Annotated in this window: 57 protein-coding genes and 1 tRNA gene (1 of these 58 only partly in view); 32 read left to right on the top strand and 26 right to left on the bottom strand. The window is 65.5% G+C overall.

Going from position 1 to position 51,884, the window contains the following annotated elements:
* From ACXIQ9_RS06245 to ACXIQ9_RS06225, 5 genes are all read left to right on the top strand, one after another.
* Nucleotides 1-185, top strand: a 185-nt coding sequence (locus ACXIQ9_RS06245) for a hypothetical protein (protein ID WP_459016098.1), incomplete at its 5' end; no start/stop codon positions are given.
* Between the two features lie 109 nt (nt 186-294).
* On the top strand, nt 295-522 hold the full coding sequence (locus ACXIQ9_RS06240; protein WP_247476922.1) for a hypothetical protein: 228 nt from the start codon (nt 295-297) through the stop codon (nt 520-522).
* Nucleotides 515-1,210, top strand: a complete 696-nt coding sequence (locus ACXIQ9_RS06235) for an ABC transporter ATP-binding protein (protein WP_459016084.1) — start codon at nt 515-517, stop codon at nt 1,208-1,210. The genes ACXIQ9_RS06240 and ACXIQ9_RS06235 overlap by 8 nt, the downstream gene beginning before the upstream one ends.
* A gap of 33 nt (nt 1,211-1,243) precedes the next feature.
* Nucleotides 1,244-1,315: transfer RNA gene (locus tag ACXIQ9_RS06230), tRNA-Asn, on the top strand.
* 303 nt (nt 1,316-1,618) lie between these two features.
* Nucleotides 1,619-2,389, top strand: a complete 771-nt coding sequence (locus ACXIQ9_RS06225) for a response regulator transcription factor (protein ID WP_010313292.1) — start codon at nt 1,619-1,621, stop codon at nt 2,387-2,389.
* On the opposite strand, the gene ACXIQ9_RS06220 is transcribed toward ACXIQ9_RS06225, so the two are convergent.
* Genes ACXIQ9_RS06220 through ACXIQ9_RS06210 form a run of 3 tightly spaced genes read right to left on the bottom strand, consistent with a single transcriptional unit; the run spans nt 2,386 to nt 6,323 of the window.
* Entirely contained in the window at nt 2,386-3,342 is a 957-nt protein-coding gene (locus ACXIQ9_RS06220) for a DNA polymerase III subunit delta' (RefSeq protein ID WP_459016083.1), read from the bottom strand. The two genes, ACXIQ9_RS06225 and ACXIQ9_RS06220, sit on opposite strands and share 4 nt — an antisense overlap.
* Nucleotides 3,335-3,979, bottom strand: coding sequence for a dTMP kinase (gene tmk, locus ACXIQ9_RS06215; RefSeq protein WP_459016082.1), 645 nt, complete (start codon nt 3,977-3,979; stop codon nt 3,335-3,337). The genes ACXIQ9_RS06220 and tmk overlap by 8 nt, the downstream gene beginning before the upstream one ends.
* A complete protein-coding gene (locus ACXIQ9_RS06210; protein ID WP_459016081.1) occupies nt 3,972-6,323 on the bottom strand; it encodes a heavy metal translocating P-type ATPase in 2,352 nt (783 codons plus the stop codon). Before ACXIQ9_RS06210 ends, tmk begins: the two co-directional genes overlap by 8 nt.
* 100 nt (nt 6,324-6,423) lie before the next feature.
* Between ACXIQ9_RS06210 and ACXIQ9_RS06205 the strand changes: the two genes are divergently transcribed.
* Nucleotides 6,424-6,945, top strand: a complete 522-nt coding sequence (locus ACXIQ9_RS06205; protein WP_010313302.1) for a photosystem I assembly protein Ycf3 — start codon at nt 6,424-6,426, stop codon at nt 6,943-6,945.
* 15 nt (nt 6,946-6,960) lie between these two features.
* Here ACXIQ9_RS06205 and radA read toward each other — a convergent pair whose 3' ends face one another.
* The gene (radA, locus tag ACXIQ9_RS06200) at nt 6,961-8,403 is read right to left on the bottom strand and encodes a DNA repair protein RadA (protein ID WP_459016080.1); all 1,443 of its coding nucleotides are present in this window, start codon (nt 8,401-8,403) and stop codon (nt 6,961-6,963) included.
* Between the two features lie 124 nt (nt 8,404-8,527).
* Between radA and rpaB the strand changes: the two genes are divergently transcribed.
* From rpaB to ACXIQ9_RS06175, 5 genes are read left to right on the top strand one after another with little or no spacing between them, the layout of a single operon-like run.
* Entirely contained in the window at nt 8,528-9,277 is a 750-nt protein-coding gene (gene rpaB / locus ACXIQ9_RS06195) for a response regulator transcription factor RpaB (protein ID WP_247476915.1), read from the top strand.
* Nucleotides 9,258-10,610 (top strand): phosphate acyltransferase PlsX, encoded by a 1,353-nt coding sequence (gene plsX / locus ACXIQ9_RS06190; protein WP_296416213.1) that lies wholly within the window; start codon nt 9,258-9,260, stop codon nt 10,608-10,610. The genes rpaB and plsX overlap by 20 nt, the downstream gene beginning before the upstream one ends.
* A 29-nt stretch (nt 10,611-10,639) precedes the next feature.
* On the top strand, nt 10,640-11,665 hold the full coding sequence (locus ACXIQ9_RS06185) for a beta-ketoacyl-ACP synthase III (protein WP_247476912.1): 1,026 nt from the start codon (nt 10,640-10,642) through the stop codon (nt 11,663-11,665).
* 28 nt (nt 11,666-11,693) lie between these two features.
* Nucleotides 11,694-12,584 (top strand): ACP S-malonyltransferase, encoded by an 891-nt coding sequence (fabD, locus tag ACXIQ9_RS06180; RefSeq protein ID WP_459016079.1) that lies wholly within the window; start codon nt 11,694-11,696, stop codon nt 12,582-12,584.
* The gene (locus ACXIQ9_RS06175; RefSeq protein WP_010313314.1) at nt 12,581-13,333 is read left to right on the top strand and encodes a lysophospholipid acyltransferase family protein; all 753 of its coding nucleotides are present in this window, start codon (nt 12,581-12,583) and stop codon (nt 13,331-13,333) included. The genes fabD and ACXIQ9_RS06175 overlap by 4 nt, the downstream gene beginning before the upstream one ends.
* Here ACXIQ9_RS06175 and ACXIQ9_RS06170 read toward each other — a convergent pair.
* Genes ACXIQ9_RS06170 through ACXIQ9_RS06160 form a run of 3 tightly spaced genes read right to left on the bottom strand, consistent with a single transcriptional unit; the run spans nt 13,275 to nt 14,793 of the window.
* The gene (locus tag ACXIQ9_RS06170) at nt 13,275-13,916 is read right to left on the bottom strand and encodes a YdcF family protein (RefSeq protein WP_459016078.1); all 642 of its coding nucleotides are present in this window, start codon (nt 13,914-13,916) and stop codon (nt 13,275-13,277) included. The genes ACXIQ9_RS06175 and ACXIQ9_RS06170 overlap by 59 nt on opposite strands.
* A complete protein-coding gene (gene tsaB / locus ACXIQ9_RS06165) occupies nt 13,913-14,545 on the bottom strand; it encodes a tRNA (adenosine(37)-N6)-threonylcarbamoyltransferase complex dimerization subunit type 1 TsaB (protein WP_459016077.1) in 633 nt (210 codons plus the stop codon). The genes ACXIQ9_RS06170 and tsaB overlap by 4 nt, the downstream gene beginning before the upstream one ends.
* Nucleotides 14,542-14,793, bottom strand: coding sequence for a Ycf34 family protein (locus ACXIQ9_RS06160; protein ID WP_296416209.1), 252 nt, complete (start codon nt 14,791-14,793; stop codon nt 14,542-14,544). The genes tsaB and ACXIQ9_RS06160 overlap by 4 nt, the downstream gene beginning before the upstream one ends.
* 28 nt (nt 14,794-14,821) lie before the next feature.
* Here ACXIQ9_RS06160 and ACXIQ9_RS06155 point away from each other — a divergent pair, with 28 nt between their 5' ends.
* From ACXIQ9_RS06155 to ACXIQ9_RS06145, 3 genes are all read left to right on the top strand, one after another.
* Nucleotides 14,822-16,039, top strand: a complete 1,218-nt coding sequence (locus ACXIQ9_RS06155) for a tRNA nucleotidyltransferase/poly(A) polymerase family protein (RefSeq protein ID WP_459016076.1) — start codon at nt 14,822-14,824, stop codon at nt 16,037-16,039.
* Between the two features lie 164 nt (nt 16,040-16,203).
* A complete protein-coding gene (locus ACXIQ9_RS06150; RefSeq protein ID WP_459016075.1) occupies nt 16,204-16,632 on the top strand; it encodes an RNA recognition motif domain-containing protein in 429 nt (142 codons plus the stop codon).
* A 5-nt stretch (nt 16,633-16,637) separates the two neighbouring features.
* Nucleotides 16,638-17,588 carry an alpha/beta fold hydrolase gene (locus ACXIQ9_RS06145; RefSeq protein WP_424163701.1) on the top strand — a complete coding sequence of 317 codons (951 nt, stop codon included), beginning with the start codon at nt 16,638-16,640 and terminating at the stop codon, nt 17,586-17,588.
* Here ACXIQ9_RS06145 and ACXIQ9_RS06140 read toward each other — a convergent pair.
* On the bottom strand, nt 17,576-18,508 hold the full coding sequence (locus ACXIQ9_RS06140) for a phytoene synthase (protein ID WP_459016074.1): 933 nt from the start codon (nt 18,506-18,508) through the stop codon (nt 17,576-17,578). The two genes, ACXIQ9_RS06145 and ACXIQ9_RS06140, sit on opposite strands and share 13 nt — an antisense overlap.
* Complete coding sequence (gene pds / locus ACXIQ9_RS06135) at nt 18,508-19,896, bottom strand: 15-cis-phytoene desaturase (RefSeq protein WP_459016073.1); 1,389 nt, start codon at nt 19,894-19,896, stop codon at nt 18,508-18,510. The genes ACXIQ9_RS06140 and pds overlap by 1 nt, the downstream gene beginning before the upstream one ends.
* Nucleotides 19,897-20,045: 149 nt before the next feature.
* On the opposite strand from pds, the gene ndhM reads away from it, so the two are divergent.
* Both ndhM and ACXIQ9_RS06125 read left to right on the top strand, forming a co-directional pair.
* A complete protein-coding gene (gene ndhM, locus ACXIQ9_RS06130) occupies nt 20,046-20,393 on the top strand; it encodes an NAD(P)H-quinone oxidoreductase subunit M (RefSeq protein ID WP_010313331.1) in 348 nt (115 codons plus the stop codon).
* Complete coding sequence (locus ACXIQ9_RS06125; protein WP_459016072.1) at nt 20,390-21,013, top strand: DUF3172 domain-containing protein; 624 nt, start codon at nt 20,390-20,392, stop codon at nt 21,011-21,013. Before ndhM ends, ACXIQ9_RS06125 begins: the two co-directional genes overlap by 4 nt.
* 6 nt (nt 21,014-21,019) lie before the next feature.
* Here ACXIQ9_RS06125 and ACXIQ9_RS06120 read toward each other — a convergent pair whose 3' ends face one another.
* Nucleotides 21,020-21,985, bottom strand: a complete 966-nt coding sequence (locus ACXIQ9_RS06120; protein ID WP_010313335.1) for a LysR family transcriptional regulator — start codon at nt 21,983-21,985, stop codon at nt 21,020-21,022.
* 141 nt (nt 21,986-22,126) lie between these two features.
* Here ACXIQ9_RS06120 and ACXIQ9_RS06115 point away from each other — a divergent pair, with 141 nt between their 5' ends.
* From ACXIQ9_RS06115 to ACXIQ9_RS06090, 6 genes are all read left to right on the top strand, one after another.
* The gene (locus tag ACXIQ9_RS06115; RefSeq protein WP_459016097.1) at nt 22,127-22,828 is read left to right on the top strand and encodes an NnrU family protein; all 702 of its coding nucleotides are present in this window, start codon (nt 22,127-22,129) and stop codon (nt 22,826-22,828) included.
* Nucleotides 22,829-22,874: 46 nt separating this feature from the next.
* Nucleotides 22,875-24,893: an NAD(P)H-quinone oxidoreductase subunit 5 gene (locus ACXIQ9_RS06110; RefSeq protein WP_459016071.1), complete on the top strand. Its 2,019-nt coding sequence runs from the start codon at nt 22,875-22,877 to the stop codon at nt 24,891-24,893.
* Between the two features lie 117 nt (nt 24,894-25,010).
* Nucleotides 25,011-26,615, top strand: coding sequence for an NAD(P)H-quinone oxidoreductase subunit 4 (locus tag ACXIQ9_RS06105; RefSeq protein WP_296416216.1), 1,605 nt, complete (start codon nt 25,011-25,013; stop codon nt 26,613-26,615).
* Nucleotides 26,616-26,702: 87 nt separating this feature from the next.
* Complete coding sequence (locus ACXIQ9_RS06100; RefSeq protein WP_010313342.1) at nt 26,703-27,062, top strand: LapA family protein; 360 nt, start codon at nt 26,703-26,705, stop codon at nt 27,060-27,062.
* A 121-nt stretch (nt 27,063-27,183) separates the two neighbouring features.
* Nucleotides 27,184-28,071 carry a segregation/condensation protein A gene (locus ACXIQ9_RS06095; protein WP_010313344.1) on the top strand — a complete coding sequence of 296 codons (888 nt, stop codon included), beginning with the start codon at nt 27,184-27,186 and terminating at the stop codon, nt 28,069-28,071.
* Between the two features lie 22 nt (nt 28,072-28,093).
* Entirely contained in the window at nt 28,094-29,275 is a 1,182-nt protein-coding gene (locus ACXIQ9_RS06090; RefSeq protein WP_247476879.1) for a nucleotidyltransferase family protein, read from the top strand.
* On the opposite strand, the gene ACXIQ9_RS06085 is transcribed toward ACXIQ9_RS06090, so the two are convergent.
* Nucleotides 29,259-30,143 carry a methylenetetrahydrofolate reductase gene (locus ACXIQ9_RS06085; protein ID WP_459016070.1) on the bottom strand — a complete coding sequence of 295 codons (885 nt, stop codon included), beginning with the start codon at nt 30,141-30,143 and terminating at the stop codon, nt 29,259-29,261. The two genes, ACXIQ9_RS06090 and ACXIQ9_RS06085, sit on opposite strands and share 17 nt — an antisense overlap.
* Nucleotides 30,144-30,236: 93 nt before the next feature.
* Here ACXIQ9_RS06085 and pedR point away from each other — a divergent pair, with 93 nt between their 5' ends.
* Nucleotides 30,237-30,506: a photosynthetic electron transport-dependent transcriptional regulator PedR gene (pedR, locus tag ACXIQ9_RS06080; protein WP_010313351.1), complete on the top strand. Its 270-nt coding sequence runs from the start codon at nt 30,237-30,239 to the stop codon at nt 30,504-30,506.
* Nucleotides 30,507-30,688: 182 nt separating this feature from the next.
* Here the strand turns inward: pedR and ACXIQ9_RS06075 are convergent, their stop codons facing one another.
* From ACXIQ9_RS06075 to ACXIQ9_RS06035, 9 genes are all read right to left on the bottom strand, one after another.
* Nucleotides 30,689-31,192: a CYTH domain-containing protein gene (locus tag ACXIQ9_RS06075; protein ID WP_459016069.1), complete on the bottom strand. Its 504-nt coding sequence runs from the start codon at nt 31,190-31,192 to the stop codon at nt 30,689-30,691.
* A 9-nt stretch (nt 31,193-31,201) separates the two neighbouring features.
* The gene (locus ACXIQ9_RS06070) at nt 31,202-32,113 is read right to left on the bottom strand and encodes an NAD(+) kinase (protein WP_459016068.1); all 912 of its coding nucleotides are present in this window, start codon (nt 32,111-32,113) and stop codon (nt 31,202-31,204) included.
* A 30-nt stretch (nt 32,114-32,143) separates the two neighbouring features.
* Nucleotides 32,144-32,473, bottom strand: coding sequence for an NADH-quinone oxidoreductase subunit NuoK (gene nuoK, locus ACXIQ9_RS06065; protein WP_010313359.1), 330 nt, complete (start codon nt 32,471-32,473; stop codon nt 32,144-32,146).
* A complete protein-coding gene (locus ACXIQ9_RS06060) occupies nt 32,473-33,072 on the bottom strand; it encodes an NADH-quinone oxidoreductase subunit J (RefSeq protein WP_247476874.1) in 600 nt (199 codons plus the stop codon). The genes nuoK and ACXIQ9_RS06060 overlap by 1 nt, the downstream gene beginning before the upstream one ends.
* Nucleotides 33,072-33,668 carry an NAD(P)H-quinone oxidoreductase subunit I gene (ndhI, locus tag ACXIQ9_RS06055; protein ID WP_296416200.1) on the bottom strand — a complete coding sequence of 199 codons (597 nt, stop codon included), beginning with the start codon at nt 33,666-33,668 and terminating at the stop codon, nt 33,072-33,074. The genes ACXIQ9_RS06060 and ndhI overlap by 1 nt, the downstream gene beginning before the upstream one ends.
* 76 nt (nt 33,669-33,744) lie before the next feature.
* Entirely contained in the window at nt 33,745-34,863 is a 1,119-nt protein-coding gene (gene nuoH / locus ACXIQ9_RS06050) for an NADH-quinone oxidoreductase subunit NuoH (protein ID WP_010313366.1), read from the bottom strand.
* Nucleotides 34,864-34,928: 65 nt separating this feature from the next.
* Nucleotides 34,929-36,089 (bottom strand): citrate synthase, encoded by a 1,161-nt coding sequence (locus tag ACXIQ9_RS06045; RefSeq protein WP_247476872.1) that lies wholly within the window; start codon nt 36,087-36,089, stop codon nt 34,929-34,931.
* A gap of 26 nt (nt 36,090-36,115) precedes the next feature.
* A complete protein-coding gene (sixA, locus tag ACXIQ9_RS06040) occupies nt 36,116-36,676 on the bottom strand; it encodes a phosphohistidine phosphatase SixA (protein ID WP_296416199.1) in 561 nt (186 codons plus the stop codon).
* A gap of 2 nt (nt 36,677-36,678) precedes the next feature.
* A complete protein-coding gene (locus ACXIQ9_RS06035; RefSeq protein ID WP_296418402.1) occupies nt 36,679-38,268 on the bottom strand; it encodes a DUF3352 domain-containing protein in 1,590 nt (529 codons plus the stop codon).
* An 80-nt stretch (nt 38,269-38,348) separates the two neighbouring features.
* Between ACXIQ9_RS06035 and ACXIQ9_RS06030 the strand changes: the two genes are divergently transcribed.
* The 3 genes from ACXIQ9_RS06030 to ACXIQ9_RS06020 are packed head-to-tail and all read left to right on the top strand — an operon-like array spanning nt 38,349 to nt 41,949.
* Entirely contained in the window at nt 38,349-38,693 is a 345-nt protein-coding gene (locus tag ACXIQ9_RS06030) for a rhodanese-like domain-containing protein (protein ID WP_459016067.1), read from the top strand.
* 47 nt (nt 38,694-38,740) lie between these two features.
* Nucleotides 38,741-40,924 (top strand): ABC transporter transmembrane domain-containing protein, encoded by a 2,184-nt coding sequence (locus ACXIQ9_RS06025; protein WP_459016066.1) that lies wholly within the window; start codon nt 38,741-38,743, stop codon nt 40,922-40,924.
* A 38-nt stretch (nt 40,925-40,962) separates the two neighbouring features.
* Nucleotides 40,963-41,949: an HrcA family transcriptional regulator gene (locus tag ACXIQ9_RS06020; protein WP_296421138.1), complete on the top strand. Its 987-nt coding sequence runs from the start codon at nt 40,963-40,965 to the stop codon at nt 41,947-41,949.
* Here the strand turns inward: ACXIQ9_RS06020 and trpB are convergent.
* Entirely contained in the window at nt 41,942-43,189 is a 1,248-nt protein-coding gene (trpB, locus tag ACXIQ9_RS06015; protein WP_296416194.1) for a tryptophan synthase subunit beta, read from the bottom strand. The two genes, ACXIQ9_RS06020 and trpB, sit on opposite strands and share 8 nt — an antisense overlap.
* A 236-nt stretch (nt 43,190-43,425) precedes the next feature.
* Here trpB and ACXIQ9_RS06010 point away from each other — a divergent pair, with 236 nt between their 5' ends.
* Nucleotides 43,426-43,752, top strand: a complete 327-nt coding sequence (locus ACXIQ9_RS06010; protein ID WP_459016065.1) for a translation initiation factor — start codon at nt 43,426-43,428, stop codon at nt 43,750-43,752.
* A 50-nt stretch (nt 43,753-43,802) separates the two neighbouring features.
* Nucleotides 43,803-44,444 (top strand): adenylyl-sulfate kinase, encoded by a 642-nt coding sequence (cysC, locus tag ACXIQ9_RS06005; protein ID WP_459016064.1) that lies wholly within the window; start codon nt 43,803-43,805, stop codon nt 44,442-44,444.
* Here cysC and ACXIQ9_RS06000 read toward each other — a convergent pair.
* On the bottom strand, nt 44,431-45,504 hold the full coding sequence (locus tag ACXIQ9_RS06000; protein WP_247476864.1) for an AI-2E family transporter: 1,074 nt from the start codon (nt 45,502-45,504) through the stop codon (nt 44,431-44,433). The genes cysC and ACXIQ9_RS06000 overlap by 14 nt on opposite strands.
* Nucleotides 45,505-45,534: 30 nt before the next feature.
* Nucleotides 45,535-46,056 carry a 5-(carboxyamino)imidazole ribonucleotide mutase gene (gene purE, locus ACXIQ9_RS05995; protein WP_010313389.1) on the bottom strand — a complete coding sequence of 174 codons (522 nt, stop codon included), beginning with the start codon at nt 46,054-46,056 and terminating at the stop codon, nt 45,535-45,537.
* 32 nt (nt 46,057-46,088) lie between these two features.
* On the opposite strand from purE, the gene ACXIQ9_RS05990 reads away from it, so the two are divergent.
* On the top strand, nt 46,089-47,240 hold the full coding sequence (locus ACXIQ9_RS05990) for an N-acetylglucosamine-6-phosphate deacetylase (RefSeq protein WP_459016063.1): 1,152 nt from the start codon (nt 46,089-46,091) through the stop codon (nt 47,238-47,240).
* Between the two features lie 32 nt (nt 47,241-47,272).
* Nucleotides 47,273-47,998 carry a magnesium protoporphyrin IX methyltransferase gene (bchM, locus tag ACXIQ9_RS05985; RefSeq protein ID WP_459016062.1) on the top strand — a complete coding sequence of 242 codons (726 nt, stop codon included), beginning with the start codon at nt 47,273-47,275 and terminating at the stop codon, nt 47,996-47,998.
* Here the strand turns inward: bchM and ACXIQ9_RS05980 are convergent.
* Genes ACXIQ9_RS05980 through ACXIQ9_RS05970 form a run of 3 tightly spaced genes read right to left on the bottom strand, consistent with a single transcriptional unit; the run spans nt 47,969 to nt 50,198 of the window.
* A complete protein-coding gene (locus ACXIQ9_RS05980) occupies nt 47,969-48,925 on the bottom strand; it encodes an RluA family pseudouridine synthase (protein WP_459016061.1) in 957 nt (318 codons plus the stop codon). The genes bchM and ACXIQ9_RS05980 overlap by 30 nt on opposite strands.
* Nucleotides 48,918-49,649: a response regulator transcription factor gene (locus tag ACXIQ9_RS05975; RefSeq protein ID WP_247476856.1), complete on the bottom strand. Its 732-nt coding sequence runs from the start codon at nt 49,647-49,649 to the stop codon at nt 48,918-48,920. Before ACXIQ9_RS05975 ends, ACXIQ9_RS05980 begins: the two co-directional genes overlap by 8 nt.
* Before the next feature lie 9 nt (nt 49,650-49,658).
* Nucleotides 49,659-50,198: a hypothetical protein gene (locus ACXIQ9_RS05970; protein WP_459016060.1), complete on the bottom strand. Its 540-nt coding sequence runs from the start codon at nt 50,196-50,198 to the stop codon at nt 49,659-49,661.
* 20 nt (nt 50,199-50,218) lie between these two features.
* Between ACXIQ9_RS05970 and ACXIQ9_RS05965 the strand changes: the two genes are divergently transcribed.
* Together ACXIQ9_RS05965 and ACXIQ9_RS05960 are read left to right on the top strand one after the other, a co-directional pair.
* Nucleotides 50,219-51,367, top strand: coding sequence for a cysteine desulfurase family protein (locus tag ACXIQ9_RS05965; protein WP_459016059.1), 1,149 nt, complete (start codon nt 50,219-50,221; stop codon nt 51,365-51,367).
* A 74-nt stretch (nt 51,368-51,441) separates the two neighbouring features.
* Nucleotides 51,442-51,884: the 5' portion of a hypothetical protein gene (locus ACXIQ9_RS05960; protein ID WP_459016058.1), read on the top strand. It continues 328 nt past the right edge of the window; only the first 443 of its 771 coding nucleotides appear in the window; it begins with the start codon at nt 51,442-51,444; its stop codon lies off the right edge, out of view.

Below are 51,884 nucleotides of genomic sequence, written 5' to 3'. Positions count from 1 at the left end.
ACAAAAACGAAGCGGTCGCGCTTGAGCCAGTCATCGAGGACGTCGAACCATCCCCGCTGCGGCGCGCGCCCTACAGCAATCGTCATGAGAGCGGCTTCATGAAGCGTTACACGGGCACTGTACGGGTAACGCGCGGCTGGCGGCGAGCCCTGGGGCAATTTCCAGCGCGACCAAGGAGCGAATGAGTAGATGTACTCAGGCCAACAGCAGCCGGTGCGCCGGTTCGCCAGAGTGGGGCCTGCTTGAAACCCTGCTCCTGTGTTTGTAATTGAGCTCTCGTTGAAGCTGAGCCCGATGCCCGTCGCGGTCCAGCGCAAGGAGCAAAGCGCCGCGCAGGATCTCTACAACCAGATCAAACAGGCCATGGAGTCCGGCCAGCCCCGCCTGCTGGAGCTGACCTGCGAAAAAGAAGAGAGCAAGCGCATCAGCCTGCTGACCAGTGAGGTCGTGGCCGTTCAGACCTACGAAAAATCCAGCCTCGGTGGCGGCAGCAAGCGCCCTGGCTTCAGCTTCGATGGCTGAGGCCGCCGGAGGGCAGCCCGCTCTCCTGGCCGATCGCCTGGGTTTCACCTGGCCGACCGGCCATCGCGCCCTCAACCACTGCAGCTTCTCCATTCCTCGCCCCGGCCTCTGGATGCTCGTGGGCGGCAATGGCTGCGGCAAAAGCACGCTGCTGCGCTTGATCGCCGGCCTACTGGAGCCAAGCGAGGGCCAACTGCAGCGCCCCCTCAAGCCGGCCTTGGTGTTCCAAAACCCCGATCACCAGCTGCTACTGCCCAGCTGCGGCAGCGACATCGAGCTCTCGCTCCCCAGCCATCTGCCGAGCAGCGAACGGCTGGAGCGCGTCACCCATGCCCTCCAGCAGGTGGGCCTTGGCGGCTTTCGCCAACGCCCCATCCACAGCCTCAGTGGCGGTCAAAAGCAACGCCTGGCGATCGCCGGAGCGCTGGCGAGCGATGCCCAGCTGCTGCTGCTCGACGAGCCCACCGCCCTACTCGATGAGACCAGCCAACAGGAAGTCATCAACCTGATCCATCAGCTCTGCCACCGCGCCGAGCAACCCATCACCGCCCTCTGGATCACCCACCGACTGGAGGAACTGAACTGGTGCGACGGTGCCGCGCTGATGGAACGGGGCAGCATCGGCCCCTGGCAAGCCGGCACAACCCTCCAGAACCAGCTCAAGCCCCTTGCGACGAGGAAGGGCTGAAAGGTATGTTCTTCGGGTCCCGACAGGGATCATTCCTCGGTAGCTCAGCGGTAGAGCGGTCGACTGTTAATCGATTGGTCGCAGGTTCGAATCCCGCCCGGGGAGTTTCTCAAAGCCCCAGCCCCATGGCTGGGGCTTTTTGCTGGCCATTGATCTCAAGCCAGCAATCGCTTCACAACAAACCACCCGGAATCGCAACCCGGAAGACGAAAGAAAAGCTGAAGATTCAGGCCCGAGCGGTCCGAGGCGATTCGCCCAGATCGATCTCCAGCACTGAAGCCAGCTGGCCGAGAGGCCAAAGCCAAGGCGAAGCAATGTTGTGCAGAAGCACAAAAAGCCGCGGAGAATACCGACGGTGAACTTCGGCCCTTCACTGCAACCGCGACCCCGTTTACCGAGGAGCCAGTCATGAAGCCCTGCATCCTGCTGATCGAAGACGACGGCGACATGCGCGAGCTTGTGGCCGGACACCTGGAGCACAGCGGCTTCGACGTGCAGCGGGCTGAGGACGGCATCAAAGGCCAAGCACTGGCCCTGCAGTACACCCCCGATCTGGTCCTGCTGGATCTGATGCTGCCCAAGGTCGACGGGCTGACCCTCTGCCAGCGACTCCGGCGCGATGAGCGCACCTCCCGCATCCCGGTGCTGATGCTCACCGCCCTAGGGAGCACCAAAGACAAGGTCAGCGGCTTCAACTCCGGTGCAGACGACTACCTCGCGAAGCCGTTTGACCTCGAAGAGCTCCTGGTGCGGATCAAAGCGCTCCTGCGCCGCTCCGATCGCGCGCCGCTCTCGACCAAGCACAACGAAATCCTCAACTACGGCTGCCTGACACTCGTCCCCGAGCGCTTTGAGGCGATCTGGTTTGACGAGCCCGTGCGGCTGACACACCTGGAGTTCGAACTGCTCCACTGCCTGCTGCAGCGCCATGGCCAGACCGTGGCCCCCTCACTGATTCTCAAAGAGGTCTGGGGCTACGAGCCCGACGACGACATCGAAACGATCCGCGTCCACGTGCGTCACCTGCGCACCAAGCTCGAGCCCGATCCCCGCAAACCTCGCTTCATCAAGACCGTCTACGGCGCGGGCTACTGCCTAGAGCTCCCCAGCGGAGACCATCAAGAGGAGCTGGCCCAACTGGTGCAGCAGGCCCGCGACAACCGGCGCACCGCCGCTTAAAGCGACAGCAACGCCACCTCCCAGGCCAAGCGCGGTTGCACGTAACTGCGCAGCTGCCCCCTCAGCTGCTCCAGGCGCTTCAGGGGGACTGAATCCTGGCGTTGACGCCAAAGACGCAGCTGCCACCAGTTCAACAACCAGAGCTGCTGCTCCACATCCAGCGCCTCACACAGGTCCCGGGCCAAGGAAAGGGCCACCAAAGGCGTCTGCGCTGCATCGCCGCCTGAAAAAGCGCTGCAACGCTCGGCCAATCCCTCCGGCAAGGCCTGCCATTGGGCCCGTTGCTCCAGCAGGGCACCGGGGGAGCCGGCCGCCAGTTCCAGCAGCTCCGGCGGGTCACCGGCCTGGGCCATTCCCCCGTGGCCATGGCGCTGCAGCACCGCCTCCAGCAATTGGGGTTCAAGCCGCGCGAAGGAGATCGACTGGCAGCGGGAGCGAATCGTGCTGAGCAGCCGATCCGGAGAGGCCGTCAGCAGGATCAACATCCCGTCGCCGGGCTCCTCCAGGGTCTTCAGCAGGGCATTGGCCGCGCCCTCGGCCATCGCCTCCACGGTCTCCATCACCACCAGGCAGCGGGGGGACTCCACCGGCCGGCGGGCCAAAAACTGCGACACGGCCCGGACCTGCTCCAGGCGCAACTGGGGGGGCGCCTTGCGGCTCACGCCGGCGGCCTCCGCCTGGGATGCCCGCACCAGCTGACCCTTGTCGGAGTAGGTGGGCTCCACCCACAGCAAATCGGGATGGTTGCCGTCCTGGAGCCGACGCCTCACCGAGGGGGAGCCATCCAGCCCAGCAATCACTCCCTCCAGGAAGCGCAATGCCGCCAGACGACGACCCACTCCGTCGGGACCGCAAAAGAGATAGGCCGGAGCCAGGCGTTGGTGCTGCAGTCCCGCAGTCAGTAGGGCCACCGCCTGGGGCTGCCCCAGCAGATCCTCAAACAGCTCAGCCATCGCTGGCGCAGGCGGCGTGGATGGCGGCCTGCAGGTCTGCACTGACCGCCTCAGGCGATTGGCTGGCCTCAATGCGGCACCAGCCGTATTGCTGGGCCAAGGCCGTGAAACCAGCACAGACGCGGGCCAGGAAGGCCTCGCCGCTGGCTTCGATGCGATCGGCCGGGCGATGGCCTCGGCGGCGCAGGGACTCCGCCAAGGGGATCTCCAGAAGGACCGTGAGATCGGGTTCCAGCCCGGCGGTCGCGATTCCAGCCAGCTGCTCAATCAACGCCAAGGAGAGGCCGCGGCCGTAGCCCTGATAGGCCGCCGTCGACCCCACAAAGCGATCGCTCAGCACCCAGTGGCCGGCCTCCAGGGCCGGAGCGATGCGCTGCTGAACGTGCTGAGCGCGATCGGCCGCGTACAGGAGCAACTCCGCCGTGGACTCCGGGGCGGCGTCCCCAGGCGGATGCAGCAGCAGTTGGCGCAGGGCCTGGCCCAAGGCCGTGCCACCTGGCTCTCGGGTCACCAGCAACTGCGCCCCCTCGGGCATCAAGCCGCTGCTGGGCAACCACTGCTTCAGGACCTCGATCTGGGTGGTCTTGCCACAGCCGTCGATGCCCTCCAGGACCACAAAACGACCCCGCCTAGTCATGGCGCCCCAACAACAGTGCGTTCACGACAACAGTGATTGAGCTCATCGCCATCAACAGAGCTGCCAGCGGGGGTGACAGCACGACGCCAAAGCCTGGCAGGAGCACCCCGGCGGCGATGGGCAACACCACCAGGTTGTAGCCAAAGGCCCAAATCAGGTTCTGCCGCACCTTGGCCATGGTCTGACGCGCGAGCCGTAGCGCCATCGGGATGGCCTCCAGGCGTTCGCCGAGCACCACCAAATCAGCGGTATCGATGGCGATCTGGGTTCCCGTTCCAACGGCAATGCCCAGGTCCGCCGCGGCCAAGGCCGGTGCGTCGTTGATGCCATCGCCCACCATCCCCACCGGTCCGCTCGAGGCCGAACGTGCCTGATCGATCCGTTCCAACTTCTGCTGCGGCAGCAGTTCCCAGGCCAACTCCTCTGGCGGCAAGCCCAACTGGCTGGCCAGGTGCCGGACAGGCGCCTGGCGGTCGCCGCTCAACAGCCCCAACTGCAGTCCCATGGAGCGCAGCTGGGCCAGGGCCTCTGGAGCATCCCCACGCGGCTGATCATCAATGGCGATCAGGCCCAGCAACTGGCTGGTGGCAACAGCCACAACCGTCGCGCCCTGCTCTTCCTGCGCGCTCCACCACAGCCGATGCTCCTCGGCCATCGCCACTCCCTCCTGGAGCAACCAGGCCGGTCGTCCCACCCGAGCCCGGCCATGGCCCGTGAGCTGGGCTTGCACGCCATCGCCAGCCAGGGTGCTGGCTTCGCTCACCTCGAGCAGCGCGAGCTCCAGCTGCTGCGCCCGCTGCAGCAGGGCATGGGCCAGAGGGTGACGGGTCTGCGCCTCCAGGCTGGCCGCCAGCTGAATCAGGGTCGATTCGCTGACGCCAGAGTCAGCCAGCGTCACAGCCCGCACCGTGGGGCGACCGACCGTCAGGGTCCCCGTCTTGTCAAAAAAGAGCGTGCCCAGACGGGAGGCCGCCTCGATCACATCGCCACCGCGAAACAGCACCCCGGAACGCGCGGCCCGGCCACTCCCCACGGTGATCGCCGTTGGCGTCGCCAGTCCCAAGGCGCAAGGGCAGGCCACCACCAAGACCGCGATGCTGAGCTGAAGTCCCAGGACAAACGGTGTTTCAGCCGCCAAGCCCAGGCTGCGGTGCCCGCCGTGCTGGTGGAGTGCCGGTGCAGCGCTCAAGACCTGCGGCCAGAGCTGGGCGCCAATCAACCACCAGAACAGGAACGTGCCCAGGGCCAACAGCATCACCACGACGCTGAAGCGCCCCGCCACCCGATCGGTGAGGGCTTGAATCGGTGCCTTGCGGGCCTGGGCACTTTCCACCAAAGCAATGATTCGCGCCACGGCGCTCTCGCGGCCGGGGCGCAGCACCTCAAGCTCCAGGGTCGCCTGCAGATTCAAGGAACCCGCCGCGAGCTCCTGACCGACACCCGCCAGCAACGGCAGGGGTTCACCGGTCAGGCTGGAGACATCCAAGCTCGACTGGCCCTCGAGCACGCGGCTGTCCACCGGGACTCGATCCCCCGGCAGCAGCCGCAGGCGATCCCCCGGGCGCAGGGCGCCGACGCGCACCGGCTCGAGCCGCACTTGAGCGCCACTTCCCAAGACCAGCAGCGCCTGATCCGGTTGCAAACGAGCCAACTCCTGCAGCGCCCGTCCGGTGCGAAAGCGTGCCCGCTCCTCGAGGAAACGCCCCATCAAAACGAAGCCCAGCAGCATCACCGGCTCGTTGAAAAAGCACTGCCAGCCAACCGCCGGCCAGAGCAAGGCCACCAGGCTCGCGAGGTAGGCACTGCCCATCCCCAGGCCCACCAGGGTGTCCATTCCCGGGGCACCGGCCCAGGCGGAACGCCAACCCTGAACCAAGATCGGGCGCCCCGGCAGCAGCAGAGCCGCGGTCGCCACCAACGCATGCAGGCGAATATCCGCCAGGGGCGCAAGGGGCAGCTGACCGGCTTCCGCCAGGTGCCCGGAGACCGAGAACACGAGCAGCAGAAGCGCCACCATCAGCTGGCGCCAGCGCTGCCACCAACTGAACTGTTGCTGCCGCTGCGCCAGGCTCAAGGGCCGGTCCTCGTCATCGAGGCTCCGCAACGCGGCGGAGTAGCCCATCGCCGCCAGGGCCTCAATTAAGCGCTGGGCTGGTTCCTGGACGTCGGGGTCCAGTCCCACCCAGGCCGTTCGGTTGAGCAAATTCACGCTGGCCTGCCGCACTCCGGGTTGGGCCAGCAAGCGCTGTTCCACCGCGCGGACACAACCGCCGCACTTCATGCCCTCCACATCCAGCAAGAGCGGCGCCACCGGCTGGGCTGCTGGCTCGAGCTCTGGAGACACGAAGACACAGAGAGGAGCCCCAGGCTAGGGAGTTCTCACGGTTCTCCCCTGATCCACAGGGCACAAGTCAGGATGGGGCGACGAAGCTCAGGTGCAAGCCGTGCCCCGCTCCCAGCGCAACGACAACTTCATCGACAAGAGCTTCACGGTGATGGCGGACCTAATCCTCAAGGTGCTGCCCACCAACCAACGGGCCAAAGAAGCGTTTGCGTACTACCGCGATGGCATGAGCGCCCAGGCGGACGGTGAATACGCCGAAGCACTCGACAACTACGCCGAAGCGCTCAAGCTTGAGGAAGACCCCAACGACAAGGCGTTCATCCTCTACAACATGGCCCTGGTGTTTGCCAGCAATGGCGAGCACGAAAAGGCTCTCGAGCACTACGGCCAGGCCCTGGATCTCAACGGCAAGATGCCCCAGGCGCTCAACAACATGGCGGTGATTCACCACCACCTGGGCTCCATCGCCGAAGAGCAGGGCGAAAGGGACGAAGCCGATCGCCGCTTTGATCTGGCGGCGGACTTCTGGGGCAAGGCCATCCGCCTGGCGCCCAACAACTACATCGAAGCCCAGAACTGGCTCAAGACCAGCGGCCGCGGCAGCGTTGACGTCTACTTCTGAGTTGGCGTTGGGCAATTAAGCCCTGTCATCGGCGGGGTTCACCCCCAGGGCCGCCACCAGGGCTTCAGCGACGCTCCCCGCCTCGTGCAGCTGCAGGTCCAAGCCGGCCGCCAGCCGGCCCAAGCCGGAGCCCTTGGGGACCACGGCCCGGTTAAAGCCCAAGCGAGCCGCCTCCTGCAGGCGCTGCTCCAGCTGCCCCACGGGACGCAACTGGCCGCCCAGACCCAACTCACCCACCAGAACCGTGCCCGGAGGCAGGGTCAAATCGCGGTAGCTCGCCACCACAGCGGCCGCCACGCCCAGGTCAGCCGCGGGCTCCTCCACGTCCAAGCCACCGGCCACGGCCAAGTAGCAGTCGAAGCGGGAGAGGGGCAGCCCCAGGTGCTTCTCCAGGACCGCCAGGATCTGGTGGAGGCGGTTGGTGCCGATTCCTGTGGCGGTGCGGCGGGGGCTGGCGTAACTGGTGGTGCTGACCAGTGACTGCAGTTCCACCACCAGTGGCCGGGTGCCCTCGCAGGCCACGATCGTCGCCGTTCCGGCGCTGGGTTCATCGCTGCCCAAAAACAGCTCGCTGGGGTTGAGCACCTGGGCCAGGCCCTGGCCGCGCATCTCGAACACCCCCAATTCATGGGTTGCGCCAAAGCGGTTTTTCACGGCCCGCAACAAGCGATGGCTGGCGAAACGATCCCCCTCAAAGGTCAGGACCGCATCCACCAGGTGCTCCAGCACCTTCGGCCCCGCCAACATGCCCTCTTTGGTGACATGGCCCACCAGCAACAGCGCCGTGTTCTGACGCTTGGCGATCCGCGCTAGGGCGGCGGCACATTCCCGCACCTGGGCCACGGAGCCAGGGGCACTGCCCAGTTCACCGTCATGCAGGGCCTGGATGCTGTCAATCACAGCCACGGCCGGCCGCAGCGCCTCCAGCTCCTGCAGCACCAACTCCAGGTCTGTCTCCGCCAACAGCTGCAGCCCACCAGGCCCCTCCTGCGGGGGCGGGAGCTTCCCTTGCTCCTCCGCCAGCCGGCGCCAGCGCAACTTCACCTGCTGGGCCGACTCCTCCGCACTCACATAGAGAACGGAATGGCGGGCCGCCATCGCCTGGGCGCTCTGCAGCAGCAGCGTGCTCTTGCCGATGCCGGGGTCACCGCCCAACAGCACCAGGGAACCCGGCACCAACCCGCCACCGAGAACGCGGTCAAACTCGCTGTAGCCACTGGCCAGGCGCTGCAAGGGACGATCGCCAACGGCCGCGATGGGCTCGGAGCGGCGCGGCGCGGCGGGGATTGGAGCATCGGCCTCGCTGGCCACCACCGGCCGGCGGCGACGGTTGTCGCTGGCGGGGGCGGACTGCTCCACCAGGCTGTTCCAGCTGCCGCAACTGGAGCAGCGGCCAAAAAACTGCCGGGTCTGGGCTCCGCAGCTCTGGCAGACGTAGGTGCTGGTGGTGCGTGCCACAGGGCTGAATCGGGCAGAGGGATGAAGACGGTGTATGACGAATGTGGGGTTTCGTCGATCACGAACCCCGCCGGACCTCTTCAGTAGGTCTAATCACTTAGTAATGGCCACCCAGACTGGCGCAATGACGGCCTCCTCCGCTCCAGCCAAGGAAACGATTCTGGTCGTGGATGACGAGGCGAGCATCCGCCGCATCCTGGAAACACGCCTCTCGATGATTGGCTACCAGGTGGTCACCGCCTGCGACGGCCAAGAGGCACTGGAGGCCTTCCGCAACACCAACCCGGACCTGGTGGTGCTGGACGTGATGATGCCCAAGCTGGACGGCTACGGCGTCTGCCAGGAACTGCGCAAGGAATCCGACGTTCCCATCGTGATGTTGACGGCCCTCGGGGACGTGGCCGACCGCATCACCGGCCTCGAGCTCGGTGCCGACGACTACGTCGTCAAACCCTTCAGCCCCAAGGAGCTCGAAGCCCGCATCCGCTGCGTGCTTCGCCGAATCGACAAGGAGGGCGCTGCCGGGATCCCGAATTCAGGCGTCATCCAAATCAACGAAATCCGGATCGACACCAACAAGCGCCAGGTGTTCCGCGGCGATGAGCGCATTCGCCTGACCGGCATGGAATTCAGCCTGCTCGAGCTGCTGGTGGGCCGCAGCGGCGAACCCTTCAGCCGCGGCGAAATCCTCAAGGAGGTCTGGGGCTATACCCCCGAGCGCCATGTCGATACCCGGGTGGTGGATGTTCATATCTCCCGGCTGCGCTCCAAACTGGAAGACGATCCGGCTAACCCCGAGCTGATCCTCACGGCTCGCGGCACCGGCTATCTGTTCCAACGCATCGTTGAAGCCGTTGCCCCAGAATCCAACTGACGCGACGGGCCAAGGCGCCTCAAACCGCCGAAACCGCCCGAAAGCCATACGGCGGCTGGTAATTTGGTATCGCCGCAATGCGGCCGTCACCAGCTTGGTGGGTTCAGCCTCCGCGGCCGGCACGGCAGCGGGCTCGATGGCGGGCTCCGTCGTCACCACGGCGGGAACGGCGGCTGGAGCGGCCGGTGCAGCCGCCAATACGGTGCTGCAGCCCCTGGTCTTTGACCCCCTCCGGCGCCTGCAGCAAGGCGTGGGTGGTGTGGATGGCGAAGCCATCAACGATGCCGATCGGCTCTGGGTAGCCGTCGATGGCATGGGCGGCGACTACGCCCCCGGTCCGATTCTCGAAGGCTGCCTGCGGGCCGTCCGCCTGCTGCCGGTGCGAGTGAAGTTCGTGGCTGAAACCGCCGCTGTGGAGGCGGCCGTTGCCGAACTCGAGCTGGGCGAGGAACTGAGCGAAGCGCAACAAAAGGGCCTGCTTGAACTGGTGCCCAGTGGCCCTTCGGTGGGCATGAACGAAGAGGCCACGGTGGTGCGCAAGAAGCGTGACGCCAGCATCAACATGGCCATGGATCTGGTGAAAGCCGGAGAGGCCACGGCCGTCTACTCCGCCGGCAACTCCGGGGCGGTGATGGCCTCAGCCATCTTCCGGCTGGGACGGCTCAAGGGCATCGATCGCCCGGCCATTGGCGCCCTCTTCCCCACCAAAGATCCCGCTCAGCAGGTGCTGGTGCTCGATGTCGGCGCCAACATGGACGCCAAGCCCAGCTACCTGCACCAGTGGGCTCTCCTGGGGAACATCTACAGCCGCGATGTCCTGCAGGTCCAAGAGCCCCGCATCGGCCTGCTGAACATCGGCGAGGAGGAGTGCAAGGGCAACGACCAGGCCCTCAAGACCTATCCCCTGATGGCGGCTGAAACCCGCTTCCGCTTTGCCGGCAACTGCGAGGGCCGCGACGTCCTCTCCGGTGACTTTGATGTGGTCGTCTGCGACGGCTTCACCGGCAACGTGCTGTTGAAGTTCCTGGAAAGCGTGGGCAGTGTCCTGTTGGATGTGCTCAAGGCCGAACTCCCCCGCGGCCGGCGCGGCAAGGTCGGCTCCGCCTTCTTGATGAGCAACCTGCGGCGGATCAAGAAACGCCTCGACCATGCCGAACACGGCGGCGCACTGCTCCTCGGGGTCAATGGGGTCTGCGTCATCGGCCACGGCAGCAGCAAAGCGCTCTCGGTGGTCAGCGCCCTGCGCATCGCCCATTCCGCTGCAAACCACGGCGTGATGGACGACCTGCACCGCCTCAGCGAAGCCGAAAACGAAACCATTGCCTGTGGTTGACTGACCCCCACCGTCTCGGGCCAGGCCATATGACCAGCGCTGCCAAAGCCGGGACCCCCTGGGGCATGGCCCTGGTGGGGTGCGGCAGTGCTGTGCCAGTGAACCGGGTTAGCAACGAACAACTCAGCACCCGAGTCGACACCAGCGACGAGTGGATTCGCACCCGCACGGGCATCGGCGCACGGCGCATCTGCAATGCCGATGAACCCCTGACCGTCATTGCGACGCGCGCAGCTGAGGCCGCCCTGGAGCATGCCGGTTGGCAACCGGAGGATCTGGACCTGATCCTGATGGCCACCTCCAGCCCCGACGATCTCTTTGGCACAGCCCCCCGGGTTCAAGGGGCCCTCGGCGCCAAAAACGCGGTGGCCTTTGACCTCACCGCCGCCTGCAGTGGCTTCCTCTTTGCCCTGATCACGGCCGGTCAATACCTGCGCAGCGGTGCCATGCGCCGGGCCCTGGTGATCGGCGCCGATCAGCTCAGCCGCTGGGTGGACTGGGACGACCGCACCACCTGCGTGCTCTTCGGTGATGCCGCCGCTGCCGTGGCCGTCGAAGCCTGCCCCGCCGACCAGGACGGCCTGCTGGGCTTCCAGATGCGCTCCGATGGCAGTCGCAATGGCTGCCTGACCCTCGCGCAGACCGACAGCCATCACCCGGTCCTCGACGGGGTCAGTGCCCAGCAGGGTGGCTTTGAGCCCCTGCGAATGAACGGCCAAGAGGTCTACAAGTTCGCCGTGCGCGAAGTCCCCGCTGTCCTGAAGGAGCTACTGGAGGACACCGGAACCGAAGCGGAGCAACTCAATTGGCTGCTGCTGCACCAGGCCAACCAGCGCATCCTCGATGCGGTGGCCGATCGCTTCAAGATTCCCCACGAGCGGGTGCTCAGCAACCTGAGCAACTACGGCAACACCTCTGCCGCCACCATTCCTCTGATGCTCGACGAGGCCGTCAAGGATGGCCGCGTTCAACCCGGTGACCTGATCGCCAGCAGTGGCTTTGGCGCTGGACTGAGCTGGGGCGGAGCCCTGTTGCGCTGGAAGGGCCCCGCGTAGGCTCCCCCGGTCACTTCAATGCGCGGCCATGGGTAACGCCTGGGTTTTCCCTGGACAGGGCTCTCAGAAGGTGGGCATGGCCGCGGGGGTCCTGGAACTCCCAGGAGCCAAGGAGCGTTTTGAGGCCGCATCCACCCTGCTGGACCGCGACCTGCTGGCGATCTGCAACGGCGAAGCCGAGGGCGAGCTCAGCGATCTAGGCGACACCCGCAACACCCAGCCCGCCCTGTTTGTGGTGGAAAGCCTGCTGGTGGATGGCCTGAAGGCCCAGGGCCGCAGCGCCAACCTGGTGGCTGGCCACAGCCTCGGCGAACTGGTGGCCCTCTATGCGGCCGGCGTGTTCGATGCCGCGACGGGTATCCAGCTGATGAAGACCCGCAGTGAGCTGATGGCCGCCGCCGGTGGCGGCGCGATGACCGCCGTCATGGGCTTTGACCGCGGCGAACTCGAAGCCCTGGTCAATGCCACCGAAGGCGTGGTGATTGCCAACGACAACAGCAGTGCCCAGGTGGTCCTCTCGGGCAGCCCTGAGGCCGTCAACAGCGTCAGCAGCCAGCTGAAGTGCAAGCGGGCGATCCCCCTCGCGGTCAGTGGCGCCTTCCACTCCCCCTTCATGGAGCAGGCCGCCTCGGCTTTCGCCGCCACCCTGGAGGAGGTCAGCTTCGCCGATGCCTCGATCCCGGTCCTGAGCAACACCGACCCCACCCCTGAGACCAGCGGTGCGGCGCTCAAAGCTCGCCTGCGTAGCCAGATGACTACAGGGGTGCGCTGGCGCGAAACGATGGAGGCCATGACCGCCGCCGGCATCAGCACCGCCGTTGAAATCGGACCGGGGAACGTCCTCAGCGGCCTGATCAAACGCAGCACCGAAGGCATCACCAACGCGCAGATCGCCACCGCCGCCGACCTGGGGCTGTGAATCGCCCCGTCAAGGCGGTCAAACGCGTCCTCCGCCGCCGCAAACCCGCCGAACCACCGGCCCTGATCCGCACCCCGCGGCCGAGCCTCACCTACCGCCTGGTGAGCTATCTGCTGGTTTTCCCGATCTACCGGCTGCTCTTCCGCGGGCGCACCGCCGGCAACGCCCATGTGCCGATGGAAGGCGCCCTGGTGGTGGTGGCCAACCACGGCTCGCACCTCGATCCACCCCTGCTCGGACATGCCCTGGGGCGACCCGTGGCCTTCATGGCCAAGGCGGAACTGTTCAAGATTCCACTGCTGGGACCGATCATCCGCGCCTGCGGGGCCTATCCGGTCTCCCGCGGCGCCAGCGACCGCGAAGCCATCCGCACCGCCACCGATCGCCTCGATCAGGGCTGGGCCACCGGCGTTTTTATTGATGGCACCCGCCAGGCCGACGGCCGGGTGAACAACCCCCAGCCCGGTGCGGCCCTACTGGCCGCCCGCGCCGGCGTCCCCCTGCTACCCGTCGCGATCATCAACAGTCACCGCGCCCTGGGCACCGGCTCACGCACGGCGCGCCTGCTACCGGTCCACATCCGCATTGGCACGCCGATCCCGCCGCCGGCCAGCCGCAAACGGGCGGATCTCGATCAAGCGACAGCCGCCTGCCAGGCCCAGATCAATGCCCTGCTGGATCAAGGCCTGATCAGCGACCCCGCACTTCCTCCAGCAGCGGACCAAAACGCTCTGCCGCCCAGTCCCTAAGGTCCCGGCCACTGACCACCCAGAGGGCCGCCCGCAGCCCATCACCCCAGACCTTGCGCCAGTCCTCGGGGACACAGCGCTCACCGCAGGGCACGGCCAACGGCGTCAGCCCGATCCCGCGGCTCCCTGCCACAACGCGTCCCACCATCAGGGCCCGGTCCATGTGATCACTGCTGGTCACCAGGACCACATGGCGGATCTTGGAGCGCTTGAGGTCATCCACCACAGAGGTGAAGTTGCTCAGGGTGTCGGTGGCCCGGTAATCCAGCAGGACTCGCGTGTCATCGAGGCCGCGACCGCGGAATAACCAGTGGGCGTATTCCGGGTTGCTGCCGCCGCTGACCATCACCGGCAGGCCATCGCGCTTGGCGACCTCGGCCCCAACCCGCTCCCGCTCCACATCGCCGCCGAGCACCAGCACCAACTGCGGTGGGGGCAGCGCCGGGAAGACCAGTCCTCGGCTACTCCAAGCGACCGCGCACAAGACCGCCAGCAGCAGCAGGCGCCGAGCCCGGCCGCGGCGACGGGGACGACGGCGCCTTCTGCGGGGCCGGGATTCGGTCTGACGCTGGGCCTGGGTCATCCGCCCTCCACCGGGCTGGTGGGATAGAGCGGCAGCACCGTGCTCCAAGGCCCCGGCAATGCCGCTGCATGGGCCAGACGCCCCAGGGTCAGCAGCTGCAGCACATCCGCCTGCGCCTCAACCTGGGCCTCGACACCGCCCGGCCCGGCCTCATCGGGCTTAAACAGACGCGGTTCCACGCATTCCTCGATCCCCCCCAGGGCTGAGGCATCTAAGCGGTAGGCCCCCGCCACAATCCCCCGGCGCGGCAGGGTTTGCTGCAACCAGAACTGGGGCTGATCCGGCTTCAAGGCCCCGGCCGCCGCCAGGCGACGTGCGATCAGCAAAAAGCTGCTGAAACCGTGCAGGGGAATCTGCAGCTGCTGGGCCAAGGTGCGCGCCAGGACCACGGTGAGGCGTGTTCCGGTAAAGCCTCCAGGGCCAGTGGCGACCACGATCCGAGCCAACTGAGGCCAACGCTCCGCGGGCAGTAGCTCCTCCACGCAGGGGAACAACGCATTGGAGAGCTGACGCCCCAAGGGGAAGCTGGAGCACTGGGGAGGCGCGCCCTCCTGCTGGAGATCGCAGAGACCAACCCCCAGGGTTTCGCTTGAGCTGTGCAACGCCAGCAGCAAGGAGGGTTCGCTCATGTGGGCAGCAACTCCCCAGGACAGAGCCGCTGCCAGCGGCCCCGCTCGAGCTCAAAACTGCCGCAGGCGCGCACGTCCCACTCAACGCCCACGTCCGTGGAGCCCAGCTCCCTGACCTGAACGTGAATCTTGGGTTCGCTGGGAACGAACTGCGGCGCTGCGCAGAGATGGGCAGCGCCGTGCTGACGCTCCACTGCGTGGTAGGCCTGGCACTGGTCGACCCAGCGGCAGTCCACGCAGATGCACATCTCCAGCGTCAGCGCAGATGGGCTCATTGTGCCCGGCTCTGGCGGTTCTGCAGCGGCAGTGGCCTGGAGTGTCCTGCGCGCTGAGGACTGGCCGGTCCCCCTCTCGGCCTTTCCCTCCGATACCGCCTTGGTGGGGGGAGCGGTCCGCGATGCCCTGTTGAACCGCCTGGGTCCGGCCCCCGACCTCGACCTGGTGGTGGCGGACGGCGCCATCGCCCTCTGCAAGACGCTCAGCAAGCGCTTTGGCGGCAGTCCTGTGGTGCTGGACGCCGAGCGTGACATCGGCCGGCTGGTGATCCGCGGCTGGAGCGTGGATCTGGCGCGCCGCGAAGGCCAGAGCCTCGCTGACGACCTGCAGCGCCGGGACTACAGCGTCAATGCCATGGCCCTGCCGCTGGCCCATCGGGACCAGTTGGTGGACCCCCATGGGGGCCTGGAGCATCTGCAGCGCCGTCAGCTGGTGGCCCTGGCGGAACGCAACCTGCTGGATGACCCCCTGCGCCTGCTGCGGGGGGTCCGCCTAGCGAGCGAGCTGGAGTTTGAGCTGAATGACACCACCGCGGGTTGGATTCAGCGGCACAGGGAGAGCCTCAGCAGCGTGGCCGGGGAGCGCATCCTGGCGGAACTGGAGAAGCTCTGCCAAAGCCCCCAGGGGCAGCAGGGACTGCAGCGCTGCCTGGATTGGGGGCTGCTGGCCCCCTGCCCTGCCCTGGCTCCCCTGACGCCGCTCACGGCCGAGCAGGCCTCAAGCAGGGGCCTCAGCGAGCACGAGTGCCAGGAGGCCTTGCCGTTGGCTCGCATGGCCGCGGTTCTGGATGGCCCAGGCCTGCAGCAGCTCAAGAGCAGCCGCAAGCTGCAACAGCGGGTGCAGCGCCTGCGCCATTGGCAGCAGCGGCTGGGGGCCAAAAACCCCGCCGAACACGCCGAGGTCCTCGAGGAAGCGGAGCGACTGCAACTCCACCGCGACCTCAGCAGCGATCTGCCAGCCCTGCTGCTGCACTGGCCCGCCCCAGAGGCCAAGGCCTGGCTGCGGCGCTGGCGAGACCCTGAGGACCGGCTTTTTCATCCAAGAGCGGCCATCAATGGTGATCAACTGCAGCAGGAATTAGGCCTGAAAGCCTCCCCCCAACTGGGATCACTACTACAGTTCTTGATGATGGAGCAGGCCTTTGGCCGCCTTGATGGCACAGCGGAAGCCCTCGAACGTGCGCGCCAATGGCTGGAGAGGGACACCCGCCGTGATTAACTTCACAGTGAAAGGCGTTATCAACGACCTGAATTCAGCCAGTTAGGGCACAGCATTACGCCGTAGGTCGCCGATTGAACTCCGCTGTCGGGTTCGGTGCAGCCGCTTCGTGATTCACCCCCGACCAGCCAGAACCAAAACCTTTGTCTTTTCTCTCTCGTCCCATGAGCGTTCGTCTTTACGTTGGCAACCTGCCCCAGAGCTTCGATAACAAGGAGCTCGAGGCTCTGTTCTCCAGCGTTGGTGAAGGCGTCCGCTTCAAGGCTGTTCAGGACCGTGAAACCGGCGCTGGCCGCGGTTTCGGTTTCGCCAACGTCAACGACGAGAAGGTCGCTGACGCGGTGATCGAGCAGCTCAATGGCCGTGAGTTCGGCGGTAATTCCCTGCGCATCGAGCGCTCCGAGCGCCGCGACGACCGCCGTGGTGGCAACGATCGCCGTCCCGGTGGCGGCGCTGGCCCCGCCGTGGCCCGCAAGGCCGTCAACAAGGTTGTCCACCGCGACAACGTAGAAGAGGGTGCTCCCGACCCCCGCTGGGCTGGCGAACTGGCCAAGCTCAAGGGTCTGCTGGACAACCAAAAGGCTGCGGTCTGATTGAGATGGATGAGCTGATCTGGAGCTGGAAAGGCCATCAGATCAGCTACACCCGAATCCCCCCCCAGAACGGCTCAACCGCCTGCGGTCGAGCCGTTCTTTGTGTGCATGGGTTTGGCGCCTCCAAGGGGCATTGGCGGCACAACCTCAGCGCCCTCGCCGCAGACAGCCCCGTCTATGCGATTGATCTCCTGGGGTTTGGCGGCAGCAGCAAACCCGTCTCGCGCCTGGAGAACGAGCCCGACACCGCCGGCAGCGTGCGCTACGGCTTCGATCTGTGGGCCCAGCAACTGGTGGATTTCTCGAGGGAGGTCATCGCTGCCGAGGGACCGGTCAGCCTGCAGCTGATCGGCAACTCCATCGGTGGTGTCGTCTGCCTCAATGCCGCCCGGATGCTCTCGGAGGGCGGTCAGCCCCCGTCCCAGGTGGTGCTGATCGACTGCGCCGAGCGAGAGCTCGACCTGAAACGTCTACCGGAACAACCCATCGGCGCTCAACTCTCCAGACCGCTGGTGATGGCGCTGGTGCGGCAGCGCTGGATCGTCAGCAACCTCTTCCGCTTCTTCGCTCGGGCCGGTGCGGTGCGCGCGGTGCTGAAACAGGCTTATCCGAGCGGCGGCAACGTCGACGACGAGCTGGTCCAACTGCTGCTGAAACCCAGCCAGGAGCCGGGAGCAACGGAGAGCTTCAGAGGCTTCGTCAATCTCTTCGATGACTGGCTCGCACCGCAGCTGCTCGAGCGACTCAACGTGCCGGTGCGGATGCTCTGGGGCGAGGCAGACCCCTGGGAGCCGTTAGAGGAAGCCCGGCGCTGGAAGCAGACGTTCGCCTGTGTGCAGGACCTCGAGGTCCTACCCGGACTCGGGCACTGCCCCCACGATGAAGCTCCCGAGCGGGTCAATCCAATCTTGTGCCGTTGGCTCAAGTTGGGCTGGGAAGACGCTCAGCGCGCCTGAGCAATTACAAACGATTTGGGCAGGTCTAGAAACTTGCCTGTGCGGGGCACATAGGCGCGGTGGTTGAAGACGTCGTAATCGAGCTCTTCAATGACATCCAAGATGCCGCGGTAGAGGCGCAAGGAAGCCCAGACCGGCCAACGGGCATCCGGAGCAAGCCAACGCACTCCGGCTTCTGAGCGGGCGAACCACTCACGGGCACGGTCCACCTGGAAGCGCATCAGCTCACGCCAACTGTCGTTGAGGGTTCCAGCCATCAACTCCTCCTCGCTGTAGCCAAAGCGCTGCAGATCCTCTTGAGGCAGGTAGATCCGACCGCGGCCCCGATCTTCTCCCACATCCCGAAGAATGTTCGTCAGCTGGTTGGCGATGCCCAAGGCAACGGCCGCATCACTGGTGTCCGGGGGATCACTCCAAGGGGCGGAGGTGTAAGCAGGATCAACGCCCATCACCTCCTGCGTCATCAGACCGACGGTGCCTGCAACGCGGTAGCAATAGAGCTTGAGGTCGTCGAACGTCGCGTAGCGCGTCGTCGTCAGATCCATTCGCATCCCCTCGATCATGTCCAGATAGGGCTGGAGGGGCTGGGGATAGCGCTCGAGGGTGTCCACCATGACGCGATCGAGGCCATCTTTGATTTCGCCCTTGAAGAACGCGCGGGTGCGCTCCTCCCAACGATCGAGGCGTTCTGCCAGCTCTGCGACCGGACGGGCCATGGCCTCAGGGCTGTCCATCAGCTCGTCGGTGCGCCGGCACCAGACGTAAATCGCCCAGATGGCCCGCCGCTTGGCCGGGGGCATCAGCAGGGTTCCCAGATAAAAGGTCTTGGCCCACTCCGCCGTTTCCTGGCGGCAGGCTTCAAAGGCTTCCTCGAGGGAAGGGATGGTGGAGAGATCAGCCGTTGCTGTCACTGCCGCCATCAAGCAGCCACTGCTGCTTTGGCCTGGCTGACCGCCTGGGCGCAGAGCTTGCCGCTCAGCACCGCACCTTCCATCGAAGCCAGGTAGCGCTGCATCGTGTAGTCACCGGCCAAGAAGAAGTTCGGAATCGGCGAGGTCTGATCCGGACGCAGTTTCTGGCAGCCGGGAACGGTCTTGTAGACCGACAGCGGGGTCTTGACCACGATCGACTTGCGCAGCTTGGCCTGGTCGTCGCCAGTGAAGTGCATCGGGAAGAGACGCTTCAGCTCCTCCATGGTGGCCGCCACAATCTCCTCATCACTGCGGCCGATCCAATCCTTGGCCGGAGCAAACACCAGCTCGAGCATCGAGCGGTTGGGATCCTCGTACTCCTTACAGGTGTTGCTCATGTCGGCATAGACACTCAACAGAGGGCTACGGCTGAAGAGCAGGTGGTCGATGTCCGTGAGCTTGCGGTCAAACCAGAGGTGGATGTTGATCACCGGGACGCCATTGAGGCCATCCAGCTTCTGGAAGTAGGGCATCTGCTTCCAAGGCTCCGGCAGGAGCAGCTTGAAGGGATCGACCGGCAGGGCACTGACATAGGCATCGGCCTCGAGGGTGAAGCCCTCCTTGCCCTTGATGCCACCGATGCGGAAGCCGCTGACGCTGCCATCGGCATTGAGTTCGATCTCCCGCAGGGGGGAATCGAGGTGCACCTCACCGCCCCGGGCCGTGACGTAATCGACGATCGGCTGACAGAGCCGCTGGGGAGGGTTGCCATCGAGGAAGGCCATCTTGGATCCGTCGCTTTCCTGCAGGAAGCGATTCAGAGCCGTCAGCACAACCGTGCTGGAGATCTCGTCGGGATCGATGAAGTTCAGCGCCTTCGCCATGGCTATGAAGACCTCATCGTTCACCCGCTCAGGGATGTTGTGAATCCGTAGCCACTCGGTCCAGGAGTACTGGTCGCACTGTTCGACGTACTGCTGCCCGCGCAACATCGCCGGCACCAAGCCCATGCCGAAGGAGATCTTCTCGGGCCAGGACAACATGTCGTTGTTGCCCAAGATGGCGGCCACGCCGTTGAGCGGAGCCGGGATATCAGGGAAATCGAAGCGGCTGTAGGTACCCGGGGTCTCCTTTTGGTTGAAGATCATCGAGTGGCTCTTCCACTGGAGCCGGTCCTCGATGTTCAGCTCCTTGAAGAGCTGACGCATATTCCGGTAGGCACCAAAGAAGATGTGCAGACCGGTCTCGTACCAATCACCCTCATCGTCCTGCCAGGCGGCCACCTTGCCGCCCAGGACATCACGGGCTTCCACCACCACAGGGGTGTGTCCGGCGTCGCAGAGGTACTTGGCGCAGGCCAACCCGGCCAAGCCAGCACCAGCAATGGCGACGCGCATGAAAAACAGGGAATCAGCACTCAACCTTAAAGGGCCCGTGCCCAGGGCTGAGTCCCTCCAGTCCCAAGCCGGCTTGACCAGACCCGCCAGGCGCTTCTTAAAGTCTTGACGCCGGCCTTCGGGTTCGCCGGTCAGCAGATTGCCTCGCCATGGCCGACACCCTGATCAAATCCACCACTCGCCACGTGCGCCTCTTCACGGCACGGGTGGAGAACGGTCAACTGGTCCCTGACGATCAGCAGCTCACCCTGGACCTGGATCCGGACAACGAATTTCTCTGGAACACGGCGGCTCAAGAGGTCGTGCAGCAGCGCTTCCAAGAACTCGTACAGGCCAACGCCGGCAACGATCTCAACGACTACAACCTGCGCCGGATCGGATCGGAGCTCGAGGGAACTATCCGCACCCTGCTCCAGGCCGGTCAGCTCAGCTACAACCCCGACTGCCGAGTCCTGAACTACTCGATGGGTCTTCCCCAAAGCCCCGAGCAGCCATGACCCGCTCCCGCTACGGCCGCAGCAGCTACAACGAGGGTTACGGCCGTGAGAGCTATGGGGACCCGCGCCGCGGTGGCGGCCGGCCCCGGGGACCTGGCTCAGGTGGTGGTGGCGCCCCTGGTGGTGGCGGGGGCTTTCAGTTCAACGTGGGCACGGTGGCCGTGCTCGGTGGTGTCCTGGTGGTCGGCATCGGCATCGGGACCGGCATCTCCAGTAACACCCAAGGGGACCAGGGCAACATCGCCAGCTCCCAGCAGCTGGACATGGCCGTCCCCGATCCGGAGTTCTGCCGGCAGTGGGGCGCCAGTGCCTTCGTGATGGACATCGAGCTGTACACGACCATGAACCCCAGCTCGAGCTTCGTCACTCAACCGGCACTGCGGCCGGGCTGCGTGATTCGACGGGAGAACTGGAGCGTCCTGCAGAAGGAAGGGGCCGTGACCGCTGAGCAGATGCGCCAGTGCAAACAGCGGATGAACACCTTCGCCTACATCGGCTCGGTGAAGGACCAGCCGATCGTGCGCTGCGTCTACCAGACGGACATCACGGAGAACAAATTCATCACCAAGGGCGTTGCCGATGACGCCGCCGGCATCACCCCTGAAGCCGACCAGTTCTGAGGCCTCCTAGGCCTCGACTGGTTCCGGCATGGGCCGGCGCAGGGGGCTATCGGGGCTGGCAAAGACCGGCAGGATTTCCTTGCGGAAGGCATCGGCGGCCCGCGAGCAGTAGCGCGCCGGGTGGGTGATCAACTTGAGCTGCCGGCGCACAGAGAGATCCGCCAGGGCAGGACGGTGCAGGTTGCCCGCCGCCAGTTCCCGCTCGATCGAAACCACCGGCAGGAACGCAGCACCCAGTCCGCTCTGCACGGCGTTCTTGATGGCCTCAAACGAGTTGAGCTCCATCTCAATCTTCAGGCGCGAGACGTCCAGGCCCGAGCGCGCCAGCAGTTGGTCCACCATCTTGCGCGTGGTCGACTGGGCATCCAGGGAGACAAAGCCCAACCTGTACAGGTCGTCCTTACTAAGCTCCGGCAGGCGGGCCAAGGGGTGCTTGGTGGGAAGCACCAGGGCCAGCTCATCGCTGGCATAGGGGATGACCTGCAGCAGTTCATTGAGCTCGCTGGGCAGCTCGCCGCCGATGATCGCCAGGTCGATCTGGCCGTTGGCCACGCTCCAGCCGGTGCGGCGGGTGCTGTGCACCTGCAACTGAACCGCCACCTCGGGGTATTTCTGGCGGAATAGGCCGATCATCCGCGGCATCAAATAGGTGCCGGTGGTCTGGCTCGCACCAACAATTAAGGAGCCGCCCTTGAGGTTGTGAAGGTCATCCAGGGCGCGACAGGCCTCTTGGCACTGACTCAGGATCCGGTCGCAATAGCTCAGCAGCAGGTGACCGGCCTCGGTCAACTGGGCCTTGCGTCCCCCCCGGTCAAACAGGGAGACATTGAGCTGCTTCTCCAGGTTTTGGATCTGCAGGGAGACCGCCGGCTGGGTGACGTAGAGGCTGTCGGCGGCCTTTTTAAAGCTGCCCTCGCTGGCGATCGCCCGCAGGATGCGCAGCTGATCAAGAGTGAACGGCAGATCAGCCATGGAGGGCGCTGCGGTTCAGCGGGGGATCAAAACTCTAGGTCGATCGAACAGCGGGTTCATGCGCTTGGCCAGAATCCGCTGGATCTGAAGCAACCCTGAGCCTTGAGCAGCACCAGCCACCTCCACCACAGCAGCCTGGTGATGCTGGCTCTACTCCTGGCCTTCGCCGTCATCCACAGCGGCGGAGCCTCTCTGCGGTACTGGGGGGCTGAGCGCATTGGCGAGCGGGCCTGGAGGTTGTTGTTTGCCGCTGTCAGCATTCCCTCTGCCGTGGTGGTGATCGGCTACTTCCTGGCCCACCGCTACGACGGGATCCGGCTCTGGAATCTCCAGGACCAGCCCTGGATCGTGCCCCTGGTTTGGGTCGGGACAGCCATCTCCTTTCTCTTCCTCTACCCAGCCACCTACAACCTGCTGGAGATCCCGGCTGTCCTCAAGCCCCAGGTGCGCATGTACGCCACCGGCATCATTCGCGTCAGCCGCCACCCCCAGGCCATTGGCCAGATCCTCTGGTGCTGCACCCATCTGCTCTGGATTGGCAGCAGCTTCATGGTCGCGACCTGCCTTGGCTTGATCGCCCACCATCTCTTTGCCGTTTGGAACGGTGATCGCCGTCTCAGCAACCGGTTTGGCGAAGCCTTTGAGGAGCTCAGGGCCAGCACCTCCATCGTTCCCTTCGCCGCGGTGCTGGATGGACGTCAACAGCTGGTGGCCTCTGAATTCCTCAGGCCCGCCCAACTGGGCATCGCCATCGCCGTTGGGGTCTTCTGGTGGGCCCACCGCTACATCGGGCTGGCCGCGACAGGCTTCAGTCGATTAGGGCTCGCGCACTGGCTGGGATAAGCGCCCGCGGGGCTGCCTACACTCGCCCTGATTCCCTGAGTGCCGGATGCCGTCGCCCGCCGAACTCGCCTGGCTCATCCCGGTGCTCCCGCTGATCGGGGCCGCGATCGTTGGCCTGGGGCTGATCAGCTTTAACCGCACGGTCAACCGCCTGCGCAAACCGGTTGCACTGCTGTTGATCAGCTGTGTCGGAGCCGCGGCGGTCTTGAGTTACGCCGTTCTCGCCCAGCAGCTGGCGGGCGCCGGGGCCACGGAGGTGCTCTTCGACTGGGCCAGCGCCGGGGCCTTCACCTTGGAGATGGGCTTCCGCGTCGACGCGCTCGGCGCCGTCATGCTCTCGCTGGTGACGACCATCGCCGTGCTGGTGATGATCTACTCCGATGGCTACATGGCCCACGACAAGGGCTATGTCCGCTTTTTCACCTACCTCGCCCTCTTCAGCAGCTCGATGTTGGGCCTGGTGATCAGCCCCAACCTGCTCCAGATCTATGTCTTCTGGGAGCTGGTGGGCATGTGCTCCTACCTGCTGGTGGGCTTCTGGTACGACCGCGATGGCGCCGCCAATGCCGCCCAGAAAGCCTTTGTGGTGAACCGCGTCGGTGACTTCGGCCTGCTGCTTGGCATCCTCGGCCTGTTCTGGGCAACCGGCAGCTTCGGCTTTGAAGAGATCGGGGTGCGCCTGCAAGAGGCCATCAGCTCCGGCAGCGTCTCCAACGGCATCGCGATCCTGCTGTGCCTGCTGGTCTTCATGGGTCCGATGGCCAAGTCGGCCCAGTTCCCGCTGCACGTTTGGCTGCCGGACGCAATGGAGGGCCCAACCCCAATCTCAGCCCTGATCCATGCCGCCACGATGGTGGCGGCGGGTGTCTTCCTGGTGGCGCGGCTGCAACCGGTCTACGTGCCCTTCCCTGAGGTGCAGGTCGTGGTGGCCGTGATCGGCACAATCACGCTCTTCCTGGGGGCCTCAATCGCCCTCACCCAGATGGATCTGAAGAAGGGTCTGGCCTACAGCACCGTCAGCCAACTGGGCTACATGATGCTGGCCATGGGTTGTGGCGCCCCGGTGGCGGGCATGTTCCACCTGGTGACCCACGCCTTCTTTAAGGCCATGCTCTTCCTGGGCTCTGGCTCAGTGATCCACGCCATGGAAGAGGTGGTCGGCCACGAGGCGGTCCTCGCCCAAGACATGCGTTTGATGGGCGGGCTGCGCAAGTACATGCCCGTCACCAGCAGCACCTTCTTTATTGGCTGCCTCGCCATCAGCGGTATCCCGCCCCTGGCTGGTTTCTGGAGCAAGGACGAAATCCTGGGCCAAGCCTTTGGCAGCTTCCCGATCCTCTGGGCCGCGGGCTTTGTCACCGCCGGGATGACCGCCTTTTACATGTTCCGGCTCTACTTCCTGACCTTTGAAGGGGAGTTCCGCGGCAACGACAAGGCGATGCAAGCCCAGCTGATGGCCGCTGCCGGCAAGGGAGCGGACGAGCACGGTGAGGAGCATGGTGAACACCATGCCCACGCCGATCATCCCCATGAATCCGGCTGGCAGATGGCCATGCCCTTGGCCGTCCTGGCGGTCCCCTCGGTCTTGGTGGGTCTCTTGGGTGTGCCCTGGAACAGCCGGTTCGGCACCCTCCTCGATCCCCAGGAAGCCGCCGAGGTGGCAGAACACTTCAGCTGGTCTGAATTCCTGCCCTTAGCCGGAGCCTCCGTAACGATCTCGGTGATCGGCATCAGCGTGGCCGGCCTGGCCTACGCCCTGCGCAAGCTGGACCTGGCGACTGCAGTGGCGGGTCGTTTCCCCAGCATCAATGCCTTCCTGGCGAACAAGTGGTACCTGGACGACATCAACGACAAGCTCTTCGTTCAGGGCAGCCGCAAACTGGCGCGCTCGGTGCTGGAGGTGGACTCCAAGGTGGTTGATGGGGTCGTGAACCTCACCGGCCTGGTCACCCTGGGGAGTGGAGAGGGCCTCAAATACTTCGAGACCGGCCGTGCGCAGTTCTATGCGCTGATCGTTTTCGGAGGGGTGATCGCCCTGGTGGTGCTCTTCGGAGCCCTGGGCTGAGGCCTTCGCACAACGCTCTGTGTGACATCGCCCACTCCCAGGGGCGCGTCACGGTGAGCATTTCTACACTCCGCCTAAAGCGATTCGCTTTCGGTGATCCTGGACTTCGTCTCAACCCTGGCCGTAGCGACGGAACAGGCGAGCAGCTCGGCATTCCCGTGGCTCAGCGCCTCGATCCTGTTCCCGATTGCAGCGGCCCTCTGCATTCCGTTTATCCCTGACAAGGGAGATGGCAAACAGGTCCGCTGGTTTGCCCTGGGCGTGGCCCTGATCACCTTTTTGATCACCGTTGGGGCGTATCTGACGGGGTACGACCCCAGCGACCCGAATCTGCAATTGGTGGAGCGGGTCAGCTGGCTCCCGCAAGTGGGGCTGTCCTGGTCGGTTGGAGCCGACGGGATCTCCATGCCGCTGATCCTGCTGACCAGCTTCATTACGGCCCTGGCCGTGCTGGCGGCCTGGCCCGTGAGCTTCAAGCCCCGGCTGTTCTATTTCCTGCTGCTGGCGATGGATGGCGGCCAGATCGCCGTCTTTGCTGTCCAGGACATGCTGCTGTTCTTCCTGGCCTGGGAGCTGGAGCTGCTGCCGGTCTATCTGCTCTTGGCGATCTGGGGCGGGAAAAAACGCCAGTACGCCGCCACCAAGTTCATCCTTTACACCGCTGGCAGTTCGCTGTTCATCCTCCTGGCGGGCCTGGCCATGGCCTTCTACGGCGGGACCACCAGCTTTGAGTACAGCGACTTGATGGCCAAGGGCTTCTCCTTGAAGTTCCAACTCCTGGCCTATGCGGGCCTACTGATCGCCTTTGGCGTCAAGCTTCCCATCGTTCCGCTGCATACCTGGCTCCCGGATGCCCACGGCGAAGCCACGGCCCCGGTCCACATGCTGCTGGCCGGGATTCTGCTGAAGATGGGCGGCTACGCCCTGCTGCGTTTCAACTGCCAGATCCTTCCGGATGGGCATGCGGTCTTCGCGCCACTGCTGGTCGTCCTGGGCGTGGTGAACATCATTTACGCCGCCCTGACCTCCTTCGCCCAACGCAACCTCAAACGCAAAATCGCCTACAGCTCGATCAGCCACATGGGCTTTGTGCTGATCGGCATCGGCAGTTTCAGTGCTCTGGGCTCCAGCGGGGCGATGCTGCAGATGATCAGCCACGGCCTGATCGGCGCCTCCCTGTTCTTCCTGGTGGGTGCCACCTACGACCGAACCCACACCCTCCAGCTCGACGAGATGGGTGGTGTGGGCCAGAAGATGCGCAAGATGTTTGCGCTCTGGACGGTCTGCTCCCTCGCTTCCTTGGCCCTGCCCGGGATGAGCGGCTTCGTCAGCGAGCTGATGGTCTTCGTCGGCTTTGCCACCGATGACGCCTACACCCTTCCCTTCCGGGTGGCCATCGATGGCCTGGCGGCCATCGGCGTGATCCTGACCCCGATCTACCTGCTCTCGATGTTGCGGGAGATCTTCTACGGCAAGGAAAAGGCCGAGCTCGTCGACCACACCAACCTGGTGGATGCCGAGCCGCGGGAGATCTACATCATCGGTTGCCTCCTGGTTCCGATCATCGGCATTGGCCTCTACCCACGCCTGATGACCGACAGCTACAAGGCCTCCATGGAACAGTTGGTGGCCCGAAACGAGAGTGCGATGAAGGCCCTGACCGCTCCCGCCGGAGCTGGCCTGATTCGCCAGGCCCCCCTGCAGGCACCAGCCCTGAGCTAGGGCCATTACGAAGCGCAGCCTCTCACCGGCTGCGCGTGCAAGATCTTCGTAATCTCAAAAACAGCTCAACAGCGGCCCCTCGCAGCCATGAAGCAGCTGAACTTCCTGCTGATCTTCAGTTTTGGTCTGGCCACGGTGATGTTCACCCTGGAGAACACCGCGCCCACCACCGTGCGCTTTCTGCCTGGGCTGACCACCACCATGCCGCTCGCCGCACTGTTGCTCGTGGTGGGCGGCGTCGGCGCAACCGCCGCCTGGGTCTTTGCCGTCTGGACCGGTGTGGTCAAGCGGGTTGAAAGTCAGACCGATCCTGGCGAGTACGAAGCGCAACAGGTGCGCATTCGCGAGCTTGAGGAAGACGTGCAGCGCTACCGCGCCACCGTGGATGCCCAGCTGGGCCTACTCCCGGCCGCTGGCGAAAGCTCCGCCCAGGGCGAGGCCGCTTAATTGCACGCCTAGGGGAGCAAGATTGGCCAAGAAGCCCATGAAAAGAATGGGCTCAGATCGCTCTTGGGCACTGGCTTAACCCGCTTCAAGCCGGTACCTTCAGACCAGTCCGCAAGAAACCGTGGCCGAAGGTGGCGCCAGGCTTGCGATCCGGCTGTTGCAAGACGCCGCCGAACGGGGTGATCTCGACCCCTGGGACGTCGATGTCATCGCTGTCGTCGACGGCTTTCTCGATCAGCTGCGGCAGCGCATTGAAGTGCCCAAGCTCGTTGCGGCCCTCAACAAGGGACGCGGCGGCAGCTACGAACAGGACCTCGCCGAAACCAGCGAAGCCTTCCTCGCCGCCTCGGTGCTGGTCAGCCTGAAGGCGGAAGTCCTCGAGGCCCAGACCTTCCCCCCTGAACCCGAACTGGACGAGGGGTATGACTTTGACTTCGATGCCGAGGGGCAGGGTTGGCTGCTCACCCCTGGGCTGGAGCTCCCCCGCAAACCGGAGCGCCATCTACTGCGGCGCCCCGTAGCCCCGCCACCGCTGCAGCGCCCGGTGACCCTGGGCGAACTAATCCGGCAACTCGAGGACATCGCCGAGCGGCTCGAGCAAGAAGAGGGACAAGTCCGCAACCGCCAACGCAGCCGCCGCTACAGCGACCGGGCCGCGATCGAGCAGGTCGCTGCCCTCGCCCACCGCGAGAAACTGCCGGAAACCACCGCCGCCCTGAGCCAGTTCCTGCTGCAGTGGCCCCAATCCCTGGAGTGGACGGGTTTTGAGGGTCTCGTGGAGGCCTGGGCTGCCGTCGCACCAGAGGATCTGGACAGCGATCGGGTGGGGGTGTTTTGGGCGCTGCTGTTCCTCTGCTCCCAAGGAAAAGTGGAGTTGGAGCAGCAGGGCGGATTGTTCGGGCCCTTGCAACTCAAGCGGCTGCTCGATGAGCGGGAATCGGTGCAACTGCCGCTGCCCTCTGAACTGGGGTCAGCTCGGGGGCCGGCTCGTGAACCCATTGCGGCCTAAGTCTTTTGCGTAGGGTGGCGCGATGAAGGCGATGATCCTGGCCGCGGGCAAGGGAACCCGTGTGAGACCCATTACTCACACGATCCCGAAACCGATGATCCCCATCCTTCAGAAACCCGTGATGGAGTTTCTGCTGGAGCTTTTGCGGGAGCACGGGTTCACCGAAATCATGGTGAATGTCTCCCACCTGGCTGAGGAGATCGAGAACTATTTCCGCGATGGTCAACGCTTTGGCGTTGAAATCGCCTACAGCTTTGAAGGACGCATTGAAGACGGCGAACTGATTGGTGATGCCGTTGGCTCCGCCGGTGGCCTCAAAAAAATTCAGACCTTCCAACACTTCTTTGATGACACCTTCGTGGTGCTCTGCGGAGATGCGCTGATCGACCTCGATCTCAGCGAAGCCGTGAAGCGCCACAAGGCCAAAGGGGCGATGGCGAGCTTGATCACCAAGCGCGTTCCACGGGACCAGGTCAGCAGCTACGGCGTCGTAGTCACCGATGACGACGGCCGGGTGCGCTCCTTCCAAGAGAAGCCCTCTGTGGAAGAAGCCGCCAGCGACATGATCAACACCGGCATCTACATCTTCGAGCCGGAAGTTCTCGATTTTGTCCCCGAGGGTGTTCCCTTCGACATCGGCTCTGACCTCTTCCCCCAGCTGGTCGCAAACGGCGCGCCGTTCTACGCCCTGCCGATGGACTTCGAGTGGGTCGATATCGGCAAGGTCCCCGATTACTGGCAGGCCATCCGCAGTGTTCTGCAGGGCGAAGTGCGCCAGGTTCAAATCCCCGGCAAGGAAATCCGTCCGGGCATCTATGCCGGCCTCAACGTGGCAGCCAACTGGGACAAGATCCACGTCGAGGGACCGATTTACGTCGGCGGCATGACCAAGATCGAAGACGGCGCCACAATCATTGGCCCCGCGATGATCGGACCGAGCTGCCACATCTGCGAAGGCGCCACGATCGATAACTCGATCATCTTTGACTACTCCCGCATCGGACCCGGCGTTCGTTTGGTCGAGAAGTTGGTCTTTGGTCGTTACTGCGTTGACCGCAATGGCGACCACTTCGATCTCCAAGAAGCAGCCCTGGACTGGCTGATCACCGACGCCCGCCGCCAGGACTACGCCAAGCCCTCTGCGCAACAGAAGGCCATGGCCGACCTGCTCGGCACCGACCTAGCGATCAGCAGCGCGAGCTGAATCCCGCGCGCTCCAGGATCAGGGGAATGCGCTCCTCGGCCTTCACGGCCATCAGGTGAACCCCCTGACAGGTTTGGGCGTAGCGACGGACCTGTTCCGCGGCGATGGTGATTCCCTCGTCCGCTGGATTACTCGCGGCGGCGAGTCGATCAATGATCGATTGAGGAATACAGGCGCCGGGAACGACGCGGTTAATGAAGGCGGCGTTTTTCGCCGATTTCAGGAGAAACACCCCCGCCAGTACCGGCAGTCCTAAGGGTGCGGCGATCTCATCGACGAAACGCTTTAGGCAGTCCTCGTCCATCACCATCTGGGTCTGCACAAATCGTGCGCCCGCCTGCTGCTTACGGCGGATTCGGCTGCTCAGACCGCTCCAACTGGGGCTTTGCGGATCGGCCGCTGCACCGGCAAACAAGTCCGTTGGACCATCCGGCAGGGGGCCATCCACCGGATCTTCACCGCGATTAAAGGCCGCCACCTGCTTGAGCAAGCGGACCGACTCCAACTCGTTGACCGGCCTGGCCTGCGGTTGATCTCCCGCACGAACCGGGTCTCCCGTCAGACAGAGGATGTTTCTGATCCCCAGGGCATGGGCCCCCAGCAGATCGGCCTGCAGACCAATGCGATTGCGGTCCCGGCAGGCCTGCTGCCAGACCGGCTCGACACCGGCGTCTAGCAACAGCCGACAGACCGCCAGGCTGCACATCCGCATGACGGCGCGGCTGCCGTCGGTGACGTTCACGGCGTGCACCCAGTCCTTCAGCAACGCAGCGTGCTCAAGGGTCCGCTTGATCTCCCCGCCACGGGGGGGCATCACCTCTGCCGTCAGGGCAAACTGGCCCGCCTCAAGCGCCTGCTGTAGCCGCAAAACAACCTTGCTTAACAGGGCCCATCATTAACCACCGCTGCCATGCCCAGATGGGATCGGCTGCCTACAGTGACAAGGCGTCTCGGGGCATGGATGACTGATCGAAGCAGCCTCGGCCATTCCCCCATGGACCTCTCCGAGCGCGAACTGGAGATCATCCAACTCGTCGCCCAAGGCCTCACCAATCAGGAGATTGGCGAGAACCTGATGATTAGCAAACGCACCGTGGACAACCACGTGAGCAACGTCTTCACCAAAACGGGCGCCAAGAACCGCGTGGCGCTGCTGAATTGGGCGATGGATCACGGCAAGATCTGCCGCGACGGCTTCAATTGCTGCAACCTGCCTGGGGACGAGGACTAGCTCCCGACTCCACGGCCGCAAACAGCGGTTCAATGCTGAAGGCACCCTCGCCCAGGGCAAAGAGCTCGGCGTAGGCGAGGCACTCGGCCTGATCCAGCCCACAGCAGCGGAGCACTCCGTCTTGGTCGTAAAGGCCGAGCAACGAACAACCTGGGCAATCCTTAAGCAAATCCTAAGGCAGCTCAGCTGTCCTCCAGCCAGGGGCTCCGCTCCGCCTCGCTCCAGCGGGCCCAGGGATGGCTTGCCAAGGCCGCATTGCTGAATTGGCCCAGCCCGGTGATCTCCCGCACGCACCAATCCGGGATCTCCACGGCCTGATCGACCCGCTCCAGTTCCACTTCGGCCAGCACCAAGGGGGCGTTCTCCCCTGCAAAGACATCCAGAACCCAGTCCCCACCCGGTAAATCCAAGCCGAAGCGACGCTTGATCAGCTGCGCTTCGCAGCGCTCGAGCAACGCCGAAGCATCGGCCGCCGGAATCGCGTACTCAAACTCCTGCCGGGCGATTCCGGCGGCGAGGAATTTGAGCGTCAGCCAAGCCTCATCCGCGCCGGCTAGGCGGACCCGCGAGGTCATCGCCTGGGAGGAGTTCGGCAGGTACCCCTGGGCAAAGTCCCGCTGCCAAGACACCACTGAGCGCCACTGCTGACCGGAGACCAGAAAGCGACGCTCAATCTCGAGGGCCATGGACTTGCTCTAGTTAGGAGACGGCTCGGCGGCCGTCAAACTGCCGGCCCAATGCAACTTATGGGTCAAGGTGCGGTAGTAGGAGGGGCTCTGCTCCAGCAGCACCATCAAGGCGTGATGGGGGGAGCGGCGCACATCACAGCGATCCCCGGGCTCCAGAACCGCCGCGAAGGCCCCGTCCTTCCAGAGGCGCACCCGACTGTTGGAGGGACCCAGCGGCCAGACCGCCAACTGCGCCCGGGGCGGAACCACCAACGGCCGGCTGGAGAGGCTCATCGGACAGATCGGGTTCACCACAATCGCCTCCACACCGGGATGCAGGATCGGGCCGCCGGCCGCCATCGAATACCCCGTTGAGCCGGTCGCGGTCGACATGATCAGGCCATCCCCCCGGAACTGATCGACCACCTCGCCATCAATCTCCAACTCCAGGACACAGGTGGGCGTGACCTCGTCGATCCCGGGCCTCAGGTAGAGGTCATTCAGGGCCGTATGCACCGTGTCGCTGCTGTCGGTGCGCGCCTCGAGCATCATGCGCCGCTCGAGGGCAAAGCGATCGTCCCGAAGTCGTTGCCAGAGATCGAAGGAACCCTCGGCCTCATTGCCATGGCCCAGCAGCTTGCGCTCCTGGGTCAAAAAGCCGAAATGACCGCCGACATTGAACGAGAGGATCGGCACATCCAGGGGCGCCAGGTGCCGCGCGGCCCCAAGCACCGTTCCGTCTCCCCCCAGCACCACGGCCAAATCGGGCGGACTCCCCTCATCCGCCAAGAGCCCGGGGAAGGGGTTCGCACTGGCCCCACTCATGGCCACGGCGACCTTGACACCTTGATCTCGCAAGATCTGGGCACAACGCCGGGCTTGGCGCAGGGCAGCCTGGCTGGCCGCTCGATGGATCAACCAAACGGTCTCAAGGTGCATAAGCCAGAGCTGAGCTCGCGCCCAGCCTGGCTACCAACGCAGCAAGTTGAAACGCTCCATATCCACCGTTTCACGGTTCCGATACAGAGAGAGAAGGATCGCAAGACCAACGGCAGCCTCAGCAGCCGCCACGGTGATCACGAAAATCGCAAAGACCTGTCCGCGAATCAGCTGGCCATCGAGGTAGCTGGAGAAGGCCATCAGGTTGATGTTCACCGCATTGAGCATCAGCTCGATGCTCATCAACACCCGCACAGCGTTGCGGCTGTTGATCAATCCCCAGACACCCGTGCAAAACAGGATGGCGGCCAAGGCGAGATAGCCCTGGAGAGGAACGGTGGTGGGCAGCTCGATGGACATCAGTTGGTTTTCTCCAGGAGCAGGGGGGTGCGGGATTTCTCGATCAAACCCTGATCAGCGGGTTCGCCAGTGACCACATCGGTGCTGAAGACATCTCGGCGGGCCAGGACGATCGCGCCGATCATCGCCATCAACAGCAGGACTGACGCCAGCTCGAATGGCAGCAGGTAGTCGCTGAAGAGGTGCTCACCGATGCGAATGGTGGCCTCTTCGCCAATGGGGGTCGGGCCGGGCAGGGCCCAGGGGGTCGTGAAGGCCACCCGCAGCAGCAGGGCAAACAAACCAGCACACACTGCACCGGAGAGAAAGCGACGCACGGCAAGGCCAGGGATCGCCGCCAGGTCTTCCTTCTTGTTCACGAGCATGATCGCGAACAGGATCAGGACGTTGACCGCACCGACGTAGACGAGCACCTGGGCGGCCGCCACGAAACTGGCATTCAGCAGCAGGTAGAGACCGGCAACCGAGAGGAACACGCCGCCCAGCAGAAAGGCGGAATAGACGATGCTCGGCAGCAGGACCACGCCAAGGGCGCCAATGGCGACCGCTGCTGAAAGAAAGACAAAGCAGATGAACTGCGTGGAGGAAGCAATGGTCATCAAGCGTTCTCCTCCTTTGGCAGGGTCTTGAGGACGTCAGCGGGCAGTTTGCCGGCCCGCGGACGATTGGGATCCACGCCATGGGGATCCATCTCCCCTTTCGGCAGATAGGCCAGCTCCCGCAGGGGCAAGACCGCCGGGTCGCTGGTGACGCTGGTGGGGAGACGGCCGAGGGCGACGTTGTCGTAGTTCAGGCTGTGGCGATCGAAGGCCGCCAGCTCGTACTCCTCGGTCATCGAGAGACAGTTGGTCGGGCAGTACTCGACACAGTTGCCGCAGAAGATGCACACCCCGAAGTCAATGGAGTAGTTGCGCAGTTCCTTTTTCTTGGTGGCTTTGTTCATCACCCAATCCACCACCGGCAGGTTGATCGGGCAAACGCGCACACACACCTCACAGGCGATGCACTTGTCGAACTCGTAGTGGATTCGGCCGCGGTAGCGCTCCGACGGAATCAGTTTTTCGTAGGGGTACTGAACCGTGATCGGCCTGCGCTGAAGGTGGTCAAAGGTGACCGAAAGCCCCTGGGCGAGGTAGTTGGCCGCACCCACCGCATCGCGGGTGTAGTCACCGACTTTCTTGAGGAACCCGAACATGGAGTGGTGGGAAGGGGCGGTGGCGCCGGCACCATGATGGCCTGGCGACCTGGCAAAGGGGGGTGGCGGTGGGGAATTAACCGCCGAAGAAGGCCGGGAACGCGAGCTTCAGACCAGCGGTCACCAGCAGATTGACCAGGGCGACGGGCAACAGGAACTTCCAACCCAGGTCCAGCAGCTGGTCAATACGCACCCGGGGAACGGTCCAACGCAGCAGGATCGCGAAGAACACCAGCAGGTAGGCCTTCAGGACCGTCATCACGATGCCGGTGGTGGCGGTGATTACCTGCACCAGGGGAGCGTCGATCGGCTGACCCGTCAGGTTCACCACCCACTCGACGGGAAGCGGGAAGCCCCAGCCACCCAGGTAGAGCACCGCCACCAGCAGGGCGGAGAGCACCAGGTTGATGTAGCTGCCCAGATAAAAGAGGGCGAACTTCATGCCTGCGTATTCGGTCTGGTAGCCAGCCACCAACTCCTCTTCAGCCTCCGGCAAGTCGAAGGGAAGGCGCTCACATTCGGCCAGGGCGCAGATCCAGAAGATCACGAAGCCGACGGGCTGGCGCCAGATGTTCCAGCTGAGGATCCCCGCACCGGTCTGCTGGTTGACGATGTCAACCGTGCTGAGGGAGTTGCTCATCATCACCACGGCCAGCACCGCCAAGGCGAGGGGAATCTCGTAGGAGATCGACTGGGCGGCGGCCCGCAAGCCACCGAGCAGGGAGTACTTGTTATTCGAGGCGTAGCCAGCCATCAGCAAGCCAATGGGCTGGATGCTGCTCAGGGAAATCCAGAGAAAGATGCCGACGCCGACGTTGCTGATCAGCAGGTGCTGGCCGAAGGGCACGACCAACCAGCTCAGGATCACCGGCACCAGCACCAGCACCGGGCCCAGGGTGAACAGCAGGCCGTCGGCTCGGGCCGGAATGATGTCCTCTTTGAACAGCAGCTTCAGGCCGTCCGCGAGGGGCTGAAGGATGCCCAGGGCACCGGCGTATTCGGGGCCGATTCGCTGCTGAACGGCCGCCGAGATCTTCCGCTCGAGCCAGACGTTGACCAACACGCCAACGACTGCAGCCACCAGGACCACCAGCATCGGCAGCGGCAGCCAGAGCAGGTGGGCCATCCCCGGCGACAAGCCGAAGCCCTGCAGCACGTCCGTGAAGCTGGCCTCAAGGTCGAGCCCGGCACTCACGACAGCGGGATTGGCGATCACCATGGGTGGTCTGTTGATGGGGGCAACTTAGGCCGGCGCAGCCCTTAACGGCCTTCGATCGGCTGCCAATCGCGGCCGCTGGAGCCGGTGTAGATCTGCGTGGGCCGGTAGATGCGGTTGGCACCGAGCTGTTCTTTCCAGTGGGCCAGCCAGCCTGCGGTGCGCGCGATCGCAAAGATCGGGGTGAACAGGTCCTGGGGAATGCCCAGTTTTCGGTAGACCAAGCCGGAATAGAAGTCGACGTTCGGGTAGATCCCCTTCGGACCCAGGCGCTCGGCTGCCGCGGCTTCCAACTCGCGGGCCAGGTCGTAGAGGGGGTCGTGGCCGAACTGATCGAAGAGCTCTTCCGCCAGTTTCTGCAGGATCACCGCCCGGGGGTCCTTGACCTTGTACTCGCGGTGGCCGAAGCCCATGATCTTGCGCTTCTCGGCAATGGCCTGATCCAGCCAGGGCCGGACCTGATCAGCCGAGCCAATGGTTTCCAGCATCGCCAAGACGTCTTCATTCGCGCCGCCATGGAGGGGGCCCGCCAGGGTCCCCACAGCCGAGGCCACCACGGCGTAGGGATCGGTCAAGGTGCTGGCCGTCACCCGCGCGCTGAAGGTGCTGGCGTTCAGGCTGTGCTCGGCGTGCAGGATCAAGCAGGCATCAAAGATGCGCGCCGCCAGGGGATCCGGTTCACGCTCGGTGAGCATGTACAGGAAGTTGGCCGCATAGGGCAGGTCATCCCTGGGCTGAATCGGGTCCTGCCCTTTGCGAATCAGCTGGAACGCCGCCACCATCGTCGGGATCTTGGCGATCAGGCGTACCACCGCTGAATAGATGTATTCAGGGTTGTCGAGGGCGCGGCGGGAATAAAAGAGACCCAGGGAAGCCGCACTGCTCTGCAGGGCATCCATCGGATGGCCGCTGGCCGGGAAGCACTTCATCATGTCCCGGATGCGGAAGCTCACCCGGCGATGCATCTGCACCTCCTGCTCAAACGCCGCCAGCTGCTCAGCGTCGGGGAGCTCACCCCAGATCAGCAGATAGGCGGTCTCCAGGAAGGTGCTCTGCTGGGCCAGCTGATCCACCCGGTAGCCGCGGTAGGTCAGCAGCCCCTTTTGTCCATCGATGTCGCACACCGCCGACTGCGTGGCCGGCACCCCTTCCAGACCCGGGCGATACGCCGGAGTCGCTGCCGTTGGGGTTGCCTCCTCAGCCATGGAATCGGGGTTGCGTCAACCGCAACCTAAGGCCCGCCCTCGCTGCGGGACTGTCGCCGACCGAGCAGTACCCGAGGCGGCAGGACCATCTCCAGGCGGGCCGATCCGAGCAAGTCAGCGCCTGGGGCGATCGGCCACTGCAACAGCAAGGCACCGGCTTTCTTGAGCCGGATCGCCTGGGGGGCTCGGGCCATCGGCACACCAATCAACAGCGCCGCCAAGGTGCTCAGGTCCGGCTCATGGCCCACCAAGGCCAGGCGCTTCCAACCGGGCCGCGGGGAGAGGGGGCCGAGCCAGCGCTCGAGCAGGGGCAGGGGGTCCGCCAGGGGAGCCAAGGCCGCCGCCAACTCCAGTTCTGGCGCCAGCCCTGCGCTCACGATCAATTCAGCGGTCTGGCGGGCCCGCACCAGCGGACTGCTGAGCACCAGATCACAGTCCAACTCCAACTCCAGCAGGCGCTCCAGCTGCTGAGTGGTGCGCTCACGCCCCTCCGGCGTGAGGCTGCGCTGGGCGTCATCGACGCCCTCACTGCGCTCTTCAGCGATGCCGTGGCGCACCAACAGCAGCTCAAGCTTGCGGCTGGCCATGGTCAGGCGTGCAGTTGCAGCAGCCCCCGCAGCCTCAAGCTGCGTTGGTCGGGGGCATCAGGCTCCAGGCTCAAGGCCACCCCATCCACCCTGGGGGTCAGGGAGGAGCTGGAGAGCGTGCCCACCAAGCGCCAGAGCTTCCAGCGACTGAGCAGACCCTGGGCAGCCTGGGCGTCCATCGACCACTGGAAGGGGGCCTGGGGTGAGCCCAAGAGCTCCAGCTGATCGAGGCGCTCCTGGGGTGCACGACGGCCTTCGTACTGCTGGTTGAGGATCGCCAGGCCTTGGCCCCACCAGGCAAAACCACCTTGGCTGGAGCGGGCACCTGCGAGCTGGGCCTGGAGCTGGTCGGGATTGCCCTTGACCGGCTTGGACTCGAGGCGCGTCCAGGCCTGAAGGGTTTGCCCGCGGCTCTCCAGCGGGGAGGCGCTGTATCCATCGGCCTCAAGGGCCGGCTGCAGGGTCTCGGCCGACGGACGATCCCCGCGGGTGCCCAGCAACCAGCCTTCGCTCTGATGGGCCCAAAGCAAGGGCCCCGAATCCGCCGCGGCCACCAGGGCCGGCAGGGGACCTTGATCCCGCTTGAGGGCCTGGGTCAGGGACGGGCCAAGCAGGCTGCTCCAAACATTGGCGTCCTCGGCGGCGAGGAGCTCAGCGGGATTGGTCAAGAAGGCAAGGCTGTCGGCAGCGACCTGCACCTGGCGCAACAGCTCCGTGTTGACCGGACCCAGGCTGGGGAGCGCATCGCGCAACTGGGCCAGGCCATCCACCTGAAGCCCCGACCCCTGGGGGGCCAAGGCCAGCACCAATTCCACCGCCGCCGACTCATCCCCGACGGGCAAGCCGAGCCACTGCTCCATGGCCTCGGGGCGGGCCGTCAGCAGCGCCACCCCCTCTCCAAGTCGCTGCAGGGCCTTTTGCAGAGGCGCACTGGCGGCCTGGTTCAGTTCATCAATTTGGGAGACATCGAGCGCCTGCTCGAGCACGCCCCGACCGGAGGCGATCAGCACCAAATCGTCGTTAATCAGGGCCGTCGCCAGGGGTTGCGGGTCCTGGCCCAAGAGGGCGCCGCGACCGCTGATCAGCCCCATGCCGCGATAACTGGTGATCTGCAGATCGGTCCCAGCCAGGCTTCGGGTCTGCCAGAAGCGCTGCAGGAAGCGGCGGGCCCCTTCGTTGTCACGGCTGCGCAGCGCCAGCACCCAACCGGGTGCCTCCCCACTTCCAGGGGGGGTCAAGAGGGCAAAGCTGCTTTCATCCCCCAGCCAGGGGGAGAGCTCCGAGGCGTAGTCCAGGCCCGCAGCGGCAAAGGCCCCGTCCCGCAGGCGATCAGCGGCCGCCGCGGCCTGACGGCGCTGACGGGGGGGAGCAACAGCCCGGGCGTAGGCAGCCGGCTCATCCGGGCCCACCAACCAGTGCAGGCTCAGTGGCGCCGTCCGCGGAACAAAGCGCGCCGCCAGCGGCATGGAGAGGGCCTGGTGTTGCAACGCAAGGGGACTGCGCTGCAGGAGCAGCCACCAACCCGCCAAGCCAAAGCTCAGCATCGCCAACGCCACCGCCAGCAGTGCCGCCAAGAAGGGGCGGGCCTTCATGCGTCGCTTACAGGATTGGCCTCATCTTTATGCATCAAGGCGATCTTTGGCACCCCCGTGACCGCCGGTAGGGTTCCGTGATGCCCAGTCCCGCAAGCATCAGCGCCACAGAACTGAAGCGTCGGCTCGACGCCGGTGAGGCTTTGCAACTGGTGGATGTGCGCGAGGCCATGGAATTGGACCTGGCTCGACTGCAGCAACCGGTGATCCATCTCCCCCTGAGTCAATCGGAGAGCTGGATTGAGCAGATCTCGAGCTTGATCAACCGGGATCAACCCGTGGTCGTGCTGTGTCACGCCGGGATCCGCAGCTGGCAATTCGCCTGTTGGCTGATGGAAGCCCAGGGCTACGAACAGGTGCTGAACCTGCAGGGCGGAATCGATGCCTGGAGCGTCTCAGCCGACCCAATGGTGCCGCGGTACTGAGGCGGCCAGGCGGTCAAACGCGGCTGTGATTGCTATCGGTTGGCTGGATGAGCCGGCCGATGTTTCCGCTGCTGCTGCCCCTACGACTGTGGCGCTACTTCGGCAATCAACGGCTGAAGGCGGTCCTGGCGATCCTCACGGTGTTGCCCGATCCGCTGCTGATGGTGGGCATCCCGGTGCTGCTGCAGCTGGTGATCGACCAGGTGATTGGCAACCCCAGCGGCGGGCCACCGGTGGCGGTGCTTGTGCTGCTGCCCTGCGCCTGGCTCTTGCTGGCGGTGGTCTGCAACGGCTTCTCGATCAAGTTGTTTGCCGCCCTCGGTAGCCAACTGGGCACGAGCTTTCGCCAGCGGCTCTTCGGCCATCTGCTGGAGCAACCGAACCCCAGCGATGGCCGCGCCGAGGGGGGGGAACAGGGCTTGCTGGCGCTGCAGATTCCCACCCTGGAGAACGCGGTCGTCAGCCAGCTCCCCCTCTTCACCTGGACGGTGGCGCAGCTCTTGCTTGGGGTGCTGCTGCTGTTCACCAGCGATTGGCGGCTCGCCCTGGTCGCCGTGGTGCTCACGCCGCTGCTGCTCGTGAGCCAGGTGGCCTTCACCCCGGCCCTGGCCAGGCGGGAAGAGGCGCGGGTCGAGCAGGCCGGACGGCTGCTGAGCTACGCCGGCGAACGGCTGCGCAGCCGGGAGTTGGTGGACCTGTTCGGTTTGCGCAGCACCACCCGCTCGGAATTCAACCGTCGCAACCGGGACCTGATGCGCTGGGCCCAGCGGGTCGGAGCGATGTCGGGCCTGCAACAGGCCGCCCTGACCGCTTCCGCCATGCTCACGCTGGTGAGCGTCTTTGCCCTGGGCACCTGGTTGGTGTTGCAAAGGCAACTCACGGTGGGCCAGCTGGTCTCTGCCCTGGGGATCGCCACGGCCATGGTCAGCGGCATGTGGCAGCTGGGCGCCTCCCTGCTGCCACTCCAGGCCGCCACGACGGCCCTGAACCTGCTGGAGCAGCAGCTGCCCGCCGCCAAGCGCTCCGAGCAACGGCCGGCGCTGGCCCGAGGGATTGAACCCAGCCCCCCGGCCTTGCTGCAGGAGCTGAAGATCGAGCAGGTGCAGTTCCGCTACCCGGGTGGTGGCGGCCTGGACGGACTCAACCTGACGATCCCCGCCAACAGCTCCCTCGCCCTGGTGGGCCCCAGCGGCGGCGGGAAAAGCACCGTGCTTCGACTGCTGCTGCGGCAAATCGAGCCCCAGCGCGGTGGCCTGCGGGTCGATGGCGTGCCCCTGAGCACCACCGACCGGGGCGCCTGGCTTGAGCAGGTGGCGTTGGTCCCCCAGGAGACCGTCCTGTTCGATCTCTCGATCGCGGACAACATCCGCCTGGGCCGGCTCGATGCGTCCGATCAGGAGGTCCTCAATGCAGCCCTAGCCGCCGAGCTCGGGGAACTGATTCAGTCCCTACCCAACGGCCTCCAGACCCCGGTCGGTTCCGGTGGCGGTCGCCTCTCCGGTGGCCAGAAGCAACGGATTGCCATTGCCCGGGCGATCGTGCGCAACCCACAGCTGCTGCTGCTGGATGAAGCCACCAGCGCCCTCGATCCCAGCACCGAAGAAGCGATCAACACCACCCTGCGCCGCTTGAGCGAGGGCCGCACGGTGGTCTCCGTGCTGCACAGGCTGCGGGCCGCTGCGGCCATGGATCAGATCGCCGTGATCGATCAAGGCCAGGTGGTGGAGCTCGGCCACCACAACGATCTGTTGGCGGCTGGCGGGCTCTATGCCTCCTTCTGGCACCGGCAGATGAGCGGCTTCAACCTGGAGCTGGGGCAACGGGTCCGGATCACGCCCGAGCGCCTGGCCACCATCCCCCTGTTCCACGGCGTCGATCCCAAGCTGCTGCGTTGGCTGGCCTCGGAATTCGTCAGCGATCGGATCCGCCATGGCGAGGAGGTCTTCCGCGAAGGGGACGCCCCGGACGCCTTCTATGTGGTGGTGGCCGGCACCTTGGAAGTGCTGCAGAACGATCTCTGGGGCGGGACTCCGATCAAACAGGGGCTGGTGGAGGAGGGGGACTTCTTCGGCGACGCAGGCCTGATCGAGGACCACCCCCGGGCCGTCACCGTGCGGGCGCGGGGAGACGGACTGCTGCTGCGGCTCGACCGGGATCGCTTCCTGGATTTGCTCGATCAGGACCCCGACTACCGCCGCTTTTTCCTGCATTCAGCCCGCGCCAGCGTTTAGGCCCCGTAGCATCCGCAAAGCGGCATCAATGCACCGTTTTGCAGCCCCTGCCCCGACGGCAACAGCAGGTGCTTCAGGCGACGGTGCAGCACTACGTCGACACCACGGAGCCCGTGGGCAGCCAAACCCTGGTGCGGCGCTTTGACCTCCAGGCCAGCCCAGCCACGGTGCGCTCCGCCATGGGAGCCCTGGAGCAGCGGGGGCTGCTCACCCAACCGCACACCTCCGCCGGCCGCGTCCCGAGCCAACTGGGGTATCGCCACTACGTGGACTGCCTCCTGCCCGCCCCCGGTGCCGCCGCCAATCAACTCAACCGTGAGCTGACGGGGTTGAGCCTGCAATGGGCCGCCTTGGATGACCTGCTGCTGCAGCTCGCCCGCCGCCTGGCCGACCTCACGGGCCTGATGAGCCTGATCACCCGGCCCCAGGAGATGGGGGGACGCCTCGAGACAGTCCGGCTGGTCCCCAGTAACGACCGGTTGCTGGTGCTGCTCGTGGAAAAGGGAGCCGCCGCCAGTTGTCTCAACCTGCGGATGCCCGAGGAACTGGGTGCCCAGGTGCCAGCCCTGGAGCGCTGGGCCAGCGATCAACTCCAGGGGGGTACCGGTCGTCTGAACTGGAAGGCGCTCCCCAGCCAACTGGGAAGCAGCGGCGAATTGTTGCGGCAGGGCCTCAGCAGCCACAACCTGGCCCGGGGCAACAGCAGCGAAGGCGCCGTCAGCCTCGGGGTGGCGGGACTGCTTGGCCAACCGGAATTCCAACGCAGCTCAAGCCTGAAACCGCTGCTGCAACTTGTGGAGCTGGAGCCCCAACAGGTTCTGCGCAGCGAGGCCGCCAGCGGCAGGGGCGGGGTCTGGATTGGCTCAGAGCACCCCCATCCCGCGCTGCAGGACTGTGCTGTGGTGCAAGCCAGCTACGGCAACGACGGCCACGTCGCCCTGATCGGCCCCATGCGCATGGCCTACTCCACCGCTCGTTCAGCGGTGGAGAGCGTCGCGGGTTACCTCGATCGGCTGCTCAGCTGAGGGCGCTGCCCAGGCGATCGGCAACCGTGTTGACGTCCTTGTCGCCGCGGCCGGAGAGGTTGAGCACCACCTCGGTCCCTGGGGCCAGGGTGGGGCAGAGCTTGTCGAGCCAGGCAAAGGCGTGGGCGGTCTCCAGAGCCGGGATGATGCCCTCCAGTTGGCACAGCAGCTGCAGGGCATCGAGGGCCTCAGCGTCTGTGACGGCGCCGTACTCGGCCCGGCCGATGGTCTTGAGATAGCTGTGCTCAGGGCCCACACCGGGGTAATCCAGGCCGGCACTGATGGAGTGCGCCTCCTGCACCTGCCCCTCCTCGTCCTGGAGCAGCAGGCTCATCGCTCCGTGCAACACGCCTACGCGACCCTCGGTAATGGTGGCGGCATGGCGACCGGTGGGGACGCCATCGCCGGCCGCTTCCACGCCGATCAAGCGGACGTCTGTGTCCTGGACAAAGGGGTGGAACAGACCCATGGCATTGGAGCCCCCACCAACGCAGGCCACCAGGACATCGGGGTTACGGCCAAAGGCCTCATGGCACTGGCGCTTGGTCTCCTCGCCGATCACGGCATGGAAATCGCGCACCAGCATCGGGAAGGGATGGGGGCCTGCGACGGAACCCAGGATGTAGTGGGTGGTCTCGACGTTGGTGACCCAATCGCGGATCGCCTCACTGGTGGCGTCCTTCAAGGTGGCGGTGCCAGCGGTGACGGGCTGAACCGTTGCCCCCAGCAGACGCATCCGGAAGACGTTCAGGGCCTGACGGCGCATGTCCTCGGCGCCCATGTAGACGACGCACTCAAGGCCGAAGCGCGCACAGACCGTGGCGGTGGCCACACCGTGCTGGCCCGCACCGGTTTCGGCAATGATCCGCTTTTTGCCCATCCGCAGGGCCAGGAGTGCCTGGCCCAGGGCGTTGTTGATCTTGTGGGCGCCGGTGTGATTGAGGTCTTCGCGCTTCAACCAAATGCGCGGGCCGCCCTCGGCGCGGCGGTAGTGCTCGCTCAGCCGTTCCGCTTCGTAGAGGGGGTTCGGCCGGCCGACGTAGTTGCGCAGCAGGTGATTGAGCCGCTCCGTGAACGCGGGATCCTTCCAGGCTTCTGCAGCGGCCCTCTCCAGTTCCGCCAGGGCGGGGATCAGGGTCTCGGGAACGTACTGACCGCCAAATTGGCCGTAGCGACCCAGGCTGTTGGGCCGTGACTCCAGCGCCAATGCCGACGTCATCGAAGGAACGGTGCTGGTCACCAGGTGCGCGCGGAGTCTGTCCAGGTTAGGAACTGGCGGGGGCGGCAGGACTGGCCAGCCGGCGGGCTGATCGATGCGGATGCGCTGACCCCCTGCAGTGCAGGGATCACTGCCGCTCACGGAGGTGGACAAGGCAGCGCCACTCGGGCCAGGACGGCAGACCTCCACCTGAACGGCCGGCAAATCCATCGCGGCCCTCCGTTGCGCTGAACTGGAACCAAGACACATCCAAAGCGATGCCGAAGGGAGGCTGGCAAGAATTCACACGGCCTGAAAGCCTGCAAAGGGCCAGCAGTGCCCCTGCGGAATCGACGACCAAGGCCCAACAGCGCGTGCGGGTGCAGCGCACCAAGGCCGGGAAGGGCGGGAAAATGGTGACGGCCATCACGGGGCTGGAGGCCGCCGAAAGCGATCTCAAGGCCCTGCTGAAACAGCTCAAGGCCGCCGCCGGAACAGGCGGGACAGTGAAGGATGGAGTGATCGAACTGCAGGGTGATCAGGTGAGCGCCGCCCTGGCGGCCCTGGAGAAAGCGGGCTACCGGCCCAAGCAAGCGGGCGGCTGAGCCGGAGCGGTCGGCGGCGACAATGGCCCGACATTGCTCCAAGGCCCGCCATGACCGCATCTCCCACCTACGGAGAGCTCACCAACAAGGGCGCCTCCACCAACATCGCCTGGCACCACGCATCGGTGGATCGCGCCGCCCGGGCTGAGCAGCGCGGCCATCGCAGCGCCATCCTCTGGTTCACCGGCCTGAGTGGTTCCGGCAAGAGCACCCTCGCCAACGCGGTCAACCAGGCGCTGTTTGACCGCGGCCTGGCCTGCTACGTGCTGGACGGCGACAACATCCGCCACGGGCTCTGCAAGGACCTGGGCTTCTCCGATGCCGATCGCGAGGAGAACATTCGCCGGATTGGCGAGGTCAGCAAGCTGTTCCTGGACGCCGGCGTGGTGGTGCTGACGGCCTTTGTCTCCCCCTTCAAGGCGGACAGGGACCGCGCCCGCTCCCTGGTGGAGAACGGCGACTTTGTCGAGATCCACTGCGCCGCGGATCTGAGCGTTTGCGAAGAGCGCGACACCAAGGGGCTCTACGCCAAAGCCCGCGCCGGTGAAATCAAGGAATTCACCGGCATCTCCAGCCCCTACGAGGCCCCTGAAAAGCCCGAACTGCGAGTGGACACCGGCAGCCAGAGCCTCGAGGCCTGCGTGGAGCTGGTGATCAACCACCTGCGGGAAGCGGGCGTCATTCCCCAGTGATCACGTCGGGGGCAGGCTGCTGCCCCCAGGCATCCAAAAAGGTTTTCAAGCAGCTGGCCACCGGAACCGCCAGCAACAGGCCCAGCAGGTCGCCGAAGCCCATCAAGCTGCCCACGCGGGCGCCAACGGGCAGGGAGACCAGGAGCCAAGCGGGCTGCAGACCAACGATGCTGCCCATCAAGCGGGGCTGGATCACCTGATCCACAACCTGACCGACGCTGATGGCCGCCACCAGCACCTCGATTCCGGTGCGGGGGTCATCCAAGGCCAGCAGCACACTCACCAAGACAATCGTCAGGGCGCTGGCATAGGGCACCAGGGTGGTGAAGCCGATCGCCACCGCGAACAGCACCCCATAGGGAATCCCCAGCAGGGTGAACACCACGATCTGCAGGGCGCTGAGGATCAAGGCCAGCAGCACCTGCCCGGCGAAGTAGCCCCTGAAGGTGCGGTTCAAGGTGCCGGTGACCAACGCCCGCGTTCCCTCGGGAAGCCAGCGGGCCAAGCCCGCCACGATCGGGTCGCCGCCCAGCAACAGGAACAGGGCCAGGACCGCCACGATCACCACGTTGACCGTCAGGCCGACGGTGGCCCCCAGGATCCCGAGGGCCCGTTGGCTGAGCTGGCTGGCCAGCTGACTGGCCCGGGCAAACAGGGTGCTGCTGAGGTCCGTGAATTCCGTGGGCAGTCCCCGATCGGCAGCCCAGACCTCCAGGCGATCAAGCACGCCCTCCGCCTCCACCAACCAAGAGGGCAGGGAATTGATCAGCTCACCCAGCTGCTCAATCAGGCGGGGCACCAACCAGAGGGCAGCCAAGACCAACAGGGTCAGGGACAGGCCGACTACCAGCAACACCGCCAACCCTCGGGGGAGGCCACGGCGAGCCAACCAACGGGTGGGGAGATCCAGCAGGAACGCAATCAGCGCAGCCCCGACGAACAGGGCAGGGAAGGGGGCCAGCGGCAGAAGCAGTTGCCGCAGAACCCACAGGTTCAAGGCCAACAGCGGCAGCGCCAGGCTCAGGCGCAACCAGGGCGGCAGAACCAAACGCTCAAGCATGGGTCACCCCAACAACACCGCCCCAACCGATCACATCTGTGCCAAGTAAGCGGCACTGCCCAGCTCCAGCAAGCGGGCGTCCTTGGCCACCACCTGATCGTGGAGGGACTGGCGGTACTCCGCCAGGCGAGCGGAGAGTGCCCCATCGGCCGTCGCCAAAATTTGCGCGGCGAGCAGGCCAGCGTTCGCCCCGTTGCCGATCGCCACGGTGGCCACGGGAATACCAGCGGGCATCTGCACGATCGAATGCAGAGAATCCACTCCGGAGAGGGCCCGGGTCTGGACCGGAACGCCAATCACCGGCAAGACCGTCAGGGACGCCACCATCCCGGGCAGGTGAGCCGCCCCGCCAGCCCCGGCGATGATCACCTTGAAACCGCGGCCGGCGGCGGCTTGGGCGAACTCCACCATCTCCATGGGCGTGCGGTGCGCCGAGAGCACGCGGACCTCCACGGGCACTCCGAGGCGGTTGAGCATCTCCACGGCGGGCTGCATGGTGGGCAGATCAGAGTCGCTCCCCATCACCACGGCCACCAGCGCAGCGTCAGACATCGGCACGTTTCAGCGTTCGCAGCGAGGATGACATGGTTCCGTTCTCGCATCGAATGCGCTGGCTGAGCCACGTTCGCCTGCCTGGAGAGCCGGGGCTCTGGCGCATTGGCCTCGCCCAGGAGCAGATCGCCGCCATCCAGCCGCTGCCCCAGGGAAGCGCCGCCGCTGGTGAGAACTGGTCTGGCGACTGGCTCAGTCCCGCCGGCATCGATCTACAAATCAACGGTGGCCTCGGACTGGCCTTCCCCGAATTGCAACCCAGCGATCTGCCCAAATTGCAGGAGCTGCTGGAGCTGCTCTGGCGCGATGGGGTGGAGGCCATCAGTCCCACGCTGGTCACCTGCGGGGTCGCCCCCCTGCGCCAAGCCCTGGGGGTGCTGAGGGACGCGCGCGCAGAGCACCAACGCGGCCGCTGCCGGCTGCTGGGGGCACACCTGGAGGGCCCCTTTCTCGCCCATGGCAGACGCGGTGCGCACCCTGCCGAGCACCTGGCAACCCCCAGCCTGGAGGCCCTCGAGGCCCGCATCGGCGGCTTCGAAGAGGACATTGCCCTGGTGACCCTGGCCCCGGAATTACCGGGTTCCGATGCGGTGATCGCCGCCCTGCGTAGCCGAGGGATTGTGGTCAGCCTCGGGCACAGCGAGGCCACGGCGGATCAGGCCTCCCATGCCTTCGAGCAGGGGGTGGGGATGCTCACCCACAGTTTCAATGCGATGGCAGGACTGCAGCACCGCAGTCCTGGACCGATTGGCGCCGCCGTCCGACGCGGGGACGTAGCCCTGGGCTTAATCGCCGATGGCGTCCATGTGGATCCGACCATGGCTGTCCTGCTGCAACGGCTGGCACCCGAGCAGGTCGTGCTGGTGAGCGATGCCCTCGCTCCCTATGGCCTGGCCGACGGGCTGCACCGCTGGGATGAGCGCACCCTGATCGTCGAGCAGGGGAGCTGCCGGCTCGAAGACGGCACCTTGGCCGGAGTCACCCTGCCCCTGCTCGAGGCGGTCAGGCGCCTGGCCCTTTGGAGTGGCGATGCCGATCGCGCCATCGCCGCGGCCACCGTCCTGCCCCGGCGCCTGCTGGGTGGGCCGATACACGTGCGGGAGCAACTGCAGGGCCTGGCCCTCGGCGAAACCCTGCGCTGGAGCGGGACCAGTGCTGAGCTGCGCTGGAGCCGGGCCGCCTGAATAGGATCCGCCCCACCTCCCCCCTGCGCCGAATGCCCGCCGATCAGCTCCTCAACGACAAGGCCGCCGAGAAGCAGGCCGAGAAGCAAGAGGTGAAGGGCTACTTCGAAACCACCGGTTTCGATCGCTGGAACCGCATCTACAGCGAGTCCAGTGACGTCAACAAGGTGCAGCGGAACATCCGCATCGGCCACCAAAAGACCGTCGACAACGTGCTGGCCTGGCTCCAGGAGCAGGGGAATCTGGGCGGCCGCAGCTTCTGTGATGCCGGCTGTGGCGTCGGCAGCCTGACCCTGCCGCTGGCGCAGCTGGGCGCCGGCTCGATTGCCGCCTCCGACCTCTCGGGGGCCATGGTCCAGGAAGCCGAGCGCCGGGCCAATGAAGCCGGCATCGCCCCAGGGCGCGTCAGCTACCTGGCCTCCGATCTGGAGAGCCTGAGCGGCAGCTACGACACCGTGGTCTGCCTGGATGTCTTCATCCACTACCCCCAGGAACCCGCCGAGGACATGGTGCGCCACCTCGCCTCCATGGCCGAGAAGCACCTAATCGTCAGCTTTGCCCCCTACACGCCAGTGTTGGCGATGCTCAAGAAGATCGGTCAGCTCTTCCCTGGACCCAGCAAAACCACCCGCGCCTACACCCTGCGCGAGAAGGGAATTGTCCAGGCCGCTGAAGCGGCGGGCTTCGTGCTCAAGCGCCGCAGCCTGAACAAAGCCCCCTTCTATTTCTCACGGCTGCTGGCCTTCGAGAAGGCCTGAGGGCAGGGGCGCCTCCAGCGCCAAACCCCTCGGCTCCAAACGCAGGCGATGGGCATGCAGCTGGTAGCCACCGGCTCCGGGCAGCACCTCAGGGCGCGCCACTCCGCCCGGCAGATACAGGGGATCCCCCAGCAGTGGGGAGCCCAAGGCGGCGGTGTGAATCCGGATCTGGTGGGGCCGGCCCGTTGCAATCTCCACCTCCACCAAACAGCCCTCCGGCCGGCGCTCGAGCAGGGTCAAGGCACTACGGGACTCCAGGGCTGAGGGATCGCCGGGGAGGGCCGCGCACCACAACTGCCCCAGCAGCGCATGGGGCCGCCGGCCAATGGGAACCGTGATCGCTCGGCTCTCGCCGCAGCGCCAGTCGGCCGCCAAGGGCTCGGTCAGGGCGCGGTAGACCTTCAGGCAGCCCCGGCTGACGGCTGATGCTGCGGTGCTCTCCCGCAGCTGGGCACTGAGCTGCGCCCGGGTCTCCCGCTGCCGCGCGCAGACCAGCAGGCCCGAAGTGAATCGCCCCAGGCGATGCACAGGCCGAGCCTCGGGCGCCCAAGGCTGGAGCTGCATCAGCAGGGTGTGCTCCAGGAATCCACCGGCGGGCAACACCGGCAGGCCACTGGGTTTGTTCAGCACCAGCAGATCACCGTCATCGATGACGACCGCGCGCTGACTCAGCACCGGCACGGCGGCCTCCTCCCAGGGGGGCCGATGCCAGATCAGCTGATCCCCGGCTGCCAACGCTGCATCGGCCCGGAGCTGCTGGCCGTTGCACCAGATCTCACCGGCGGCCAGGCGCTCCCTCCACACCGAGGGATCGGAATGGCCATAGCGCTCGGCGTAGTAGCCCACCGTGCTCTGGGCGGCCGCCTGGACCCGGTCCCGGTAGCGGTGACCGCGGTTGAGGGCCGCCGGCAGCCAGGCCCTACTCAACCAGTCCGTTTTCGAGGGCGTAGCGCACCAGCTCCGTGCGGCTGGCGGTGCCGGTCTTGGTGAACAGCCGGCTGACGTACTTCTCGACGTTGCGAATCGAGGTCTCCAGGCGCCGGGCGATCTCCTTGTTCATCATTCCCTCCGCCACCAGCTGCAGCACCGAGGCCTCCCGGGGGGTGAACTCGTGCTTGACCGCCGCGGTGGGCTGCTTGCTGCCACCGGTGGCCAGCAGGGAGCGGATTTCGGTGATCTGCTTGGCCATCTGGCCGATGTCCGCATCGGCGAAGCGGGCGGCCTCGGTCAACAGGCGCTCCTGGCGCTTGACCACGTTGTGCACCCGGGCCACCAGCTCGTCGGGGTCAAACGGCTTGGGGATGTAGTCATCGCAGCCGGCCTGGAAGCCCTCGATGCGATCGGCCGTCATGCCCTTGGCCGTCAAGAAAATGACAGGGGTGCCGCCCAGGCGCTCGTCCTCCCGCAGCTTGCGCAGCAGGCCGTAGCCATCCAGGCGGGGCATCATCACGTCGCTGATCACCACATCTGGCAGCAGCTCCTGGGCCTTGGCCCAGCCGTCCTCTCCATCGACGGCCGTCGTGACGACAAAGCCCTCGTCTTCGAGGTAGGCCTGCACGGCCGTGCGCAACCCCGGTTCGTCATCCACCAACAGCAAACGGGCTGGTGCCGCTGGCGTGACGTCTTGTTGGGTATCAGGTTCGAGGCTCATCGCCGCAATCTATCGAGGGTTTCCAGGCAGGACCTGCTGCTGCTCGATCAGCTGGCCGGAGTAGCCCAACTGCTTAGCCAGGGCCGCGAGGGTGGCGGGATCCTTACCGGCCTGCTCTGGGAAACAGGCGGCCCACCAGATCTTGTGATCCAAGCGGTTGGCCTCGGTGACCTGGCCGCCGGGGTTGAGCTCCTTGATCAAGAGTTCGTTGCGGCGCTTGGTCAGGCGCATGGGCGCACTGGCACTGCAGCGCAGGTTGTCCACGGCCAGCTCCACCCCGGTCGGGGATTCCACCCAGACGACGATGGTTCGCGCCGTGGGGTCATTGGGATCGGGCTTCACGCCGTGCACCCCAATCAGGTGCAGCCCCTCGATCGTTCCCCATTCCCGCAGCACCACCAGATCGGCCGGGCGCTGCTCCGAGGGCTTGAAGAACACGCCATCGCGCACCTCCTGGGCCTGGACGCCCAGCCCTGCAGCGGCGGCGGAGCCCAGCAGCAACGACAGCAGTGCAATGCGACGGCCCATGGCGCCCGAGTTCGGCAGCATGGTTGCCAGCATGGGCGTCCATGGCCTCCGGCGTCACCTATCTCGACTATCAATCCACCACCCCCTGCGATCCGGCGGTGGTGGAAGCGATGGCGCCCTGGTGGAGCGACGCGTTCGCCAACCCCGCCAGTCGCCTGCATCGACCCGGGCTGACCGCCGCTGCGGTGGTCCAGCAGTCCAGGACCGCCATCGCCGGCGCCCTGGGACTGACGGCTGAAGAGCTGATCTTCTGCAGCGGTGCCAGCGAAGCCAACAACCTGGCGATCAAGGGGGTGGCGGAGGCGGAGTTACGTCGTGGCGGCACCCGCAGGCGCCTGATCTGCCTGGCGACCGAACACCGGGCCGTGCTCGATCCGATGCGATATCTGGCGGGGCATGGCTTTGAGCTGGTCTGCCTGGCTCCCCAGGCCAATGGGCTGCTCGACCTGCAGCAGCTCGAGGCCGCCCTGAGCCCGGAGACGCTGCTCGTCAGCGTCATGGCCGCCAATAACGAGATCGGCGTTCTCCAGCCGCTCGAGGCCATCGGCCAGCTCTGCCGCCAGCAGCAGGTGCTGTTCCACTGCGATGGCGCCCAGGCGGTCGGCCATCTGCCCCTGCAGCCGCGCGCGCTCGGCATCGACCTGCTCAGCTTCAGTGGTCACAAGCTCTATGGCCCCAAAGGCATCGGCGCCCTGGCCATCGCCCCTGGGGTCGATCTCGCTCCGCAACAGCACGGGGGCAGCCAAGAGCGGGGCCTGCGGGCGGGGACCCTGCCGGTGCCCTTGATCGTCGGACTCGCCAAGGCCGTGCAGCTGGCCGAGGCGGATCGCGAGGCGCGGGGCCAGCGGCTCGCCGGGCTGAGGGATGCCCTCTGGCAGCGCTGCCAGGCCCTGGGCGGCATCCAGCGCAACGGCGCCGAAGCCACCTGCCTCCCCCACAACCTCAACATCAGCATCGCGGGCGTCGAGGGCACCGCCCTGCATCAAGCCCTGCGCCGCAGCCTTGCGGTCAGCAGCGGCTCCGCCTGCGCCGCGGGTGAACCGTCCCACGTGCTCCAAGCCCTAGGCCGCAGCCGCCTGGAGGCCGCCGCCTCGGTGCGCTTCAGCCTGGGGCGCTCGAGCAGCGGCGCCGATGTGGAGCGTGCGGGTGACGTGCTGGAGGAAACGCTCAAGACCCTTCGCCGGGCCTAGCGCTTCAAAAGCTCAACATTGGTAGGCAGGCGCTGTCGCGGTCGCTACTTTCCGGCCAAACACCTGCTTTTTCGATGGGATTGCCCACCCCAGGCACCAACAAGCTCTCGATCCTGCGAGCGATTGAGGATGGCTGGCAGGCCTTCTGCCGCGCCCCCTGGCCCTTCGTGCTGTTCCAGGTGCTTGTGCTGGTAATCATGGCCCCCTTCATCGGCCTGATCGCCAGCGCGTTTCTGCATCTCGCTCTTGGCGCACCTGCCCTGCTGCACCCCGTCGCCACCAAAATCGGTCTCGTGGTTGGGATTGTGGGGAATGTCGTGATTTCGCTTTGGGCTGCGGTGGGTTTAACCCGGGGCGCCTGGATCAGCCTCGAGGGTCACAAGCCCAGCTTCAGCAGCTTCACCCGCTGGGATAGCGATGCCAGCGGCCGCCTTTTCGGCTCCAGCCTCCTGCTGACGATCGTCCTGGCGGTTGTCGGCGCCGTGGCCTGGGCCATTGGCTTTGGTCTCGGTAGGGT

The organism is Synechococcus sp. LTW-G, from assembly GCF_054459035.1.
Note: the sequence above shows the minus strand (reverse complement) of the source record. Positions and strands in the feature narration are given on the sequence as shown.

Bases quoted from the DNA above. Each gene is read 5' to 3' on its own strand.
- pedR (WP_010313351.1), top strand. From the start codon at position 30,237: ATGACTGATCGAAGCAGCCTCGGCCATTCCCCCATGGACCTCTCCGAG.
- ACXIQ9_RS06170 (WP_459016078.1), bottom strand. From the start codon at position 13,916: ATGACCCAGGCCCAGCGTCAGACCGAATCCCGGCCCCGCAGAAGGCGC.
- ACXIQ9_RS06070 (WP_459016068.1), bottom strand. From the start codon at position 32,113: ATGCACCTTGAGACCGTTTGGTTGATCCATCGAGCGGCCAGCCAGGCT.
- ndhI (WP_296416200.1), bottom strand. From the start codon at position 33,668: ATGTTCGGGTTCCTCAAGAAAGTCGGTGACTACACCCGCGATGCGGTG.
- sixA (WP_296416199.1), bottom strand. From the start codon at position 36,676: ATGGCCAGCCGCAAGCTTGAGCTGCTGTTGGTGCGCCACGGCATCGCT.
- ACXIQ9_RS06045 (WP_247476872.1), bottom strand. From the start codon at position 36,089: ATGGCTGAGGAGGCAACCCCAACGGCAGCGACTCCGGCGTATCGCCCG.
- ACXIQ9_RS06100 (WP_010313342.1), top strand. From the start codon at position 26,703: ATGAAGCAGCTGAACTTCCTGCTGATCTTCAGTTTTGGTCTGGCCACG.
- pds (WP_459016073.1), bottom strand. From the start codon at position 19,896: ATGCGCGTCGCCATTGCTGGTGCTGGCTTGGCCGGGTTGGCCTGCGCC.
- tsaB (WP_459016077.1), bottom strand. From the start codon at position 14,545: ATGAGCGAACCCTCCTTGCTGCTGGCGTTGCACAGCTCAAGCGAAACC.
- ACXIQ9_RS06185 (WP_247476912.1), top strand. From the start codon at position 10,640: ATGACCAGCGCTGCCAAAGCCGGGACCCCCTGGGGCATGGCCCTGGTG.
- ACXIQ9_RS06125 (WP_459016072.1), top strand. From the start codon at position 20,390: ATGACCCGCTCCCGCTACGGCCGCAGCAGCTACAACGAGGGTTACGGC.
- ACXIQ9_RS06075 (WP_459016069.1), bottom strand. From the start codon at position 31,192: ATGGCCCTCGAGATTGAGCGTCGCTTTCTGGTCTCCGGTCAGCAGTGG.
- ACXIQ9_RS06150 (WP_459016075.1), top strand. From the start codon at position 16,204: ATGAGCGTTCGTCTTTACGTTGGCAACCTGCCCCAGAGCTTCGATAAC.
- ACXIQ9_RS06235 (WP_459016084.1), top strand. From the start codon at position 515: ATGGCTGAGGCCGCCGGAGGGCAGCCCGCTCTCCTGGCCGATCGCCTG.
- ACXIQ9_RS05975 (WP_247476856.1), bottom strand. From the start codon at position 49,649: ATGAGCCTCGAACCTGATACCCAACAAGACGTCACGCCAGCGGCACCA.
- ACXIQ9_RS05965 (WP_459016059.1), top strand. From the start codon at position 50,219: ATGGCCTCCGGCGTCACCTATCTCGACTATCAATCCACCACCCCCTGC.
- ACXIQ9_RS06220 (WP_459016083.1), bottom strand. From the start codon at position 3,342: ATGGCTGAGCTGTTTGAGGATCTGCTGGGGCAGCCCCAGGCGGTGGCC.
- ndhM (WP_010313331.1), top strand. From the start codon at position 20,046: ATGGCCGACACCCTGATCAAATCCACCACTCGCCACGTGCGCCTCTTC.
- ACXIQ9_RS06060 (WP_247476874.1), bottom strand. From the start codon at position 33,072: ATGACCATTGCTTCCTCCACGCAGTTCATCTGCTTTGTCTTTCTTTCA.
- tmk (WP_459016082.1), bottom strand. From the start codon at position 3,979: ATGACTAGGCGGGGTCGTTTTGTGGTCCTGGAGGGCATCGACGGCTGT.
- fabD (WP_459016079.1), top strand. From the start codon at position 11,694: ATGGGTAACGCCTGGGTTTTCCCTGGACAGGGCTCTCAGAAGGTGGGC.
- ACXIQ9_RS05970 (WP_459016060.1), bottom strand. From the start codon at position 50,198: ATGCTGCCGAACTCGGGCGCCATGGGCCGTCGCATTGCACTGCTGTCG.
- ACXIQ9_RS06025 (WP_459016066.1), top strand. From the start codon at position 38,741: ATGAGCCGGCCGATGTTTCCGCTGCTGCTGCCCCTACGACTGTGGCGC.
- rpaB (WP_247476915.1), top strand. From the start codon at position 8,528: ATGACGGCCTCCTCCGCTCCAGCCAAGGAAACGATTCTGGTCGTGGAT.
- ACXIQ9_RS06035 (WP_296418402.1), bottom strand. From the start codon at position 38,268: ATGAAGGCCCGCCCCTTCTTGGCGGCACTGCTGGCGGTGGCGTTGGCG.
- purE (WP_010313389.1), bottom strand. From the start codon at position 46,056: ATGTCTGACGCTGCGCTGGTGGCCGTGGTGATGGGGAGCGACTCTGAT.
- ACXIQ9_RS05990 (WP_459016063.1), top strand. From the start codon at position 46,089: ATGGTTCCGTTCTCGCATCGAATGCGCTGGCTGAGCCACGTTCGCCTG.
- ACXIQ9_RS06225 (WP_010313292.1), top strand. From the start codon at position 1,619: ATGAAGCCCTGCATCCTGCTGATCGAAGACGACGGCGACATGCGCGAG.
- ACXIQ9_RS06160 (WP_296416209.1), bottom strand. From the start codon at position 14,793: ATGTGCATCTGCGTGGACTGCCGCTGGGTCGACCAGTGCCAGGCCTAC.
- ACXIQ9_RS06240 (WP_247476922.1), top strand. From the start codon at position 295: ATGCCCGTCGCGGTCCAGCGCAAGGAGCAAAGCGCCGCGCAGGATCTC.
- ACXIQ9_RS06000 (WP_247476864.1), bottom strand. From the start codon at position 45,504: ATGCTTGAGCGTTTGGTTCTGCCGCCCTGGTTGCGCCTGAGCCTGGCG.
- ACXIQ9_RS06030 (WP_459016067.1), top strand. From the start codon at position 38,349: ATGCCCAGTCCCGCAAGCATCAGCGCCACAGAACTGAAGCGTCGGCTC.
- nuoK (WP_010313359.1), bottom strand. From the start codon at position 32,473: ATGTCCATCGAGCTGCCCACCACCGTTCCTCTCCAGGGCTATCTCGCC.
- ACXIQ9_RS06120 (WP_010313335.1), bottom strand. From the start codon at position 21,985: ATGGCTGATCTGCCGTTCACTCTTGATCAGCTGCGCATCCTGCGGGCG.
- ACXIQ9_RS06140 (WP_459016074.1), bottom strand. From the start codon at position 18,508: ATGGCGGCAGTGACAGCAACGGCTGATCTCTCCACCATCCCTTCCCTC.
- ACXIQ9_RS06115 (WP_459016097.1), top strand. From the start codon at position 22,127: ATGCTGGCTCTACTCCTGGCCTTCGCCGTCATCCACAGCGGCGGAGCC.
- ACXIQ9_RS06145 (WP_424163701.1), top strand. From the start codon at position 16,638: ATGGATGAGCTGATCTGGAGCTGGAAAGGCCATCAGATCAGCTACACC.
- ACXIQ9_RS06110 (WP_459016071.1), top strand. From the start codon at position 22,875: ATGCCGTCGCCCGCCGAACTCGCCTGGCTCATCCCGGTGCTCCCGCTG.
- ACXIQ9_RS06090 (WP_247476879.1), top strand. From the start codon at position 28,094: ATGAAGGCGATGATCCTGGCCGCGGGCAAGGGAACCCGTGTGAGACCC.
- bchM (WP_459016062.1), top strand. From the start codon at position 47,273: ATGCCCGCCGATCAGCTCCTCAACGACAAGGCCGCCGAGAAGCAGGCC.
- cysC (WP_459016064.1), top strand. From the start codon at position 43,803: ATGACCGCATCTCCCACCTACGGAGAGCTCACCAACAAGGGCGCCTCC.
- ACXIQ9_RS06010 (WP_459016065.1), top strand. From the start codon at position 43,426: ATGCCGAAGGGAGGCTGGCAAGAATTCACACGGCCTGAAAGCCTGCAA.